We start from the raw sequence: 57,433 nt of genomic DNA on the forward strand, positions 1-57,433 counted from the left end.
CGCGAGCGCCGCGGCCCCGACGCCTACACCGACCGGCCCGAGCAGCAGGCCCGTCGGGATCGCCGCAAAGGCCAGGGGCTCGGTCCGGGCAGCGGCGGGTTGCCAGCCCGGCGCGTAGTAGACGTCCTGGTCGTACCCGGACGGGGGAGGCGGGGTGCTCATACGGAGCCCGCTGCGATGCCGATGAACCAGAGCGCGAGGAGCGCCGTCATGACCGCGCCCACCGCGATCCCTGTGATCGCGTACCCGCGTCCTGTCGTCCCGTCGCGCGAGATCTGCTGGAGGGCCACGATCCCCAGGACCAGGCCGACGATCCCGGGGAAGAAGCACAGGGCGAGCCCGGCGAGCGACGTGATCATGGACGCGAGAGCCAGTCCGCTCTGCCGCGGAGGGGGAGCGAACGACGCCGTCCAGGCTGGCCCCTGGGGCCCCTGCTGCCAGGCCGGCGGCATCCCCTGCGGGGCACCGGGATACGGCGTGCTCGGCCCGGGGGGCCACTGTCCCTGGGGGTACGCACCGGGCGCAGGCGGGTAGGGAGAGCCGTACGGGTTCCCGTGGACGGGCGTCCCCGGTGCGCCGTACGGAGGGTGGGCCGGGCCGCCCGACGGCGGAGGCGCCGTCGGGAACCCTGCACCGGACGGCCCGGCGGGAGGGAAGTACGGGTCCGGTTCGACGGGCGCGTCCTCGATGCCGGCCGCGGGCGGCTGGTACGGGACGAGCGGAGGCTGACGCGTCGGTCCGCCGGGGGAGAGGTAGGGGTTGGGCGGAGGCGTCGGATCCTGGTCCGGTGCGCCGGGGCCCTGCGGCGGGTAGGAGGTCATGGGAGAACCGTAGCGACGTGGCGCGGACCTCGGTGGAACTCCCCACAGGACTCACCCTGCGGAGGCCCTTCGCGGACGCGGGCGGATGCTCGCGCATATTTTGTGAGGATTCCACCCCAAACCACCCCTGGCCCTCGTTCGCACGGCTCCGCGCGTCTATGATCGTGGTGGTACCGGGCATCCGCGGTCTCTCGTACGAGGGATTTGGAAGGAGTCGTGCTTTTCTCGCTCGGCTCTCCGGTGCCCTACCGAGCGCGGCCGGCACAGGTCGCGCGCGACGCATCACCGAGCAGTGAGGACGTCATGACCCTGCCACAGGCCGCACAGGCTCCCGCCACCACGAACGATCGAGCGGCGGTGGTTCTCGCTGCCGGTCACGACGACGCGTCGCGCGAGCTCATCACGCGCCCGCTCGGCGAAGCGACCGTGGTCGAGCTCGCCGTCGCCAACGTCCGCAAGATCGTCGCCGACGACCGCATCGTGGTGGTCGTCGCCCCGGGCGACACCACGGTCCGCGGACTGCTGGGCGACGACCTCACGTACGTCGAGCAGCAGGACCTGCCCGGGACGGGCGGAGCGGTGCTCGCGGCCCGAGCCACGATCGAGGCCTTCGCGACCCCCGCGCGCGAGGTCCTCGTCGCCTACGCCGACACGCCGCTCCTGCGCTCCGAGTCGCTGCTCGGCCTCCTGACCCGTCACACGCTCAAGGGCGCGGACCTCTCGCTGCTCGCTGCCGTCGTGACGGAGGACCTGCCCACCTACGGGCGCATCGTCCGCGAGGACGGCGAGATCACCGCGATCCTCGAGGAGGAGGACCGCCCGGCCGACGCCGGGACCGGCGGGGCCCCCGCCGAGGTCAACGTGGGTGCCTACGTCGCGTCCCCCGGCCTGCTGTTCGCCGAGCTCGAGGCCATGCTCGCCGGCGGCGAGCACCGGCTCACCGAGCTCGCCCGCCGCGTCATCGCCAAGCACAAGAGCATCTCCTCGTACCGGATCTACGACACCGACGAGGTCCGGGGCATCAACACCCCCGAGGAGCTCCAGGAGGCCGCGGACATCCTCCTCAAGCGGCTCTTCATGCCCAAGAAGAACACCGACACCAAGATCGTGTTCGGCACCGGCGGGTGGCGCGCCATCATCGGCGAGGGCTACACGCTCGCGAACGTGCGTCGCCTGTGCCAGGCGATCGCGAACGAGACGGTCCGCAAGGGCATCGACGGGCTCGGCGTCGTGATCGGCGGCGACCGCCGCTTCCTCTCGCGCGAGTCCGCCGTCGCGGCGGCAGAGGTCTTCGCGGGCAACAACATCCCGGTCACCCTCCTGCCCGACGACGTCCCCACGCCCCTCGTGACGTTCGCGGCCCCGTACCTCGGCGCGGCCTACGGCATCATCGTCACCTCGAGCCACAACCCGCCCGAGTGGAACGGCATGAAGGTCTTCCGCCAGGACGGCTCCCTGCCACTCGACGACGAGACCGACCGCTACCAGGACGAGGCCAACGCGCTGAGCGTCGACGACGTCATCACGCTCGACCTCGCGGTCGCCCGCAAGGCCGGGCTGGTCGTGGACAAGGTCCTCACCGAGCCCTACGTCGACGCGATCGAGAAGATCGTCGACGTCGACGCCGTCCGCGGCTCGGACCTGCGCGTGATCGTCGACCCCATGTACGGCACGAGCCAGCTCACGCTCGGCACCATCCTCAACGACATGCGCGTGCGCTCCGAGTTCATCCACGCCTCGCACAACCCGCTGTTCGGCGGGATCGCGCCCGCACCGGACCTGCAGCGCCTGTCGACCCTGATCTCGATGATCAAGCAGGGCGACGGCCGCTACGACCTGGGCATGGCGACGGACGGAGACTCCGACCGCATCGGCATCGTCGACGAGACCGGCGAGTACATCTCGACCAACGACCTCCTGCTCCTCCTCTACTGGTACCTGCACGAGTTCCGCGGCGAGAAGGGCGGCGTCGTGCGCAACCTCGCGACGACGCACCTGCTCGACCGGCTGGCCGCGCACTTCGGCGAGGAGTCGCGCGAGGTCAAGGTCGGCTTCAAGCACGTCACGGCCGGCATGGAGGAGATCGGCGCGGTGCTCGGCGGCGAGTCCTCGGGCGGCCTCACGGTCCGCGGCTGGATCCTCGGCAAGGACGGCATCTTCGCGTGCGCCCTGGTCGTCGAGATGCTCGCCCGCACGGGCAAGAAGATCTCCGAGCTGCGCGAGATGATCTACGAGATCACGGGTCGTCTCTACACGCTCGAGGCCGGCGTCGACTCGACGCCGGAGATGCGCGTCGCCGTACCGCGCCGCCTCGAGGCGGACCCGCTCACGCACATCGGGCCCTACCCGGTCGTGAGCATCTCCCACCTCGACGGCACAAAGATCGTCCTCGAGAACGACAACTGGGCGCTCCTGCGGTTCTCCGGGACCGAGCCCGTGCTGCGCATGTTCGTCGAGGCCGACTCCCCCGAGAAGGCCACCGAGCTCCTCGACTGGCTCAAGGGCTTCGTCACGGCGGGCGTCTGAGCTTCCTTCCCCCGGGGTCCTGCGACCTCGGAGGCTCGGACACGGGCCCGCGGCGCCACGACGCGCCGCGGCCCGGCCCACCTCATCACCTCCCCACCCCACCTCACCGACAGGAACCGACCCGACGATGCGCTACGGCCACTTCGACACCGCTCGCGACGAGTACGTCATCGAGCGCCCAGACGTCCCCGTCTCGTGGACGAACTACCTGGGCACCAAGGACTTCTGCACCGTGCTCTCGCACAACGGCGGCGGCTACTCGTACTACAAGTCGGCGCAGACCGGCCGCATCTCGCGGTTCCGCCAGAACGGCGTCCCGCTCGACCGCCCGGGGCACTACGTGTACCTGCGCGACGAGGCCGACGGCGACTTCTGGTCGGTGTCGTGGCAGCCGGTGGGCAAGCCGCTGGCGGAGGACGGTGCGCCTCTGGACCCCTCGGGCGGGGCGGGCCGCTGGACCACGCGCCACGGCCTGAGCTACTCGACGTTCGAGGCCCGGTACAAGGGCATCGACGCCCAGCAGACGATCTTCATCCCGCTGGACGACGACGTCGAGATCTGGGACGTGCGCCTGACCAACACGACCGACGAGGTCCGTGAGCTGACGGTCGGGTCGTACGTGGAGTTCTCCTTCCACACGATCACGATCGACAACCAGAACCTGCAGATGTCGCTCTACTCGACGGGGTCGTCCTACGAGGACGGCATCATCGAGTACGACGCCTACTACGAGCCGTGGACGTTCCACTACTTCGCGTCGAGCGAGACGCCGTCGTCGTACGACTCGCTGCGTGACAACTTCATCGGCCCCTACCGCTCCGAGGCCAACCCGATCGCGATCGAGCGCGGGTACGGCTCGAACGAGAGCGCGACGACGCAGAACCACTGCGGTGCGCTCCAGCACAAGATCACGCTCCAGCCGGGAGAGACCAAGCGCCTCGTCTACATGCTCGGCTACGGCTCGCGCGCCGAGGCCGGTCGTGCGATGCAGGCCAAGTACGCGGACGTCGCGACGGTCGACGCCGAGCGTGCCCGCCTGGCCGCCTACTGGAAGGCCAAGCAGGACAAGCTGCGCATCCGCACGCCCCACGAGGGCATGAACACGATGATCAACTCGTGGACGCTGCTCCAGGCGGAGACCTGTGTCGTGTGGTCGCGCTTCGCGTCGTTCGTCGAGGTCGGCGGACGCAGCGGCCTGGGCTTCCGCGACACGGCCCAGGACGTCATGAGCGTCATCCACACCAACCCGACCAAGACGCACCAGCGCATCGTCGAGCTCCTGCGGGCCCAGACGGAGGCGGGCTACGGCCTGCACCTGTTCGAGCCCAAGGCGTTCGACCCGGACGCGCCCAAGCTCCCCGACGTCCCGTCGCCCACGATCGTCCCGACGCCGGACCCCAAGGACCTCATCCACGGGCTCGAGGACACGTGCTCGGACGACCACCTGTGGCTCGTGCCGTCGGTCGTGGAGTACGTCAAGGAGACGGGCCGCCTCGAGTTCCTCGACGAGGAGATCCCGTTCGCGGAGGGCACGCCCGCCACGGTGTACGAGCACCTCACGCGCGCGCTCGACTTCTCGAGCCAGCAGGTCGGTCAGAACGGTGTGGCCCTGGGCCTGCGTGCGGACTGGAACGACTGCCTCAACCTGGGCGGCGGCGAGACCTCGCTGGTCACGTTCCTGCACGCGTGGGCCATCCAGGCGTTCCTGGAGCTCGCACGGCACCGTGCCGCTGCCGGGGACGAGGCCGCGGCAGCGGACGTCGCCAAGTACGAGGCCGAGCTCGAGCGCATCGCGAAGGTCGCGGACACCCAGCTCTGGGACGGCGCCTGGTGGATCCGCGGCTACACGCGCGACGGCGTGAAGATCGGCTCGAACGACAACGACGAGGGCAAGATCTTCCTCGAGCACCAGGCGTGGCCCGTCATCGCGGGCATCACGACCCAGGAGCGCGGCGAGGCGTCGATGGACTCGGTGCGCGAGCTCCTGGGCTCGGAGTACGGCAACCACCTGAACTGGCCGGCGTTCACCAAGGTCGACGACACGGTCGGGTTCGTGACGCGCGTGTACCCGGGCATCAAGGAGAACGCGGCGATCTTCTCGCACCCGAACGCGTGGCCCATCATCGCCGAGGCCATGCTGGGCCGCGGTGACGAGGCCGTGCAGTTCTACGACGCGATCCTGCCGTACAACCAGAACGACAACATCGAGGTCCGCGGGGCCGAGCCGTACGCCTACGTGCAGTTCCTGTACGGCCGTGACCACGAGTGGTTCGGGAAGGCGCAGAACCCGTGGCTCACGGGCACCGCAGGCTGGATGTACACGGCCGCGACCAAGTACATCCTCGGTGTGCGCCTGGCTCTCGACGGTCTGGTCGTCGACCCGTCGATCCCCAAGGACTGGGACGGCTTCGAGGTGCGTCGCGAGTGGCGCGGAGCGGTCTACGAGATCGAGGTCCGCAACCCCGACCACGTCTCGAAGGGCGTGACGTCGGTGACGCTCGACGGCGTCGAGCTCGACCCGACGCAGCCGATCCCGGCCCAGCCGGAGGGCTCGGAGGTCAAGGTCGTGGTGACGCTGGGCTGACCGCCAGCCGCTGAGTGCGGAGCAGCTGTCGTCGAACGGCTCGTCCGACGACAACTGCTCCGCACTCAGCGTCTGCGGGACCCGGTGGTCAGTCCGAGAAGTCCACGATCACGGGAACGTGGTCCGAGGCGCCCTTGCCCTTGCGCTCGTCGCGGTCGATCTCCACGCCCGTCGCGCGGGCCCGCAGCGCGGGGGACAGGTAGGCGAAGTCGATCCGCATGCCCTGGTTCTTGGGGAAGCGCAGCTGCTGATAGTCCCAGTACGTGTACTTGTGCTCCTCGGGGAAGAACTCGCGCGTGACCTCGGTGTACCCGGCCGCCGCGAACGCTGAGAACGCCTCCCTCTCGGGCGGGGAGGTGTGCGTGTGCCCCGCGAACACGGCCGGGTCCCACACGTCGGTGTCGAGCGGCGCGACGTTCCAGTCGCCGACCAGCGCCACCTGCGCCGCAGGATCGGCCGCGAGCCAGCCCGCGGCCTGCTCGCGCAGGTTGCCGAGCCACTCGAGCTTGTACGGGTAGTGCGGGTCGTCGAGCCCGCGCCCGTGCGGTACGTACAGGCTCCACACGCGCACGCCGCCGCACGTCGCGCCGATCGCCCGGGCCTCCAGGTGCGGCTCGGCCCCGAAGTGCGGTTGCGTCGCGAAGCCCGTCTCGACGTCCTCGATCCCCACGCGGGACACGATCGCGACCCCGTTCCACTGGCTCAGCCCGAAGTGCGCGACCTCGTACCCCGCGGCCTCGAAGACCTCGTGCGGGAACTGGGCGTCCTTGCACTTGGTCTCCTGCAGCGCGAGCACGTCGGTGCCCGAGCGTTCCAGGAAGGCCACGGCCCGCTCGGCGCGGGCTCGGATCGAGTTGATGTTCCAGGTGGCGAGTCGCATGGCGCCCAGGCTAGCCGGGGCGACCCACGCCCGGTGCGGGTGGACGGCGAGCCGGCGGCCAGAGGTGCGTGGCGCCGTCGGGCACGGGGGTCCCCCGACCGCCGCGCGCCCCCTAGGCTGGGCCCATGGCGACTGCACTGATCACCGGCGCGAGCGCCGGCCTGGGCCTCGAGTTCGCGTGGCAGCTGGCCACGGCCCGTCACGACCTGGTCCTCGTCGCGCGCGACGCCGAGCGCCTCGAGCGCGTCGCGGCGCAGATCCGCGCGGCTGCGGGCGTGCGGGTCCAGGTGCTCCCGGCGGACCTCTCGGTGCCCGACGACGTCGCGCGCGTCGCAGCACGTCTCGCCGTGGTCGACGAGGACGAGGCAGGGCAGCGACCCGTGGGCCTGCTCGTCAACAACGCCGGCTACGCGGTGCACCAGCGCTTCGTGGGCGGGGACGTCGACGCCGAGGTCAAGGCGCTGGACGTCATGGTGCGCGCGGTCCTGGTGCTCTCGCACGCCGCAGCGGGCCAGATGACCGAGCGCGGGCGCGGCGCGATCCTCAACGTCGCGTCGGTCGCGGCGCTCACGGCGAGCGGGACCTACTCGGCCGCCAAGGCGTGGGTGCGGACGTTCACCGAGGGGCTCGCGGTCGAGCTGCGCGGGACGGGCGTGACGGCCACGGCCCTGTGCCCGGGGCTCACGCACACCGAGTTCCACGAGCGGGCCGGGATCGACTACACGCAGCTTCCCGAGGTCGCGTGGCTCAACGCGGACCGGGTCGTCGCGGCGGCCCTCGCGGACGTGCGCCGCGGCGTCGTGATCTCGACGCCCTCGCTGCGGTACCGGCTGGCGTCGGGGCTGCTCAAGGTCGCACCGCGTGCCGCCGTGCGGGCGTTCGAGGCGCGCTGACCGGTCTCGGGTCGCGGTCGGGCGCGGAGGACGGACCCGCAGGAACGCTAGCCTTGACCCCATGACCGACACCTCCACGCACCTGTCCCCGACGCCCCGCGAGCAGCTCCGCGACCTGATCGCCGAGCTGGCGATCGTGCACGGGAAGGTCACGCTCTCCTCGGGCAAGGAAGCCGACTACTACGTGGACCTGCGCCGCATCACGCTGCACCACCGCGCGGCGCCGCTCGTCGGGCACGTCCTGCTGGACCAGCTCGAGGAGGCCGGGCTGGGGACCGCGGAGGTCGACGCCGTGGGCGGTCTGACGCTGGGTGCTGACCCCATCGCGACCGCGCTGCTGCACGCCGCGGCCTCGCGGGGCCAGGACCTCGACGCGTTCGTGGTGCGCAAGGCCGCCAAGGCCCACGGGATGCAGCGTCAGATCGAGGGGCCGGAGATCGCGGGGCGCCGCGTCGTCGTCGTCGAGGACACGACGACGACGGGTGGCTCGCCCATCACGGCGATCGAGGCGGCGCGGGCAGCGGGCGCCGAGGTCGTGGGCGTCGCGACGATCATGGACCGCGACACGGGCGCACGCGAGAAGATCGAGGCGCTGGGCGTGCCCTACTTCTCGATCTTCGGTCTGACGGACTTCGACCTTGCCTGAGCAGGCCTGAGCAGGTCTTGAGCGACCCGTGAGCGGGCCGGCAGCGGGAGGGGGCACGTCGTGACCTGGGTGGCGTGGGTCGTCTTCGTCGTCGTGGACGTCGTCGTGATCGGTCTGATGTACGTGTTCTGGCGGGCCGGCAAGGCGCGGCTGCGCATGTCCGAGGCGTGGGCCGCGCGCCACGGGTGGCGCTACGAGGCCCTCGACCGCGAGCTCGCCAAGCGCTGGCGGGGGACCCCGTTCGGGGCGGGGCACGACCGCAAGGCGACCGAGGTCCTCGCAGGCGAGTACGCAGGCCGCCCGGCGCTGTCGTTCACGTACGTCTGGACGGTCGGGGGCGGCAAGAGCGAGACGACGCACACGGCGCACGTGGTCGCCCTGTTCCTGCCGGCGGTGCTGCCCGCGCTCGAGCTGACGCCCGAGGGCTTCGGGGCCAGGCTCGCCAAGACGTTCGGCGGGCAGGACGTGCAGCTCGAGTCGGAGGACTTCAACAGGGCCTGGCGCGTCGAGACGAGCGACCTCCGGTTCGCGCACCAGGTCCTTCACCCTCGCCTCATGCACCGTCTCCTCGAGCCGGACTTCGCGCGACGCAACGTGCGGATCGAGGGGGACGCGATCCTCGGGTGGACGGGTGGCAGGACGGTCCTGGACAACGTGTTCCCCCTCCTGTCGCGGCTCGCGGCCGTGGCCGACGCGATCCCGGACCACGTCTGGCTCGACCACGGGGCGTCGCCACCGCGTCGGCAGGGAGACCCGCCCCGCTCCGCGCCGACGTGGGGGACGCCGGCTCCCTGACGCCTCGGTCCGGGGTGCCGTGCTCCCCGCTACGATGCACGTACCTTCCGCGTCGCCCGACGACGTCACGCACCTCGGCCTGTCGGGCCCGGGCGCGCGGGCGTCCGGGCCGGGCGGTCCGACACCTCAGCCCAAGGGGGCAGCATGTCAGGCGGCATCATCGCCTTGATCGTCATCGGCGTCATCGTCCTGATCGTCCTCTTCTGGGCGGTCGCGCAGTACAACGGCTTCGTCCGGCTGCGGAACCTGGTGCAGGAGTCGTGGCGTCAGATCGACGTCGAGCTGCACCGGCGCCATGACCTCATCCCGAACCTGATGGAGACCGTGAAGGGGTACGCCGCGCACGAGCGGGGCGTCTTCGAGCAGGTCGCCGCGGCGCGTTCGGCAGCGGCGGGACCGGTCTCCGGTCCGGCGGACCAGGCAGCCAAGGAGAACCAGCTGACGCAGGCGCTCGGGCGGCTGTTCGCGGTCGCCGAGGCCTACCCGCAGCTCCGTGCCAGCGAGAACTTCGGTCAGCTCCAGGCCGAGCTGACGAACACCGAGGACCGCATCGCGGCCGGTCGTCGGTTCTACAACGCGAACGTCCGCACGCTGAACACCAAGGTCGAGACGTTCCCGCCGAACGTCATCGCGAAGATGTTCGGCTTCCAGCGGGCCGAGTACTTCGAGGTCGACAACCCGGCGGTGCGCAACGCGCCGCGCCTGGACTTCAACGGCAACGGCCCGATCCTCGACCGCTGAGGTCGAGGACCGGCCGCGACGTGCGGCACGGACGGACGAGGGGCGGTGCGCCAGGGGCGCGCCGCCCCTCGGCGCGTCCCGGTCCGACGGGCGTCTGAGACGAGGGTGTGACTCCGACCACAGGAGATAAGGTAATCCTTGCTTTGGTGAGGCACGCCTTATATGGTCCACAGGGCGATGGTCGAGAGACCTGCCGCCCTGACGCCGCCATCGCGGGCGGCCCACGAACCATCACGGGAGACCGAGTGCTCATCACGCAACGAGGAGGGCGCCGTCGCGCTCTCGCCTCACTCCTGACCGGAGCGCTCGTCGCCGGTCTCGCAGTCGTCGGGGTCACTCCCGCCAGCGCCGCGGACACCGTCACGGTGTCGGGCGGCAGCGCCACCTGGAACCTCAAGGACAGCTGGACCGGCTACGTCGGCGGTGCGGGGACCATCACGCCCGCGCTGACCAACGGCAAGTCCGTGTACTCGCCCGCGAGCGGCAGCATCGACCCCGTGACGGGCGTCGGCGCGCTGCGCTTCGGTGGATCGACCAACTACAAGGCGCACGGCGGCGTCCTCGACATCACGGTTGCCGACCTGCGTCTCGCGATCAGCTCGCCGACGACCGGCGTCCTCACCGCGGACGTCACCACGGCCGCCGGGTTGGCAGACGACGTCAAGGTCGCCGACGTGGCCGTGAGCACGGCCCGCGCGGGCGACACGCTCACCGTCACGGCGAACGGGATCCTGTCCAGCGCGTTCGGTGCGCTCGACGGCAACTTCTCCGACTACGTCGGCCAGCCGATGTCGACCCTCACCGCCACGCTCGACGCGCCGCTCCCGGTGGCGCCGGCCGCCCCGACGACCACGACGCTCGCGGTCGCCCCGGCGGGCACCTCGGTCGAGGGGACCGCGGTCGCGCTGAGCGCGACGGTCGCCCCGGCCGCAGCGGGCAGCGTCGAGTTCCTCGACGGAGCCACGTCCCTGGGCACGGCCACGGTGTCCGACGGCGCCGCTCGCCTCGACGTCGCGGCTCCGGCAGTGGGGGAGCACGCCTACTCGGCACGCTTCACCCCGGCCGACGCCGCCGCGTTCGTCGCCTCGACGTCCGCGTCCACCGCGCACACCGTGACGGCCAAGACCGTCGACCCGCCTGCTCCGGTGGCTGACCCCAAGGTGACGGTCACGCCGAGCGCGGATGTCGACCCGTCGGTCGAGAACACGTTCACGATCTCGGGGACGGGGTTCGTGGGTGCAGGCGCGAAGAACGGCGCCTACGTGCTGCTGGGCGAGTCGTCGATCTGGAAGGGCGAGGGCCCGCTCCTGGCCGAGGGCTGGCTGCAGCAGGTCTACGTCCGCTCGATCGCCGACGGCGCGTTCACGACCACGATCACGGTCCCGGCGGGCTCGTTCGACGCCACGAAGGAGTACGTGGTCGCGACGTCGGCCGCGCACGCCCTCTCGGTCACGGACCGCACGCTCGACACGTTCACGCCCGTCACGTTCAAGGGCGAGGAGCCCACGGCTCCGGTGTTCGAGCCTGCGATCGACGTCTTCGCTGCTGATGGTGTGACGCCGCTGGGCGACACGCTGGTCCGTCCGGGTGACGCGATCGTGGTGAAGGGTTCCGGTTTCGATCCGGCGGCGAACGTCGGTGGTCGTGGGGCGCCGATCCCGGCGAACCTGCCGCAGGGTACGTACGTGGTGTTCGGCTCGTTCGCGGACGAGTGGCAGCCGTCGACCGGTGCGCCGACCACGGCTCGCAAGGTGGCGGAGTCGGTGCTGGACCAGGTCCCGCCGGCTTTCCAGGGGACGATCCGCAAGCAGTGGGTCGACATCGCGGAGGACGGTTCGTTCACGGCGACGCTGACGCTCGCTGAGCTCGAGGCGATCGAGGGTGGGTCGTTCGGGGTCTACACCTACGCGGCCGGTGGCGTGAAGAACGCCGCTCAGGAGCTCGCGTACCCCGTGAGCTTCACCAACGACCCGGCCCCGGTGTTCGAGCCTGCGATCGAGGTCTTCGCTGCTGATGGTGTGACGCCGCTGGGTGACACGGTGGTGCGTCCGGGTGACGCGATCGTGGTGAAGGGTTCCGGTTTCGACCCGGCGTCGAACGTCGGTGGATACGGCAACCCGATCCCCAACACCCTGCCGCAGGGCAACTACGTCGTGTTCGGCAGCTTTGCCGAGGCGTGGCGCCCGTCGGAGGGCGTGGCGAGCTCGGCTCGCAAGGTCGGCTCGCAGGCATGGGCGCTGTCGGAGACCGTGCTGAACCAGCTCAGCCCCGCGAACCAGTCGATCATCCGTGGCCAGTGGGCCGACATCGCCGCTGACGGCACGTTCACGGCCAAGCTCACGCTGAAGGCCCCCGCGTCTCTCGAGGGTGGCCGCTACGGCGTCTACACCTACGGTGCGGGCGGCGTGAAGAACGCCGACCAGGAGCTCTCGGTCCCGGTCAACTTCACCAACGCCCCGGCGCCGGTGTTCGAGCCGGTGGTCGAGGTGTTCGCTGCTGATGGTGTGACGCCGTTGAAGAGCACCGTGGTGCGTCCTGGTGACGCGGTCGTGGTGAAGGGTTCTGGTTTCGATCCGGCCGCGAACGTCGGTGGGCGTGGGGTGCCGATCCCGGCGAACCTGCCGCAGGGCACGTATGTGGTGTTCGGGTCGTTCGCGGACGAGTGGTGGCGGAGTCGGTGCTGGACCAGGTCCCGCCGGCTTTCCAGGGGACGATCCGCAAGCAGTGGGTCGACATCGCGGAGGACGGTTCGTTCACGGCGACGTGGACGCTCGCTGAGCTCGAGGCGATCGAGGGTGGGTCGTTCGGGGTCTACACGTACGCGGCCGGTGGCGTGAAGAACGCTGCTCAGGAGCTCTCGGTCCCGGTCAACTTCACCAACGACCCGGCGCCTGCACCGCTCACGGTCACCCCCTCGGCGCCGTCGGTCACGGCGGGAGCCAAGCTGCCGCTCACCGTCGCGGGTCTTGCGACCGGCGACAAGGTCTCGTCCGTCCGTCTGGGTGGTGCAGCGGCAACCTTCGTCGTGAACGACGGGGCGGTCGTCGTGACGGTGCCGGCGGACCAGGCGCCCGGTGAGCTCACTGTCGCCGTGACGAGCGCGCTCGGTGCCACGGGGACGGCGACCGTCACCGTGGTCGCCAAGCCCGTCACCCCGCCGACCTCCGGCGTCGCCGGGAGCCTGCAGTGGGGCGTCAAGGAGTCCTTCCGCAGCTACATCACGGGGAACATCGCGAAGGGTGGCATCCAGACGTCCGGTGGAGCAACGGGCGCCGCGACCGGTCTGTACTCGTTCCCGCAGTCCGCGAAGAGCTCGTTCGACACGGCCTCCCGCAAGGGCTCGGTCGACTTCGCCGGTACCGTCCGCTTCACCGGGCACGGTGGGGTGCTCGACGTCCGACTCACGAACCCCCGCATCGTCGCGACGGGTGGCCAGGCGACCCTGGTCGCAGACGTCGACTCGAAGGACATCGACGGCGGTTCGTTCGTGCAGGCCGGCGTCACGATCGCGACGCTCGACCTGTCCGCAGCGAAGGTCACGACCGCGAACGGTTCGACGACCTACGCGGACGTCCCTGCTGTCCTCACGGCAGCCGGCGTCCCGGCGTTCGGCTCGTTCTACACGGCCGGCGACGCGCTCGACCCCGTGACCTTCACGGTCGGCGCTGCGGTCGACAACCCGGGCACGACGCCGGGCGAAGGGTCGGGCAACACCGACGGTTCGGGTACGCCGAAGGACCCGGCCGTGGCCGACCTCTCCGTCTCGCAGGTCGCCCCCGGCGACCAGGTCACGATCAGCGGCTTCGGGTTCGGGGCGAACGAGTCGGGCCTGCGCGTCGAGGTCCACTCCACCCCGCGGGTGCTCGCCACGGGCATCACGGCCAACGCCGGTGGCGCGGCCACGTCGACCGTCACGATCCCCAAGGATCTTCCGGCGGGCGAGCACACGCTGCTCCTCATCGGCGCGAACCACACCGCGTCCGCGGCCATCACGGTCACGGGGTCGAGCACCTCGGGCAGCGGTTCCGCTGCTCAGCAGTGCTACGCGCAGGGTGTCAACGGCGCCACGCTGACCTGGGGCGTGAGCGACAAGTTCCGCGCGTACATCGCGGGGCCCATCGCCAAGGGCTCGGTCTCGGCCAGCGGTGCCAAGGACAACGGCTCCACGACCACGTGGAGCGGTGGCAAGGGATCGTTCAACACCGAGCTCGGCAAGGGCCGCGCCGCCTTCGCAGGCTCGGTGGCCTTCACCGGCCACGGCGGCATCCTCGACCTGCAGATCTCCAACCCGCGGGTCCAGGTCAACGGCGGCAGCGGCACGCTCGTCGTCGACGTCGTGAGCAGCGACATGGAGGGCAACAAGTCCACGAGCAAGGGCGTCGCGTTCGCGAGCCTCGACCTCTCGGGCAAGAAGTCGACCTCGGGCACCACGATCACGTGGACCGGTGCGCCGGCCACGCTGACGGCCGCAGGCGCCAAGGCGTTCGCGGGCTTCTACGAGGCAGGGACCGCACTGGCCCCGGCCACGTTCAGCTTCCCGATCGGTGGCGACGTCGAGTGCGACGCGTTCTCGGGACTCGCCGCCACCGGCACCGAGGCGGGCAACGTCACGGCCCTCGCGGTGATGCTGCTCCTCAGCGGCGCGGGCCTGCTCGCGGTGAGCAGGCGCCGTCGGGCACGCGCGACCGTCTGACGCACCACCGCAGGACCGCACCACGAACGGCGGGCGGGCCGGGACCACTCCAGGTCCCGACCCGCCCGCCGTTCGTCGTCCTCGCCTCAGCCGGTCGCAGCGACCTCGGACGCGGGCCGCCAGCGGTGCTCCAGGCGCCCCGCGGAGCCGTGGTGGGGGTTCTCCTCGGCACGGCCGATCGCAGGCCCGCGAGGCCCCGCAGCACGCTGCCCCGGTACCCCGAGCTGGTCGGGGGCCGGGGCAGCGTGCTGTCCGGGAGCGTGGGTCAGACGAGGTCGACGAGGTTCGCGATCGAGTCGACGACCTTGCTGGGACGGAACGGGAACGTGTCGACCTCGTGGATCTTGGTCGAGCCCGTCATGACGAGGTAGGTGTAGAGCCCGGCCTCGATGCCCGCGACGACGTCGGTGTCCATGCGGTCGCCGATCATCGCGGTCGTCTCGGAGTGCGCGTCGATGCGGTTGAGCGCGGACCGGAACATCATGGGGTTGGGCTTGCCCACGAAGTACGGCTCGCGTCCGGTGGCGGCCGTGATCATCGCGGCGACCGCACCGGTCGCGGGCAGCGGTCCCTGCTGCGAGGGACCGGTCGTGTCCGGGTTGGTGCAGATGAAGCGCGAGCCGCCCAGGATCAGGCGGACGGCCTTGGTGATCGCCTCGAACGAGTACGTGCGGGTCTCGCCGAGCACCACGTAGTCGGGGTCGGACTCGGTGAGCGTGTAGCCGGCCTCGTAGAGGGCCGTGGTCAGGCCCGCCTCGCCGATCGCGTAGGCGCTGCCGCCGGGGACCTGGTCGCTCAGGAACTGCGCGGTGGCCAGGGCGGACGTCCAGATCGACTCCTCGGGCACCTCGATGCCCGAGGTCGCGAGGCGCGCACGCAGGTCGCGGGCCGTGAAGATCGAGTTGTTCGTCAGGATGAGGAACGGGCGTTCCTTGTCGCGCAGCGCGCGCACGAACTCGGCCGCTCCGGGGATGGCGTGGCCCTCGTGGACGAGCACGCCGTCCATGTCGGTGAGCCAGCTCTCGATCACGCGCGTCATCAGTGGTCCTCTCCAGGGGTGTGCTCGACGGCGTCCGTCGTCTTCTCGGACCCGGTCGGCGGGGTGGTGGTCGCCTCGGCCGTCGTCAGGGGGGTGTCGCTCGCACCTGCGGTCGGGACGGCGGGTGTGGCAGCGGTCGGGACGGCGGGTGTGGCAGCGGTCGAGGTCGCGTCAGCCGCAGCAGCAGCGGCCGTCCCGACCGCGGCGAGCTGCGCCTTGGCGCTCCTCGCCTCGCGGCGGGCCCGCAGCACCTCGATCACCACGGGGACGACCGAGACGGCGACGATGAGGACGAGGATCGTCTCGATGTGGTCGTTGACGAACTGGACGTTGCCGAGCCAGTAGCCGAGCAGCGTCACACCGACGCCCCACACGAACGCGCCGACCAGGTTGTAGGCGACGAACGTCCGGTAGCGCATGCCGCTCATGCCCGCGGCGACCGGGGCGAACGTCCGCAGGAAGGGGACGAACCGCGCCAGGATGACCGTGCGTCCGCCGAAGCGCTCGAAGTAGTCGTGGGCCTGGTCGATGTACTTGGTCTTGAGGACGCGTGCGTCAGGTGTGAAGAGGCGGGGGCCGATCTTGTTGCCGATCAGGTAGGCGAGCTGGTCCCCGAGGAACGCGGCGGCGAAGATCATGGCGCACACGACCCAGATCGACAGGTTCAGCTCGTCCTGGGCCACCAGGAGGCCCGCGGTGAAGAGCAGCGAGTCACCGGGCAGGAACGGGAAGAGCAGCCCGGTCTCGATGAAGACCACGGCGACGATGCCGAACACCGCGTACACGCCGAAGCGCTCGATGAAGCCGCTGATCATGGTCCGCGCGTCGAGCCAGTCCGGACCGAGCGCGACGACCTGGCCCCCGTCGACGGCAGAGAGCGCCGCGGCGGCGTGGGGCAGCGCTGAGGTCAGGAGCAGGTCGGTGAGCACGCCACCAGCGTAGTGGGCGTCCCGCTACCCGGACCCGGGCCGTGTCGAGCGGCTGTCGAGCACTCGTGAACATCCTGCGGGGATCGGGCCCTGATGGTGCGCCGGGGACAATGGAGCCGTGACGAACTCCCCCGGGCGCCCAGCGCGCGACGACCTGCCCGCAGCGCGCTCCCGGACCGAGGCGCCCACCGGACGGCCGAGCGAGCCCTCGCCCGAGCCGCCGCTCGCCCGCGGCGAGGACCAGGTCGAGGTGGGCGTGGGCCCCTGGCCGGGCGGACGGGAGGCCTGGCCGACCGACGCGCGCTACGACGTCGACCTGCTCGAGCAGGGAGACCGGCGCAACGTCGTGGACGCCTACCGCTACTGGACGGTCGAGGCGATCGTCGCGGACATGGACGCGCGCCGCCCTGCGGACCGGCGCCTGCACGTCGCGATCGAGAACTGGGGCCACGACCTGAACATCGGGTCGGTCGTGCGCACTGCCAACGCGTTCAACGCGGCGGGCGTGCACATCGTGGGTCGGCGGCGCTGGAACCGTCGCGGTGCCATGGTCACCGACCGCTACCAGCACGTGAGCCATCAGCCGCAGGTCGAGGACCTGCTCGCGTGGGCCGCGGCGCAGCACGACGGCGCGGGCATCCCGGTGATCGGGATCGACAACGTCCCGGGCTCGATCCCGATCGAGGGCTTCGCGTTCCCGCCGGAGTGCGTCCTGCTGTTCGGCCAGGAGAGCAGCGGGCTCTCGGCCGAGGCGCGTGCGGCGAGCCGGGAGATCCTGCACATCACGCAGCTCGGGTCGACGCGGTCGATCAACGCGGGGGCCGCGGCGGCGATCGCGATGCACGCGTGGGCCGTGCAGCACGCCTACCGGTAGCAGGCCGTCCCGACCCCCGGGACGTCCCAACCAGTGGTGACGGACGTCCACCAGTGGGACGGGCCACACCGCCGGTAGGGATCCATGGCAAAATCATGGGGATAACAGGGCGCGCGGCAGTGTCGTCGGCACCCACCTCCTTCCGTCATTGGAGTTCTGCAGATGGCTATCGCAACCCCCGAGGTCTACGCCGAGATGATCGACCGCGCGAAGGCAGGCAAGTTCGCCTACCCCGCCGTCAACATCACGTCGTCGCAGACCATCACCGCCGCCATTCAGGGCTTCGCCGAGGCCGAGTCCGACGGCATCATCCAGGTCTCCGTCGGCGGCGCCGAGTACGCGGCGGGCTCGACCATCAAGGACCGCGTCACCGGTTCGCTCGCCCTCGCGGCGTACGCGACCGAGGTCGCCAAGAACTACGACGTCACCATCGCGCTGCACACGGACCACTGCGCCAAGCAGAACCTGGACTCCTGGGTCCGTCCGCTGCTCGCGCTGGAGATCGAGCAGGTCAAGGCCGGCAAGCTCCCCACGTTCCAGTCGCACATGTGGGACGGCTCGTCCGTGCCGCTCGACGAGAACCTGATCATCGCCGAGGAGCTCCTCGAGCTCTCCGTCGCCGCGCGCACCATCCTCGAGATCGAGGTCGGCGTCGTCGGTGGCGAGGAGGACGGCCACACGGCCGAGATCAACGACAAGCTCTACACGACGGTCGAGGACGGTCTCGCGACCGTCAAGGCCCTCGGTGCGGGCGAGAAGGGCCGCTACCTGACGGCCCTCACGTTCGGCAACGTGCACGGCGTCTACAAGCCGGGTGCGGTCAAGCTGCGTCCGTCGATCCTCGCGGACATCCAGAAGGCCGTCGGCGAGGCCATCGGCAAGGAGAACCCGTTCGACCTCGTCTTCCACGGCGGTTCGGGCTCCACGGCCGAGGAGATCACCGAGGCCGTGGACAACGGCGTCATCAAGATGAACATCGACACGGACACGCAGTACGCGTTCACGCGTCCGGTCGTCGACCACATCTTCCGCAACTACGACGGCGTCCTGAAGGTCGACGGCGAGGTGGGCAACAAGAAGGCCTACGACCCGCGCGCCTGGGGCAAGCTCGCCGAGGCCGGCATGGCTCAGCGCATCGTCGAGGCGTCGCAGCAGCTGCGTTCCGCGGGCCAGAAGATCCGCTGAACGGCTCGCTGAGCCGCCCGCGAGGGCGGTGAGCCCGGCGGGAGCGTCCCGCCACCAGGAGTGCCAGCAGGCCCCGGTCCGTCAGGACCGGGGCCTGCTGCGTATCGTGGGGCGGCTCGGGCTGCCCGACGGCGGAGCGTCCGTCGGGCGGCCGGCCTCAGCGGTCGCTGCGCGGGAGGCGACGGCTCCCGTTGAGGTGAGTGACGCCGTCGGGCAGGTCGAAGCCGGGGTCCTCGTCGACGATGTCGAGCATGTCCCCGATGCGCGTGACCTCGAGCAGGAAGCGGACGGTCGGGGGAGCGCGCAGCACCCGGACACGGTGCGGCCCGCGCGTAGCGAGCCGCGCGAGGAACGCCACGCCCGAGGAGTCCATGAAGGTCACGTGGTGCGCGTCGATCTCGACGGGGAGGCCCGTGGCCTCGGCGTCCGCGGTCGCGTCCAGCAGGTCTGGGCCCAGATCGGCGTCGATCTCGCCCGACAGCACGATGCGGGCGCGTGTCGCCCCGACGATGACGTGAACGCTCGCAGGGTCGGACCGCTCCGTCACGACGTTGCTCGACCCGGTCGCGGGGTCGTCAGGCTCGCTACCAACCGTGGTGTTACCGTCGCGCACGTTGCTCCTCCCAGCGTGGACCGGACCCGCACAGGTCTCGGAGATCACCAATCTACGGTTGAATGTCCACTCGGGACAGTAACGCGCTCACGGCAATCTCGGTCGGAGGTGGGAATGGTCGGCTCGTCGAGCCTCGGGCTGGGCTCCTGGGCCCATGGTCCGCGCGCGGCCGGGGCCTCCCTGCCGGCAGGCGGACCGGAGCTCTTCGCGCGCGCCGCGCAACGCTCCGGGGTCGCGTCCTTCCTGCTGGGCAGCCGGTCCCAGGGCATGCCGATGATCTGGGTCAACGACGCCTTCTGCCGGCTCACGGGGTTCACGGCCGACGAGGTCCTGAGCCGCAGCCCGCGCTTCCTCGCCGAGCTCCTCGCAGACCCCGCCGAGGCGGACCTGTTCCGCGCCGCGGTCGAGGAGGGGCGCGACGTCGCGCGCACGGTCCGCAGCGACCGGCACGACGGCGCGTCGTTGTGGACGCAGGTCTCCCTGTCCCCGGTCGACGAGGCCGACGGCGAGGTCGCCCACTGGATCGGCATGATGATCGACGTCTCCGAGCACATCGACCGGTCTGCGGCCCAGCTCGCGTCGCTCGAGCTCGAGCGCCGGGAGCGCGTCAGCCTCGCGATCATCACCGAGACCTCGGACCTGCTCAACGACCTCGACTACCCGCTCGCGCTGCGCGAGATCTGCGACGTCCTCGAGGGGGCGCTCGTCGGGTGGGCAGGTTTCTACATGAACGACGACGGGCTGCGCTACGCCGAGGGCATCGACACGACGACCCCGCCGAGCGGCCGTGGGCAACGTCACGGCCGCTACATCGCGGACGGGGCAGGCGTCGTCGAGGGGGCCATGGGGCTCACGGACGCTCTCGGGGACGCCACGGGTCCCGCGGGCCTCGTGCCCGGCACCGTGATCGACCTGCAGGACACGGTGCAGGACCTGCTCGACGGCCGGATCGACGGCCCGGTCCGCCTGGACCTGACGGCCGACTACCCGCAGTGGTCCGCGTCGAGCTGGCTGAGCCGGGACGTGCGGCAGCGCACCTCGTCGAACGCTGATGCGCCCAGCGCCGTCCTGCTCCACGCGATCGCCGGCCGCCGCCGCGTCCTGGGGCTGCTCGCCACGAGCGGGCTGCCCGCCTCGGTGACGACGGCCCCCAACGCGTCGGGCACCGGGGCGGTCCTGCGCGCGCTCGCCCGGCGGGCAGGTCTCGCGATCGACAACGTGCGCCTGTACGCCCGCGAGCACCGCCTGGCCGAGACGCTCCAGCGGGCCATGCTGCCCGAGCAGGCGGACGTCACGGGGCTCGACGTGTGGACCTACTACGCGCCCAACTCCGAGCACGCGCAGGTCGGCGGCGACTGGTACGACGTCCTGCAGATCTCCCCCGACGTCGTCGGCCTGGTGATCGGGGACGTCGTGGGCCACGACGTCGAGGCCGCGGCCGCGATGGGGCAGCTGCGGTCGGTGGTCCGTTCGTACGCGTACGAGCTCACGACCCCGGGGCCCGTGCTCGAGCGCGTCGACCAGCTCGTCGTGGGGATGCGCATCCCGCGGTCCGCGAGCCTCGTGTACGCGGCGCTCACGCACCGTCCTCCGGCTCGGCCTGACGCGCGTTCGCCCGAGCTCGACCCCGAGGCGTTCGAGGAGAGCACGACGGTCCTGGAGGCCGACGCGACGGACGGCGCAGCCGACGCGGGCGACGACGCGAAGACCTGGGCGATCGAGTACTCGCGGGCGGGGCACCTCCCGCCCCTGCTGCTCCGGGGTGGTGCGGTGACGCAGCTCAACGAGGCGGGCGGCTCGCTCGTCGGGTTCGGTACCGGCACCCGGGCGACGGGGCGCGTCGAGCTCGAACCCGGCGACGTCCTGCTCTTCTACACGGACGGGCTGATCGAGCGGCGCGACCGCGCGCTGCGCGTCGGGCTCGACGCCCTCGTGGAGGCGACCCGGTCGATCACGGCCATCGACTCGGCCGGCATCGGCGAGGAGCTCCTCTCCCGCCTCGCGGACGCCCCCGAGGACGACGTGGCCCTCGTGGTCGTGCGGATCCCGGACCCGGTCTCGGACCCCGTCACCTCGGCCCTGAGCCCGCGGAGCCGTCGCTGGCTCCTCCCGAGCGAGCCCGCGTCGATCGGGCGCGCCCGTCATGCTGTGCTGCGCACGTGCCAGGCCTGGGACCTGGGTGACAGCGCCAACGCCGAGCTCGTGGTCTCCGAGCTCGTCGCCAACGGGGTCCTGCACGGCTGGGGTCACCTCGCGCTGCGGCTGTTCGACACGGGCGACGGCCTGCGCGTCGAGGTCGAGGACTCCAACCCTGCGCCGCCCGTCTCGACCGACGGGCACGCGCACCGGATGGGCGGGTTCGGGATGCAGATCGTCGAGCGCCTCGCGGACTGGGGCTGGCGTCCGGCGGGCTCGGGCAAGCTCGTGTGGGCGCGGCTGCGCCCGCTCGGGGAGCGGCAGGACAGGTCGGCGAGCGCCCGGGACTGAGGGGCGGTCAGGCGGGAGCGCCGCAGACCGAGGGGCGGTCAGGCGGGTCGGTCGACCGGCTCGGTCAGGACGCGCCAGCCCCGGCGGGCGGGTCGCAGCGGTGGTCGACGTCGATCCGGAAGAGGTCGAGCGCGCCGCACACCTCGAGGACGAACAGGTCCCGGTCGTCGCACCCGCGCAGGACCGTCGCACCGCCGCGCTTGCGTCCCGAGTCGGCGAGCGAGATGAGGAACGCTGCGCCCGTGGAGTCCATGAACGTCACCCGGCACATATCGATCACCAGGAGCTGGCGTCGCAGCCCGACGACGCGGGCCGCGATCTCGGGGAACTGGTCCCGTTCGGCGAGATCGAGGTCCCCGGCGATGACGAGAGTGGTCGTCGCGGGGGAGGTCGAGATCTCGATCATGGTCCTGACTCTAGGCGGGTGCGCCGTTCGTTGCACATGCGCTCGTCAGGGGCCTGCGAGAATCGACGGATGTCGACCACACCAGTGCGCCCCAACCTCCTCGACGGACCGGCTCCGGTGCGTCTGCCCGCCGAGCCGGACGTCGTCGCCGGCCTCGCGCGCGGCGACGAGCCGTTCGGGCTCGCGGCCGCCCACCCCTCGTCCTCGCTGCTCTGGGCGCTCCTCGCCGAAGCCACGCTGCGCGACGGGGGAGAGCACGCCCCGGTGACCGCGTACGCGTTCGCGCGCACCGGGTACCACCGGGGCCTCGACGCGCTGAGGCGGGCAGGGTGGCGCGGCCAGGGGCCGATCCCGGCCGACCACGAGCCCAACCAGGGGTTCCTGCGGGCGCTGCTCGCGCTGCACCGCGCCGCCGCGCTCATCGGTGAGACCGACGAGGCCGACCGCTGCGCCCAGTTCCTGGTCGACTCGGGTACCTCGGTCGACGAGGTCGCCGCGCTCGTCGCCTGACGCGCGCAGCACGCAGCACGTCGACGGCGCCGCTCGACGCCCGGCACGCTCGGGGCGCTCGACCCGCGACCCGCACCCGCACCCGAGCCCGGGGCGGGAGCGGCGCCGTCGGACACCTGGAGCGCACCTGGTGGACCAGGGGAGCCGTCCAGGGCAAGGACGGGTAAACTCGTCCCGGCTTCCGGGTGACTGCCGCCCGGACGTGCCTCGGGCCCGCAGAGGACCCGCCGGTGAGACACGACACGCATCGACCCCCGTCGTCAGTGCGTGCCGCCGTTCGCCGGCCGGCCCGTCCTCTGTACGTGCCGGTCGGTGCTGGTCCGTGACCCGGTCCGAGGAACAGGCAGTCTGAAAGTGGGGAATCCATGCCAGGCGTGGTGCTCATCGGTGCCCAGTGGGGCGACGAAGGCAAGGGCAAGGCGACCGACCTCCTCGGTTCGCGGGTCGACTACGTGGTCAAGTTCAACGGCGGCAACAACGCCGGGCACACGGTCGTCATCGGGGACGAGAAGTACGCCCTGCACCTGCTGCCCTCCGGCATCCTGTCGCCGGGCGTGACCCCCGTCATCGCGAACGGCGTGGTCGTCGACATCGAGGTGCTCTTCCAGGAGCTCGACGACCTGATCTCGCGCGGTGTGGACGTCTCGCGCCTCCTGGTGTCCGGGAGCGCGCACGTCATCACCGGGTACCACCGCACCATGGACAAGGTGAGCGAGCGGTTCCTCGGCAAGCGCCGCATCGGGACGACCGGGCGCGGGATCGGGCCGGCGTACGCCGACAAGATCAACCGTGTCGGGATCCGCATGTGGGACCTGTTCGACGAGAAGATCCTGGCCGAGAAGATCGAGGGGTCGCTCGACCAGAAGAACCACCTGCTGGTCAAGGTCTACAACCGCCGCGCCATCACGGTCGACGAGACCGTCGAGGAGCTCCTCGCGTACGCGGAGCGCGTCAAGCCGATGGTCGCGGACACCTCGCTGATCCTCAACCAGGCGCTCGACGCGGGCAAGAACGTCCTCTTCGAGGGCGGGCAGGCCACGATGCTCGACGTCGACCACGGCACCTACCCGTTCGTGACGTCGTCGAACGCGACGGCTGGTGGTGCGGTGACCGGCTCGGGCGTCGGACCCACCAAGATCTCGTCGGTGATCGGCGTCATCAAGGCTTACACGACCCGTGTGGGCGAGGGCCCGTTCCCCACCGAGCTCTTCGACGAGATGGGCGAGTACCTGCTCAAGACGGGTGGCGAGTTCGGCGTGACCACGGGCCGCGCACGCCGCTGCGGCTGGTACGACTCGGTGATCGCGCGCTACTCGAGCCGCATCAACGGGATCACGGACCTGGTCGTGACCAAGCTCGACATCCTCACGGGCATCCCCAAGATCCCCGTGTGCGTCGCCTACGACGTCGACGGTGTCCGGTACGACGAGATGCCCACCGACCAGACGGCGTTCCACCACGCCAAGCCGATCTACACCGAGTTCGACGGCTGGACCGAGGACATCTCCGGCTGCCGGACCTTCGAGGACCTGCCGGCCAACGCCCAGGCGTACGTGCGTTCGCTCGAGGAGCTCTCGGGTGCGCGCGTCTCGGCGATCGGCGTGGGGCCGTCGCGCGACGCGATCATCCCGCTGCACGACCTGCTGCACTGAGACGCCGGTACCGCACCTGTTCCCGACCGGACGGAAGGTTCCAGGTGCGTTGACGAACGTCTGGCGGTAGAAACGGACGTAGCGGATTCTCGATCTCGCATCGAGCGTCCGTTGCGTCCGTTTTTATGTTCTGGTGCTGTGATGTGCGTCGAACATGCCGGAAGATTCCGACAACCTGCGTGAAATGGTCAGGTTTCATCCTCGATTCCGTCAAGGATCGTCGGTATGGTATGGGCGTACCAAGAAAGTCCAGGCAACGGCGCTTCTTGGGGGGACCGCAAGGGATCTTCAGGGTGAGCGTCGGCGTTCTGGCCGTTCGCACCCTGACCGACAGAAACGGGTGTGTGACATGCAGGAATCTCGTAGCCGCAAGATCAAGGTCGGGCTCGCCGGACTCGTCGTCCTCGGCGTGGGCGTCGCCGCGACCAGCGCGCTCTGGAGCGACAACGTCTGGTTCAAGGGCGACGTGACCTCCTCGACGTTCAACCTCGAGGGCTCGCTCGACGGGACGACCTGGGTCGAGTCCGACGACGGGACGAACATCGAGCTGACCATCCCGACGGTCGAGAACCTCTCCCCGGGAACGCCCGTCACCAAGACGGTCTACGTCAAGAACGACACCGACTCGACGAACCCCGCCAACCTTGCGGCCCCGGTCGTCGAGGTCACGAGCGACAGCGCCGAGCTCAAGAGCGCGCTCACCGTCACGGCCGCGTACGCGGACGCCGGTGCAGCGGCGAGCCTCGCGCCCGACGCCCAGGTCGCGATCGACGTGACCTACACGCTCACGATCCCCACCGGTTCGAGCGCCGCCGACAACGCCGCGCTCCAGGGCCAGACGGCCGACTTCACGATCCAGGTCACGGGCACCGAGGTCGTGACTCCCTGACATGACCCGGACCTCACGCACGGCTCGCGCCGTCGTGGGGGTGGCGGCCCTCTGCGCGCTCGGCAGCGCCGGACTCCTCCCGGGGACCGGTGCTGCCGTCGCCGTCGAGGCACCCTCCGAGGCGGCGGCCGGGGAGGTGAGCCCCCAGCCCCTGTCGTTCTCCCTCGACGGCATGTCACCGGGGCAGACCCGCTCGACCGTCGTCGACCTCGTCTCGACCCACGCGTCGGACGGGGTGGTCGTCGACGTCCGCGTCACGTCGACCGGCGAGCTGGGCGACTCGATCAGCACCTCGATCGACGCGTGCACGAGTCCCTGGCAGGGCGACGAGTGCCCGAGCGGCGCCGTCCGGCTCGTCGACGGCTGGCGGGGGCCGCAGTCCGGGCCTGCCGCGCAGGACGTCGTCCTTCCCGCCGGAGCGACCACGTCGCTCCGCGTCCTCGTGACGCTCGACGACGACGCACCCGGTGGCGCCACGGGCACCGTCACGTACGACCTCGCGCTGCAGGGAGACAGCACCGCCGAGGGCGGGGGCACCACCGACCCCTCCGGTCCCGGAGGGCCTGGTGGACCGCTCGCGGCGACGGGCGCCGCCGTGTGGTCGGTCGCGGCGCTCGCAGGTGCCGCGATCGGCGTCGGGGCAGCGCTCCTGCGCCGCAGGAGACATCCTGAACCCGGCGCGACGACCGGGCAGCCGGTCGGGCCGTGAGGCGCAGCGGAGAGACAGGCGCACTCCACGGCTCACGACCTCCGCGCCACCTGCGCGGCAGGTGCTTCGACACGCAGTGCGGCGGTTCGTGCTCGCACGACGACCAGGAGAGGAGTCACCCGTGATCGATCGACCGTCCCCGCGGCCCGGCGTCCGGCGGCTCGCCCCAGGCCGTGCCGCGGCACGGGTGGCCGCCGTGCTGGCGCTCCTGCTCCTGGTCGGAGTCGCCCTGTGGAGCGCAGAGCAGTCGCGTCCGACCTCGGCGGCGTGGGCGGACACGGTCTTCGCCGACGGGAGGGTGACCACGGCGTCGATCTCCGCCGCTGTCGACGTGGTCGCGGGCGACTACCACTCGTGCGCGCTCGTCGAGGGCGGCGAGGTCTGGTGCACGGGGGCCAACGATCGCGGCCAGCTGGGGACGGGCACCACGGCGTCCTCGGACGTCCTCGTGGGACCGGTCGGAGGGCTGCTCTCGGGCAAGGAGGTCACCTTCCTCGACGCCGGCGACAAGCACACGTGCGCGTTCGCCGAGGGCTCGGTGTACTGCTGGGGCGACAACTCGAGCGGGCAGATCGGCGTCGGCGGTGCGGCCTTCTACACCGAGCCGGTGGCGATCCCGCCCGGGAACGCCGTCGGTCCGGTGACCGAGCTCGAGCTCGGAGCAACCGGCTCGTGCGCGGTCGCGGGCGGCAAGGGGTACTGCTGGGGCGACACGCTGGGGCCTGCAGGGACCTCCTCGACCCCGGTCGAGATCTCCGGTGGGGCCATGCCGGCCGGGGCGACCGTGACCGACATCGCGATCGGTGCCGGCCTCGGGTGCCTCCTGGCCGACGGTGCGCCGTACTGCTGGGGCTCGAACGACGTCGGGCAGCTGGGCGACGGCACGACCACCCCCAGCCCGACCCCCGTGGCGGTCGTGACGAACGGCGTGCTCCAGGGAGCGGAGATCCTCGACATCTCGGTCGGCGGGAAGAGCGCTTGCGTGATCGGCCGGAAGACGACGGGCCCGGAGAGCCAGTCGCCGTACTGCTGGGGGGACAACTCCTGGGGGCAGCTCGGCATCGGTTCGACGGGCGGCAGCTCGCCCGTCCCCGTGGCGATCGCCCAAGGCGGAGAGCTCGCCGGGACGCCCGTCGTCTCGCTCGACCTGGGGGACGGGACGACGTGCGCGCTGACGGCGTCCGGCATCGCGTACTGCTGGGGGAACAACTCCGAGGGCCAGACCGGGACGAACGTCACCTGGAACGCCATCGTCAACCGGCCGACCGAGGTCGACCGCGGCAACATGAACACCGTCACCGACGGCGCGCGGTTCCGGACGGTCGACGTCGACGCGACGCACGGCTGCGGGGCCGCGACGGACGGCATGCTCTACTGCTGGGGCCTCAACTCCTCGGGGCAGCTCGGGACGGGCAGCACGGTCCAGTCGTACCGCCCGGTCATGATGAGCCCGACCTGGTCGGGATGGGCCTCGTGAGGTGGCTCAAGCGGATCGGCGACGCGTTCCTGACGGTCGCCGCCGTCGCCGGGGTGCTCGGTCTGCTGCTGTTCCTCGGCATCCAGACGGGACGGCTGCAGACCATGGTCGTCATCTCCGGATCGATGGTGCCGACCTACGAGGTGGGTGACGCGATCGTCGCGCGCCGCGTCCCGGCGTCGAGCCTCGAGGTCGGTGACGTCGTGAGCGTCTTCACCCGTGACGGCGTCCTGGTGACGCACCGTGTCGTCGCGATCGAGGGCGGACCTGGCGACGAGCGGACCCTCACGCTCCGTGGGGACAACAACCCCGTCGACGACCCCGAGCAGTACGTCGTCGACGACGCCCTGGTGCCGCTCGTCCGGATACCGGGGGCCCGCGACGCCATCGAGACCCTGCGTCGGCCCGCGGTCGGCATCCCGGTCGTCGTCGCGGCGTGCGCGCTCGTCGGGTTCGCGCTCATGCCCTCCTCGAAGAAGCGTCAGGAACCCGACGACGAGCCGATGCCGGACGGTCCCGCAGCGGGACCGGTGCCCGACGACGTGGACGCCCCGGGCCCACCGCGCACCGATCGGTAGACTGCGTTCCCGTGAAGATCCTCGTCATCGGTTCGGGTGCCCGCGAGCACGCCATCGTCCACTCCTTCGCCCAGGAGTCCGTCGCCACGGGCGCGGAGGCGCACGAGCTGCACGCCGCCCCGGGGAACCCGGGGATCGGAGAGCTCGCGACGCTCCACGCGGTCAGCGCGGTCGACGGCGAGGCCGTCGCGGCGCTCGCGGTCGAGCTGGGAGCAGACCTGGTCGTGATCGGCCCGGAGGCGCCGCTCGTCGCCGGTGTCGCGGACGCCGTGCGGGCGGCCGGCATCGACTGCTTCGGCCCCAGCGCCGAGGCCGCCGCGCTCGAGGGGTCCAAGGCGTTCGCCAAGGACGTCATGGCCGCAGCGTCGGTCCCCACCGCGCTCGCGCACGTGTGCACCGACATCGACCAGGTCGCCGACGCGCTCGACGCGTTCGGTGCGCCCTACGTGGTCAAGGACGACGGGCTCGCCGCGGGCAAGGGCGTCGTCGTGACCGACGACCGCCAGGAGGCGCTCGAGCACGCGCAGGCGTGCTTTGCGACGCCACGCCCCGGCGCGGGCGACCCCGTGGTCGTGATCGAGGAGTACCTCGACGGGCCCGAGGTCTCGCTCTTCTGCCTGTCGGACGGCACGAGCGTCGTCCCCCTCGCCCCCGCGCAGGACTTCAAGCGCGCGTTCGACGGCGACGCGGGCCCCAACACGGGCGGCATGGGTGCCTACAGCCCGCTGCCCTGGGCGCCCGCTGGCCTGACCGAGGAGGTCGTGACCCGGGTCGCGCAGCCCACGATCGACGAGATGGCCCGCCGCGGCACGCCGTTCGCCGGAGTCCTCTACGTGGGCCTCGCGCTCACGAGCCGCGGCACGCGCGTGGTCGAGTTCAACGCCCGCTTCGGTGACCCGGAGACCCAGGTCGTCCTCTCGCGGCTCGTCACGCCGCTGTCCGCGGTGCTGCGCGCAGCGGCCCGCGGCGAGCTCGCGGACTTCCCGCGGCTGCGCTGGTCGGACGACGCGGCCGTGACCGTGGTCGTCGCCGCGAACGGCTACCCGGCAGCGGTCCGCAGCGGGGACGCCATCACGGGGGTCTCCGAGGCCGAGGCCCTCGAGGGCGTGCACGTCCTGCACGCGGGCACCGCGCTCGACGACGAGGACGTGCTGCGCAGCGCCGGTGGGCGCGTGCTGTCGGTCGTCGCGCGGGGCGAGGACCTCCAGGAGGCCCGCCGCCGTGTCTACGCAGGCGTCGACAAGATCGTCCTGCCCGGTTCGCACCACCGCACCGACATCGCCGAGAAGGCCGCGCGCGAGCAGCGCTGAGCACGTGCTCGACGAGGGCCCGCGAGCTGATGCTCGCGGGCCCTCGCCGTCCCGGCCCGTCCGACGAGGCCAGGTCCAGGGGGGGGCGCCTCGGCCGACGGCCGCGGGCGCACCCGGTCAGGAGGTCGTGCAGGCCTGGCCGTCGAGCGCGAAGCCCGACGGGCCCGCCCCCGTGCCGTTCGCGGTGAAGCCGACCTCGACGCTCGCACCAGGGGCCAGGGCCCCGTTCCACGGCGCGTTGACGACCGTGACGGTCGTGCCCGACTGGCTGAACGTGCCCGACCAGCCGTTCGTGACCTGCTGCCCCGCGGGGAGCGAGAAGGTCAGCGTCCACCCGTTGCGGGGCGTGGACCTCGTGCTGGTGACCTTCACGGTCCCGGTGTATCCCGTGCTCCAGCCGTTCGTGGAGGACGTCACGGCGCACTGGCCCGTGGGGGTCACGGGCCCGGCCGACGTGGTCACGGTCCGTGCGCCCGACGCGGGCGAGACGTTGCCCGCCGCGTCGCGCGCCCGCACCGTGAACGAGTAGGTGGTCGCGGGTGAGAGCCCCGTCAGGGTGGCGCTCGGCGTGCTCGTCGTGGCGACCTTGGTGGCCCCCGAGGCGTCGTTCCGGTAGACGTCGTAGGCGGTCACGGCCCGGTCGTCGGTCGAGGCGCCCCAGGTGAGCGTCACGCCCGACGACGTCACGTCCGTCGCGCTCGGGGTCCCCGGCGCGGTCGGTGCCTGGGTGTCCGGTACGGGCGTGGTGCCGCCGTCGCCGTACAGGTCGCCGAGCGACTGCCCGGTCGTCGAACCGGCCCCGCCGAGGGGCACCTGATGGTCGAGCGAGACGAACTTCCCGCCCTCCTTCCACAGCGAGGGTTCGAGCAGGTCGTACTTGGCCTCGTCCCACGTGGTCCAGTCGTGGTTCAGCAGACCGCCCGTGTCGCCCGAGTTCGGGTTGATGCACCAGAACGTGTGGCTGATCCGGTAGTCGACCATCATGTCGCGCAGCGCGCGCATCCACTTCTCGTTCTTGCCGCCGTCGAGCAGCCCGCCCCACTCGCCCACGAGCAGCGGAGCCGTGCCCTCCTTCCACAGGTACAGCCAGCTCGGGTCCCACACCTCGGCCTCGAGCGAGGCCCGGTCCCAGTCGTCGCCCTCGAACCACGGCTGCGGCGAGACGAGCGGCCCGTAGTCGTGCGGCGAGTAGACGAGCTGGTCCTGGTGCGCACCCAGGTCGACCGGGTGGTCGGCCGCGCCGCGCAGGTTGCCGCCCCACCACGTGTTGTGGAAGTCGTCGAGGCCGCGGTCGGCCCAGGTCTTGCCGGCCTTCGGATAGACCTGGACCCCCTCGACGAGGATCAGCAGGTGCGGGTTGATCGCGAGGATCCGTGCGGCGGCCTGCTCGGCGACGTAGCGCCAGTTGTCAGGGTCGCTGGACCCGTCCCACTTGGCGCGCAGGGCCTCGGACTGCGAGCCGTGCGGCTCGTTCTTGAGGTCGGCCGCGACGATCGTGTCGTCGTCGGCGTACTCCTGGGCGAACCACTCCCAGCCCGCGTAGAAGTCCTCGACCGTGAACCCGCCGTGGGTCCACAGGGGGTAGACGTGGCCCGAGTTGTCGGCCGTGGCGCTGTGGAGGTCGATCATGACCTTGAGCCCGTACTTCTCGCACAGCGAGAGCCAGTGGTCGAAGATCTCCTTGTTGTCCATGCCCACGAGCTCGGGGTTCACGAACGTGTTGACGTTGGGCGACGCGACGGTCTCCCCGTCCCTCCACTCGAGCAGCAGCTCGGTCGAGACCGGGACGCGCACGATGTTGATGCCACGCTCGGCCATCGAGCGCGTGATCGCCTCGAGGTTGCCGGACCACAGACCATGGAACACGCGCTCGCTCGCGTTGAAGCCGAACCAGTTCGCGCCGGTCAGCCAGACCTCGTCGCCCGCGGCGTCGACGATGGTCGAGCCGTCGGTGTGCAGCCAGTCGTCGGCCGGGACGGCAGCGAGGGGCACGTCCGCGGCCGCGGACGGGGTGAGGGACGCCGAGGTGGGCGTCGAGGACGAGGTGAGCGGCGCCGTCGGGCCGGCGAGGGCTGCCGCGGACGGCAGCGCGCCCGCGACCAGGACCGCGCCCGCCGCGATCGCGGCGTACGCGGCCCGGCGCCGGGGTCGGGAGATCGGATCCTGCAGAGCACTCATGGAAAGCTCCTGGAAGAAGGACCGGGCTGCCCGGGGCCGCGAGGTGCGGGCCCGGACAGCCCGGTCGGGTGCTGTCGGTCAGGTCAGGCGACGGTGCAGGCCTGGCCGTTGAGGGTGAAGACGGCCGGCACGCCGTTCGTGCCGCTGTGGCTCGCGTTGAAGCCGACCTCGGCGGACCCGCCCGGGGCGAGGTTCGCGTTCCAGGACAGCCCGGTCACCGTGACGTTCGCTCCGGTCTGCGTGAACTGGCCCGACCACGAGTTGGTGATCGTCTGGCCCGACGGGAACGTGAAGGCCAGGCTCCAGCCGTTGACCGTGCTGGTCGAGGTGTTCGTGACCTTCACGGTGCCCGTGAAGCCCGAGCCCCAGCCGTTCGCCGAGTAGGCGACCGTGCACGAGCCGGGGGGCGGGACGACGACCGTCGTGGTCGTCGCGCTCACCGCGGCCGAGGCCGCCGAGAGGTTGCCCGCGGTGTCCTTGGCCCGGACCGTGTACGAGTACGTGGTGCCCGCCGTCAGACCCGTGTCGGTGAAGGACGTCCCGGTCGGGGTGCCGACCTGGGTTCCGTTGCGCAGGACCACGTAGCCGGCCACGCCGACGTCGTCGGTCGACGCGTTCCAGGAGAGCGGGACGCTGCTCGCCGTGGTCGTCCCCGCGGTCAGACCCGTGGGCGTCGAGGGCGGCAGGTCCGTCTGGCCCGCCGCGGTCGTGACCGACCGGGCGGCAGACGGCGTCGAGACGTTGCCGGCCGCGTCGCGAGCCGTGACCGTGAACGAGTACGTGGTCGACGGGCTCAGGCCCGTCGCCGTGAAGCTCGTCGAGGTCGAGGTGCCGACCTGCACGCCGTTGCGGTAGATCGTGTAGCCCGTCACGCCGACCGCGTCGGTCGAGGCCGTCCACGAGAGCGGGACCGAGGTGGCCGTGGCCGTGCCCGCGGTGAGGCCCGTCGGGGCTGTGGGAGCCGTCACGTCGCCGGGCGTCGTGCCACCGCCCTCGATGACCGGGTAGGCGTTCTCGACGAGCATCTCGAACTGCGCGTCGAACCACTGGCCCGCGAGCGGGGCCCCGCCCAGCGCGCCCGTCAGCTGGTTGGAGAGCTTGGGCGAGACGAACGTCGGGTCGCACATGCGGTCGAACCGCTTGCCCTGGTCGTTCGGGATGTCCGTCGAGGCGCCGTCGGACTCGCCCGGAGGCTTGACCCACACGAACGCGTGCAGGTGGGACTCCGGGTAGCCCGACGGCGTGGCCTGCGGGCGCTCACCGATGCCGGCGCCCGCCGGGTTGCACCACGCGCCGCGGTGGATGCGCTTGTCCACGCGGGACTCGTTGACGTAGGTGTTGTAGTTCGTCGACGTGCTGACCGCGGTCGGTCGGGCGTCGCCGCCCCACCCGTTGCGGGACGTGTCGATGAGCATGCCGATCGAGGCCGGGAAGCCCTCGGCGACCAGGAGGTCGTAGAGGTGCGCGGTCCAGTCGGCCTCGTCGAAGTCGGCGTTCCACTCGTAGAAGCTCGACGACCGGATGGGCGTGCCACCGATCTGGATGTCCTCGAGGAACGGCTCGACCAGCGGCGTCGAGTTCGCGGTGTTGGTCACGAAGCCCGTGACCGACGCGAAGCCCGCGTTCGTCGACCTCACGACGTCGGCGAAGAGCTTGGCGGCGGGGCCCGAGTTGCTCGGCCAGCCCAGCCAGCCCGCGTGCGCGGCGTCGATGTAGGAGTAGACGTTGCCGACCGTGTAGAGCTCGTCGAGCGCGTACTTCACGCCCGCGCGGTAGTACGGGGCGGACTGCTGGCAGTCGGGCGTGCTGATGTTGGTGATGAGGTTGGGGAGCGAGTCGGGCTCGATCGTCGCCGCGATGCGCAGCGAGTCGTACTTGGGGTCGTCGAGGATGTCGACGATCGGGTCGATGTACTCGTTCTTGTAGCGCACGAGCCCGGCGTCCGTGGCGGGCAGCTCGCCGTTCGACGCGAGCGCGTAGCAGTCACGGCCGGGCAGGTCGTAGATGACCAGGTTGAACACGATCGGCACGCCCGCGTCCTTCTGGGCGAGCGCCTCGTCGAGGTGGAAGCGCAGGCCCGGGCCGTCGGCGTTGCCCTCGATCGCGCTGATGCGGTCCATCCAGACGGCCGTGGGCTCGCCCGAGATCGCCTGCATCTTCGCGGCCAGGTCACCGTCGGCACGCGTGGCGGCGGCCTCGACCGAGTCCGACCAGTACGGGTTCACGTACTGCGTCGCCCCGGCGTACGGGTTCGCGACGCGGGCCTCGGCCGCGGCGGCCGGAACCTGTGCGAGCGCGAGCGGAGCGGCGACGAGCGCCGCAGCGGCCATGGCTGTCGCGCCCTTGCGCAGCCGATGGTGGGTTGGTGACACGAGGTCCTCCTGAGGTTCGTCCTGGGGCCGGACGACACCGGCCGGCCCGTGCCGCGGGGTGCGGCGTCGAGCGCAACGTGTCACGGACCGGGTGAGGTCGGCACGTCGTGAAACGTTTAGGTGGACAACTCGGTTCACCCGCACGAGGGGGCGGGCGGTGCGCGGTCAGCGCGGGGGAGAGGTGGTGCCGCGCACGACGAGCCGTCCGCCCGGGACCGCGGGCAGCGGCTCGACGCGCGGGGTCGAGCCCCCCGGTGAGGTGCCGGGGCCGGGGGTTGTGCTGGGGGCAGAGGCAGAGGCAGAGGCAGAGGCAGAAGCAGAGGCAGGGGCAGGGGCGGTGCCGGGGGCGGGGGCGAGAGCCGCGTCCCGACCGAGACCCCGGAGCACCCGGCGCCCGGCCTCCTGGCCGAGCGCCCGGTCGGGGCGCGCGACCGCCGTCACGGGCGGGGTCGACAGCCGCAGCACCGGTGCGTCGCGGCCCGCGACGACCGACAGGTCCCAGGGGACGACGAGCCCCGCCCGGCGCGCGACGTCGAGGACGACCAGGGCGCCCTGGTCGTCCGAGGTGACGACCGCCGTCGGGCGCTCGGGGGACGCGAGCAGCCGGCGTGCGGTCGACGCGACGTCCTCGAGCGTCGTGCACGACTCGACGACCGCGACCCCGCCCCGGCGCGCGACCTCGGCGCTCAGGGCCTCCGCGGCACCGCGCCCCGACCGGAGGTCGGGCGCGGACGCCAGCACCGCGACGCGGCGGTGCCCGAGGTCGGAGAGGTAGCGACCGACTTTGGTGTCGGCCGACGGGTCGAGGGCGACGGTCTGCGTGGATGTGGATGTGGGGGTGGGCGGACGCGGGGCCGCCGGCGGCGGCGGGTTGCTCGGCACGCCGCCCGATGCGTCGCCCGATGCGTCGCCCGGCAGGGCGACGTGGTCGACCAGCACCGCCGCGGCCCCCAGGCGTTCGAGCGCCGCGAGCCGGGGGTCCTCGCGGCGGATCCCTGTGAGGACCACGGCGTCGTACCGCTGCTCGGCCCACCAGTCCGCGATGGCGAGCGCCGCCGCGGCCGGGGAGCCCAGGAGGTGCACGGCCAGCGAGAGCCTCCCGTCGAGGACGTCCCGGAGCCCGTCCGAGAGCTCCAGGTCCGTGGCCGTCGCCGCGGCGCCGACCGCGTCCCGCACCAAGACGAGCGCGACCGACCCGGCCGCGCCGCGCAGGGTCCTGGCCGCCACGCTCGGCCGCCACCCGAGCTCCTCGGCGACCTGGAGGACCCGCCGCCGGGTACGGTCCGAGACCCCCGGTCGTCCGTTGAGGGCGTACGAGACGACCGCGATCGACACCCCCGCCGCACGGGCGACGTCGGTGATGGTCGTGCGCCTACCAGTAGCAATCGGGCGTTCCGGACGTAAGAATGTGGCCACGGTCACACAGCATGCCCCCAGCCGGGGCGTGCTGCACGATCGGGCCGGCTCGACGGCGAGCCGTCAGGGGGGAACAGGTACACGACGGGGTGAGCGCCATGGTCGATGTCACGACCCACCGACGAAACCTCACGATCGGTGTCCTCTCGCCGGTCGTGGGCGGCTTCTACTTCGGGAAGGTCCTCGCAGGGATCGCACGCGGCCTGCGCGCGGGCGGGCATCGCGTGGTCGCGGTCCAGACGTACCCGGCCGACCTCGACCGGGACGAGTTCCCCGACCAGCCGCCGCACCGGCCGATCGCCGGGCTCGACGCGATGGACGGGGTCATCGTGGTCACGTCGGCCGTCGAGCACGACGTGCTGCGCGCCCTCGACCGGTCGGGCAAGCCCCTGGTCGTCATCAGCGAGACCGTCGACGACCTGCGGGCTCCCGTGGTCACGCCCGACAACGCGGGCGGGGTGCGCGCCGCCGTCGAGCACCTCCTCCAGCACGGGCACCAACGGATCGGGTTCCTCGGGAACCCGCGCCAGCACGACCTGGCGGAGCGGCACGCCGCGTACGAGGCAGCGCTGCGCGCCCACGGGATCGAACCCCGCCCCGAGTGGGTCTACCGGACGCGCGACAACCAGGAGGCCGCCGGCGCGGCGGCCGCCCGGGTCGCCCTCGACGAGGGGCTCGACACGACCGCGACCATCGCGGGCACCGACCGCAACGCGGTCGGCTTCCTGCGCGCACTGACCGACTCGGGGCTCGTGCTGCCGCGCGACCAGGCGCTCATCGGGTTCGACCACTCCGACGGCGGCGCGCGGGCACGCCCTCGGCTCTCGTCGGTCGACCCGCACCACGACCGCGTCGGAGAGCTCGCCGCCGAGCTCCTGCTCGCGCGCCTGCACGGCGAGCGGGTCGGGCCGGGTGAGCACCTCGCGGACGCGACCCTCGTCTGCCGCGAGTCCTGCGGCTGCGTCGACGGCACGCGGACCGACCTGCTCGTCGACGGGGTGCCGCGCAGCGCGGGCACCGCCGACGACGGTTCCGCGGCAGCGCGCCTCGCCGCCGTGGCGCGTGCCGTGCTCGACGACGCCGTGGTCCTGCGTGCGAAGCCGCGTCCAGGGAGCGCGGGGGCGTCCGGAGCGGGGGAGAGCGCCGTCGGAGGGTGGGTACGGGCCGTCGTCGGGATGATGACCGACGCCGCTGCGGACGCGACCGTGCCCACGTCGCACTCGTACCGTGCGCTCGCCGACCGGACCGCGGTCCTGCGTCCCGTCCCCGAGGCGCTCGAGCAGCTCGTGCCCGTGGTGCGCGCGCTCGAGGCGGAGCTCCTGGGGGGCATCAAGCGCCGGGGGACGACGGGACCGCTGGGTGGCGCGGCCCGCGCACGACCGCAGGGTCGTGCCCGGGCGCTCGGTGACGTGACGACCGAGATCCTCGTCGCGCTCTCGAAGGGGTGCACGCACGGGCTCCTCGTCCGCTCGGGCCACCTCGAACGGGCCATGGTCGACCAGTACGAGCTCGACCTCGAGCTCATGCACGCCGACAGCGCGTCCCTGCGGCACCTCGAGTGGCTGCCCCGAGGGCAGGCCGGCCCGGCAGCGATCGCGCTGTGGGTCCCCCCGGGCGGGGGCCCCGCGGGCGGCGTGCTCGAGGTCGCGGGGGTCCGGGGCAGCACCGCCGGTCAACGGCTCGTCGGCCACCGGTACCCCGCGGCGGAGTTCCCGCCCAGGGCTCTGCTGAGCGCCAACGCACTCTCGTTCGTCATCCCCGTCGCGTTCGACGCGAGCGACTGGGGGTACCTCGTGATCGGCGGCCCCGTCGACACCCGGGCGACGAGCGCGCGCGAGAAGTACAACCACTGGGCGGCCATGCTCGCGGTCGCGCTCGACCAGGAGCACCACCTGGCCGCGCTGCGCGCCCAGCGGACCGAGCTCGAAGAGGCCGCCCGCCGGGAGCGACGCCTGGCCGAGGAGATCAGCGCGAGCGAGGAGCGCTACGCCCTCGCCTCGGTCGCGGCGTACGACGCGACGTGGGACTGGGACGTCGCGACCGGCACGGTCTACTTCTCGCCGTCCTGGCGGTCGATGCTCGGCCTGCCGGCCGACGACGTGCGGGCCGCCGACCCCGACGAGTGGATCGACCGCGTCCACCCCGAGGACCTGCAGGCCGTCCAGGTCGCGCTCGCGGCCCAGCTCGGCGGGGCCGGCGGGTCGCTCGACCTTGAGCACCGCCTACGAGCCGCCGACGGCCGCTACCTGCGCGTGGCCTGCCGTGCAGTGACCGTGAGCGACGGCGCTGGCTGCCCGACGCGCATGGTCGGGGTCATGACGGACCGGTCCGACGAGCGTCGGGAGGCCGCTCTCCGGGGGGTGTTCCTGCCCGATCGCTCGCGGCCCGTGTGACCCGGCTCCCCCAGCGCCTAGGGTGCGGCGACCACGAAGTACCCGTCCGCCAGGTCGCAGGCGTCAGGGACCAGGGTGGTGGGCCCTGGCATCCCTTCGCCGCCCCCGCCGCCCAGGGAGATCTCTTCGCCCGGGACGACGTCGTCCCTCGTCGCGGGGTCTCTCGGGTTGGTGGTCGTCAGGGTCGAACCGTCCCAGGCGACCGCACCCGCGGGAAAGACCGGAAGGTACCTCGTCGAATCAGCGTCGACGTACAGACAGCCGTCCTCTTCCACGAGCGTGCCCTCGAGCTGCGCCGCGTCTCCTCCCGGCTCTGACGGGAGCCAGTACGCGAACGGCACCGGTCCGGTCGGGGTGGGAAGTGGATCGAGACGGGGTATGCCCATGCCGGCGCACCCCGACGTGAGCCCGAGCGTGCCGACGAGTGCTGTGCTGAGCAAGATGCTCTGCCTCATCCGACCTGAACCGCCCTTCTGCCCCAGCACGACCTCCTCGTCGAGGCCGGGGCTCCATCGCTCTGGGTCGTGGGTGACATCTGCCCCGAAACCGTTGCCAGGACCCTACACGGGCCACTCACCGAGACCCGGCCGTGCGGCGAGCAGTGGCGTCGGTCCGTGCGCATGGCGGCGGACCGAGGCATGTCAGCACGAGGTATGTCAGCACGAGGCTCGGACGGGGAGCCCGAAGGGCACAGGTGGCGGGACGTTCACGGCCCGTGGGCCCCGTGGGCCCGGAACGCCCCGGACCAGGGTGGCCTGGGTGAACGTCGCGGTGTCCGGCAGGCCGGAGCCTCGCCATCCGGACGCCCCGAACCGTGCGTGCGCCGGATGAGAGACTAGGCGCCGTGACTGACTCGCGCGACGCCCTCGACACGGCCCACCTCGACCTGCCGGGGTGGCGGCACGTCTACTCGGGGAAGGTCCGCGACCTCTACGAGCCCGACCTCGCGCAGCTCGGCGGGGCGCACCCGCTCGGTGACGTCGTCCTGGTCGTCGCGAGCGACCGCGTGAGCGCGTTCGACCACGTCCTGTCGCCGGGCATCCCCGACAAGGGGGTCGTCCTGACCCAGCTCAGCCTGTGGTGGTTCGACAAGCTCGCCGACCTCGTCCCCAACCACGTGGTGAGCACCGAGGCCAGCGCCATGCCGGGCGACGGCCTGGTGCCGGACGTCGTCGCCGGTCGCGCCATGATCTGCCGCCGCCTCGAGATGTTCCCGGTCGAGTGCGTGGCCCGTGGCTACCTCACCGGATCCGGCCTGGTCGAGTACCGCGTGGACCGTACGGTGTGCGGAGTTCCTCTGCCCGAGGGGCTCGTCGACGGCTCGCGTCTTCCGGAGGCGATCTTCACGCCCGCGGCCAAAGCCGAGGTCGGCGAGCACGACGAGAACGTGTCGTTCGAGGTCGTCGCCCAGACCATCGGGCTCGAGGCCGCGACCCGGCTGCGCGACCTGACGCTCGCGGTCTACTCGCGCGCCGAGGAGATCGCGCGCGAGCGCGGCGTGATCCTCGCCGACACCAAGTTCGAGTTCGGCGTGGACCCGGTCACGGGCGCGACCGTCCTGGGCGACGAGGTGCTGACCCCCGACTCGTCGCGCTTCTGGCCTGCCGACCAGTGGCAGCCGGGGCAGTCGCAGCCGAGCTTCGACAAGCAGTACGTCCGCGACTGGCTCGCCTCCGACGCCTCGGGCTGGGACCGCGCGTCCGACGCCACGCCGCCGTCGCTGCCTGCCGACGTCGTCGAGCGCACGCGCGACCGCTACCTCGAGGCCTACGAACGGATCACGGGCGACTCCCTGTTCTGAGCGGCGGTGCTGGTCTGAACCGCGGTCCCGGGGCGCTCGCGGACGTAGCGGTGCCCCGTCGGTGACGTCCAGCGGACCGTGCCGTCGATCGCGAGCTCGGGGCGCCAGCCGTGCCGCGCCCGGACCACGTGGTGGTGCCGACACAACGAGATGAGCTCGTCGGGGCCCACGTCCGTGGTCTCCTGCGTCACGCCCGGTCCCGGCGGCGACGGGCGCCTGACGTGGTCGAGGTCGCAGCGGAACGCGGGCACGGCGCACCCCGGGAACGTGCACGTGCGGTCGCGCGAGAGGACGGCAGCGATCACCTGGACCCCAGGCCCAGGGCGGGCTTCGAGCAGCGATTCGAACATGTGTTCGATCGTAGCGTCCGGGTCCGACAACGACACGCGGAACCGTCGAGCAGTGCGGCCGGTGCGTCCCGTTGCTGCATGAGTCGTTGCGCGATATATATCGACCATGACTTCCGCTGCGAGTGGCCCGCCGGGCGCCAAGCCGTTCCGCATGACCGAGCAGGCCTACCTGATCCTGCTCTCGCTCACGCCCGAGCCGCTCCACGGCTATGCCGTCATCCAGGCGGTCGCCGAGCTGTCGGACGGCGCCACGGCGCTGGGGGCCGGCACCCTGTACGGCAACCTCGACCGGCTCTCGGGTGCGGGGCTCATCGAGCCCTCGGGCGAGGAGGTGGTCGACGGTCGTCTTCGCCGCTACTACCGGATCACCGACCACGGCCGTCGCGCGGCCGAGCAGGAGACGGCCCGGCTCCGCGAGCTCGCCGCCAGGGCGCAGAAGGCCCTCGACCGGCGGGGCACGGCAGCACGCCCGACGTCGGGCCGGCTCGCGGGAGGGCTGGCCTGATGCGCCGCCGCGACCTGACGCCCCACGAGCGCTTCGAACGGTCCGCGCGCTTCTGGGCGCGCGCCTACCCGCGCCGCTGGCGCGAGATCCACGGCGACGAGCTGCTCGCGGTCCAGCAGGACGTGGCCCAAGCGGCTGCGGAGGCGACCGGTGCGCCCGTGCCCGACCGGCTGAGCGTCGGCGAGGTCCGTGGCCTGCTGCGCGCGGGGTGGGGACTGCGGTGGCGTGAACGACCGCCGCTGTGGCGGTGGGTGCTGTACCGGTTCTTCGACGTGCGACTTCCTGCGAAGCACTGGTGGTGGGTCGCGGACGACATCCACGGGGCTGCTTTTGCGTTCAGGGCTCAGGCCGGGACGGTGGGGATGGTCACCGCGTTCGCGACACTCCCGACCATCGTCACCTTCCTGAGTGGTCAGGTGCCGTACATCCCGCTCTACCTGGCTACCTGGTACTGGTGGGCCTTCATGGCGCTGACGATCCTCGTGGGTGGTACGGCCTTCCGCAAGGACCGTGTCCGACGTGCTTGGCGCCGTCACGTCATGGAGGGCAACATGCCCCTGCCGCCGCGAGCATCGGTCCCGCTGCCCCCCGGCGTCGAGCGCCCGGCTCCCAGGTTTGCCCCGCGTGCCGCCGGAGGATCCGAGCCGACCTCCTGAGGCGAGCTCCGCCGTCGGGCCGGGAGATCCCTGCCGTCGAGCACGAGGTTGTGTTCGTTCTGACGCGCAGAACGACCGCAACCTCGTGCTCGGCACCACGCTCGACCATCGGCCGGCCTCGCCCCGCACCCCGCCCAGCCCGCACCCGCGCCCGCCGCCTGAGACGCGACCCTGCCCCGTGCGTGGCCCGGGTAAACTGGCCCCGGAATCCCCACCCACCGAGATCCGTGCGACCCGGTCGCCGCCCTCGCGGCGCGCCCCGAGCCTCGTGCGGACCTGTCCGAGCCGAGCGGCCGGACCAACTTCCCGAGGAGCTCCCGTGGGACGCGTAGTCGTCGAGGTCATGCCCAAGCCTGAGATCCTGGACCCGCAGGGCAAGGCCGTCGTCGGGGCGCTCCCGCGCCTGGGCTTCACCCAGTTCACCAGCGTGCGCCAGGGCAAGCGGTTCGAGCTCGAGGTCGAGGGTGACGTCACCCCCGAGGTGCTCGCCGCGGCCCGCGAGGCCGGCGAGAAGGTCCTGTCGAACCCGGTCATCGAGGACGTCGTCCTCGTCGCCGAGCTGACGGCCGAGCTGGGCGGGGAGAGCGCCTGATGAGCGCCCCCGCAGCGACCGGCCTGGCCACGGCCCGGATCGGTGTCATCACGTTCCCCGGCACGCTCGACGACCGGGACGCGGCCCGTGCCGTGCGCCTGGCCGGCGGCGAGCCCGTGTCCCTGTGGCACGCGGACGCGGACCTGCACGGGGTCGACGCGGTCGTGCTCCCGGGCGGCTTCTCGTACGGCGACTACCTGCGTGCCGGGGCGATCAGCCGCTTCGCGCCCGTCATGGACTCGCTCGTCGACGCGGCCAAGGGCGGCCTGCCCGTCCTGGGCATCTGCAACGGCTTCCAGATCCTCACCGAGGCGCACCTGCTGCCCGGCTCGATGATCAAGAACGACCACCTCGCGTTCATCTGCCGCGAGCAGACCATGGTCGTGGAGAACGCGGACACGGCCTGGACGCGCGACTACGCCACGGGCCAGCGCATCACGGTGCCGCTCAAGAACCAGGACGGCCAGTTCGTCGCCGACGAGCGCACGCTCGACGAGCTCGAGGCCGAGGGCCGCGTGGTCTTCCGCTACGAGGGCTGGAACCCGAACGGGTCGCGCCGCAACATCGCGGGCATCTCGAACGCGGCGGGCAACGTCGTGGGTCTCATGCCGCACCCCGAGCACGCGGTCGAGGCCGGGTTCGGCCCCGCGAACGAGTCCGGGCCCCGCGCGGGCACCGACGGGCTGGGCTTCTTCACCTCGGTGCTGAGCACGCTCGTCCAGGCCTGACCGCAGCACCAGCACTGCCCGACGGCGGGGCTCACCCAGGAGGTGAGTCCCGCCGTCGGCATATCACCCCGAGCGCTGCCGCGCGGTGAGAGCGCAACCCGCTACCCTTGGTCCCGTGCCCACCTTCTTGTCCGGTTCCTCCACGTTCGGCGCCTTCATGATCGACTGCCTCGCGTGGGTCGCCGGGGCGCTGGGCGCGGCTCCTGGACGGGTCGGGGCCATCGCCACGCGCGCCGAGGCAGTGATCACCGGGTGGGGCTGGACCGGCCCCGCCGGAGAGATGGCCGAGCGCATCGCGTACACCCCGCTACGGGTCGCCGTCGCCCTGTTCCTGGTCATGGCGGTCGCCGCGGTCGCGGCGCTCGTGTCGAGCGTCCTGACGCGCCGGGCCCGGTGACGCAGAGCCTCAGAGCCCTGCGACGAGGTTCACGACCGCACCGATGATCACGGTCCCGAACAAGTAGGACAGCAACGAGTGGCCCAGCGCGGTCCGCCGGATCTCTCCCGACGTGACGTTGGTGTCGGAGATCGCGAAGCTCATCCCGACCGTGAACGCCACGTACAGGAAGTCGAGGTAGCGCGGCGGCTCGACCTGGTTGAAGTCGATCCCGCCGTCCTCGCCCGTGTAGTACTGACGGGCGTAGGCCAGCCCGAACAGGGTGTGGACCGCGGCCCACGAGACCGCGATGCAGGCCACGGCGAACACCGCGCTCACGGCCTGGGCGCTCTTCTTCTCGGGTGAGGCCAGCAGGAGGAGCGCGACCCCCACGAGGCTCGCGAGCGAGGCCGCGAGGATGAACAGGTGGGTCACGCGCCGGGACGGCTCCTCGCGGGTCGCGTGGCTCGCGGTCAGCCGCGCGTCCATGGGGGTCACGACGACCCAGGTCCAGGTCGTGAAGACGAGCGCGGCGACGCTCCATCCGGCGAGGACCGCGAACCGGGGGTATCCCTGCGTGCCGAACCAGATCCCCGCGAGGACCCCCAGGGCGACACCGGCGCCGAGGCGCACGGCAGGACCTGCGCCCAGGGCGTCGCGGCGGGCGGGGGACGTCGGGAGGTCCGGGATCGAGGGGGTCACGCGGTCAGTCAACCACCGGCCCCACGGCCCGTCGCGCCGGATCGGCGTCTCGGTCGCTCCGGCTCCAGCGTGCGGATCTGCTGCACCGTGCGCTGTGCGCTCGCCGTGCCCGTCGCGCTACGCGCGCTCGGCGAGGTACCGGAGCTGGGCGCGGACGCTCTGCCGGGCGGCCGGGAGCACCCCGGGTGCGACGGCGCCGTAGACGACCGCCGTGACCTGCTCGACGAGCCGGTCGGTCACGGGGTCTCCCGCGAGCCTCGCCGCGGCGAGGGCGGCGCGCACCTCGGCGAGCCGCCCCAGCCGGTGCTCGCGGTACGCCCGCACGACGGCGGACAGGTCGTCCAGGTGCGGGCCGTGCGCGGGCAGGACGGTCGCGGCCCCGAACGCCTCGAGCGCGTCGAGGCTCGTGAGGTAGTCGCTCAGCGAGCCGTCCGGCGCGGAGATCACCGTGGTGCCGCGCCCGAGGATCGTGTCGCCCGTCAGCACCGAGCCGCGCGGTCCGTCGTCCGGCAGGCGGAAGCTCAGGGAGTCGGCGGTGTGGCCCGGGGTCGCGACGACCTCGATCCGCAGCCCGGCCGCACGGAGGACCTCGCCCCCGTGCAGCGGTTCGGCCGTTCCCCCGTGCGCTGACCCGCCGAGCGGCCCGCCCCCCGCGGGGTGGCAGTGGACGGGGTCGGCCGCCCGGACGGGCGCCCCGGTGAGCTCGGCGAAGCGCGCCGCCCCTGCGGTGTGGTCCGCGTGCCGGTGCGTGACGAGGACCAGCTCGACGCGCGGCCCGTCGGCCAGGGCCGAGAGGTGAGCGACGTCGTCGGGCCCCGGGTCGACGACCACGCGCGTGCGCGCGCCGGGCGCGGCCAGGACGTAGGACCTTGTCCCGTCGAGCGTCATGGGTCCGGGGTTCGGGGCGAGCAGCACCGAGGCGTGGTCCGTGACGCGCACGGGCACGCCCGACGGCGCCGCGTCGGTGGGCGGTCGGGTGCGCTCTGGCCGCGTCGGGTTCACGGGACGGTCGTCAGGCGAGCGCGTCCGCGAGCAGCTCGAGCGTCTGCGTGCGGCCGGGCGTCGCGTCGAGCGACTCGTCGGCGCGGGACGCCGCGACGGGCACGACCATGACCTCGTCGACGCCGTGCCGGGCGGCCAGCTCGCGCACGCGACGCGCGGCAGCCTGGGGCTCGTCGACGATCCAGCGGTCGAGCATCTCGTCGGCCATCTGGGACGTGAGCCCGTCGAGCGGCGTCGACGCCGCGTCCTCGACCGTCTCCTGGGCGCCCAGCGGCTTGCCCGAGCGCAGGCGGGCCATCATGCGGGCCTGGGGCAGCGCGCGCGCACGGGCCTCGGCGAGCGTCGGGGCGACCGACACGTTGACCGTCAGGAACGTCTCCGGCGCCGGGTGCTCGGGCGACGGGCGGTAGCCGTCGCGGTACAGCGCGAGGATCTCGTCCATGCCGGCGCCCGAGAAGTGGTTGGCGAACACGTACGGCAGGCCGAGCTCGGCGGCCAGGCGTGCCGAGTAGTCGCTCGACCCGAGCAGCCAGACGGTCGGCACGGACTCGGCGGCCGGGGTCGCGTGCACGTCGTAGACCTGGCCGCTCGTGAGGCGGACAGAGGCGCCCTCGGCGCTCATGAGCGAGCGGATGTCCTGGACGTGCTGGGGGAAGCGGTCGACGTCGGACGTGGGGCCGCTGCTGCGGAGCAGGGCCGTGACGACGGGGTCGCTGCCGGGCGCCCGGCCGATCCCCAGGTCGACGCGTCCCGGGGCCAGGGCCTCGAGGACCGCGAACTGCTCGGCCACGACGAGCGGCGCGTGGTTGGGGAGCATGACGCCGCCCGAGCCGACGCGGATCCGCTCGGTCACCGCGGCGGCCGCCGCGATCATGACGGGCGGGGCGGACGCGGCGACCGCGGGCATGTTGTGGTGCTCGGCGAACCAGTAGCGCGTGAAGCCGAGGCGGTCGGCGAGGCGCACGAGGTCCAGGGACGCGGCGATGGCCTGGGAGCTGGACTGTCCCGAACGGACGGGGACGAGGTCGAGGACGGAGAGGCGCGGCGAGATAGTCATCGCCAGGTCCAACCCCGGGAGGCGGTCAGGGTATTCCTGCCCGCTGCTACCGGGTGCGGAGTACTCGTCGCCGTCCGGCCGGTCTCACGACGAGTACTCCGCACGCAGCGGTGCGGCGGGCGGCTCAGCGCGCGGCGAGCGCCTGCTCGACGTCCTCGATCAGGTCGAGCGGGTCCTCGAGGCCGATCGACAGGCGCACGGTCGTCTCCGCGATCCCGACGGCGGCACGGCCCTCCGCGCCCAGCTTGCGGTGCGTCGTGGTCGCGGGGTGCGTGATGAGGGACTTGGCGTCGCCCAGGTTGTTGGAGATGTCCACGATCTGCAGGGCGTCGAGGAACTGGAACGTGCGCTTCTTGAGGAGCTCGGCGTCCGTGCCCGGGTCGTCGGCGCCGGGCACGTCGAGGTTGAACGTCACGACCGTCCCGCCGCCGCTCTGCTGGGCCTTGGCGAGCTCGACCTGGGGGTGCGAGGCGAGGAACGGGTAGCGCACGGCCGTGATGCCGGGCAGCTCCTCGAGCGCGGTCGCGACCTGGAGCGCTGCGGCGTTCTGGGCCTTGACGCGCACCGACAGGGTCTCGAGGCCCTTGACCAGGACCCACGCGTTGAACGCGCTGAGCGAGGGCCCGGTGTTGCGGATGAAGGTCTGGACCGGGCCCTTGACGTACTCCTCGGAGCCCAGGATCGCGCCGCCGAGCACGCGCCCCTGCCCGTCGATGTGCTTGGTCGCCGAGTACACGACGACGTCCGCACCGAGCTCGAGCGGCTTCTGCAGCACGGGGGTCGCGAACACGTTGTCGAGCACGACGACGGCCCCCGCCGCGTGCGCGAGGTCGCTCACGCGGCGCACGTCGATCACGTCCTGCATGGGGTTGGACGGGGTCTCGAAGAAGACGACGTCCGCAGGGGTCGACAGCGCTTCCTCCCACTGCGACAGCACGTGACCGTCGACGTAGTCGGTGCGCACGCCCCACTTGGCGAAGATCTCGTCGAAGATCACGAGCGACGAGCCGAACAGGGCGCGGGCCGCGACGATGCGCGACCCGGAACCGACCAGGGCCGCGAGCGACGTGAAGACCGCGGACATGCCCGACGCCGTGGCGTAGCAGGCCTCGGCGCCCTCGATGAGTCGCAACCGCTCCTCGAACGTGTGCACGGTCGGGTTGCCGTAGCGCGAGTAGATGAAGCGGTCGACCTCGCCCGCGAAGGCGGCCTCTGCCTCGGCGGCGCTCCCGTAGACGTAGCCCTGCGTGAGGAAGAGCGCCTCGCTCGTCTCCTCGAAGTTCGAGCGGGCGTGGCCGCCGCGCACCGCGAGGGTGTCGGGCCGCACCGAGCGGGGCAGCGGGCCGCGGCCCGAGCCGCCCGGGACCCCGGCGGGAATGCGCAGGACGCCGTCCCCGGTCGCGGCGCTCACGACTGCTTCCAGGGGAGGCCCGCTGCGCGCCAGCCGTCGGAACCACGGTGACCGGCGCCGTCGAGCGCTCCCTCGAAGCCCTCGAGGACGTTGTACGCGGGGCCCAGGCCGGCGGCGGTCGCGGCCTTGGCCGCGCCGATCGAACGGGCTCCCGAGCGGCACAGGAACACGACGGGGGTCTCGGGTGTCACGCCGGCCGCGGCGAGGTCCGTGACGAACGACGGGTTGGGCCGGCCCTCGACCGTGACCCACTGGGTCAGGACCGGCTCGCGGCCCGTCGAGGACAGGTCGGGGACGCCGACGAAGCGCCACTCGGCGTCGGTGCGGACGTCGACGAGGACGGCGCCCGGGGCGCTCTGGAGCAGGCCCCATGCCTGCTGGGGAGTGATGTCGCCGGCGTAGCCGTCGGCGGGCCGGGCGTCGGGGACCGGTGCAGCGGTCGCGCGGTCGGGGGCACTCATGGTGATCCTCCATCGGTCGTGGCGGTAGCACCCTCGCCCGTCACCGGGGGGTTGCTGCGGCGTCATCGTGCCAAGTCACTCAGCCGCTCTGGATGGTTGCGTCGGATCGTACGTCACCGTGCCCACGGAGTGAAACGGGTGTCTCGCAGGGTGGGCAGGGGATAGGTTGCTGCGCATGGAGCACCCTGCGCGCCGCCACGAGGTAGAGGATTCCCGTCGAGACAGCGGGCTCGGGGCCTCTACCTCGACGCAAGCCCTCTACCTCACGGCAGGCGGTCGTGACCAGAGCCCGCCCGAGGAGGTCCTGACCGGGGGCAACTCCTCGACCGTCGTGCGGAGCGGCGACACGGTCCGCCGGACCGCCGGGCCCTGGACGCCGACCGTCCACGCGCTCCTGCGCCACCTGCGCGCGCACGGCATCACCGAGGTGCCCGAGCCGCTGGGGACCGACGAGCAGGGGCGCGAGGTCCTGTCCTATCTCCCGGGCGACGTCGCGAACTATCCCCTTCCCCTGTGGGTCTGGGACGAGTCGGTGCTCCGTGACGCGGGCGCGCTGCTGCGGCGCGTGCACGACGCGAGCATCGGGTTCCTCGCCGCCACGGCCGACAGCGGGCTCCCCGGGGGCTCCGTCGTCGACGGCGCTGCCGCCGTCCCCGCACCCGCCGCCGCCCCGACCTGGCAGCTCCCGGCGCGCGAGCCGGTCGAGGTCGTGTGCCACAACGACTTCGCCCCGTACAACCTGGTCTTTCGCGACGGGGTCGTCGTCGGGCTCATCGACTTCGATACCGCGAGCCCCGGCCCCCGGATCTGGGACCTGGCTTACCTCGGCTACCGGCTCGTGCCCCTCGTGGCGGACGCCGGGGACGGGGAGGGAGCCGACGTCGTCGGGCGCCTGGATCCTCTCGCGCGCCTCGACGCGCTAGTCGCGGCCTACGGGCTGCCCTTCTCGCGTCGCGAGGTCCTGACCGTCGTGGTCGCGCGGCTCGACGAGCTCGCGGCCTTCACCGACGAGCGGGCGTCAGCGACCGGGCGGGACGACTTCCGGGAGCACGCGGCCATGTACCGGGCCGACGCGCGACACATTCAGGCGCTCGCGGACGCGTCGCCTCGCTGAGCGGGCTCGACCGCCTGACAGGCACCCTCTGCCCACCATCCGAGACGCCGTGCCCACCGGTTGACACGCTCTGCGGGCCTCGCCCATCCTTGACACCAGGTCATGAGTGCCAGCGCAAAACCCCGGTTTGCTGGCCGGCAACCCTCCTCCGCGGCGGGGTGCCCCGGGTGACGACCAGGTCCCTCTCTACAAGGAGGGGGGCAAGCGCGGAGGGGCCGCAGGGCGAACTCCGACGACCACCGGAGGACGTGCCATGAGCGCACACGCAGTCATCGAAGCCCCTACCTCGTGTGCCGTGCTGCCCGTCGTGGGCAGCGACACCCTGGTCCCCCTCGTCGACGGGCGCAGCGTCCCGTACGCCAACCTCGACGTCGCGGCGTCGGCCCCGGCGCTGCAGGTCGTGGCCGACCGCGTCAACGAGGTCCTGCCGCTCTACGCGAGCGTGCACCGCGGCGCGGGCTACCTGTCTCAGGTGTCGACCGCGCTCTACGAGGCCGCGCGCCAGACCATCGGCGCGTTCGTCGGCGCCCGCGAGGACGACGTCACGATCGTCACGCGCAACACCACGGACTCGCTCAACCTGCTCGCGGGCTGCGTCCCGGCCCAGGCCGACGGTTCGCCGGGCCGTGTGCTCGTGCTGGACGTCGAGCACCACGCGAACCTCCTGCCGTGGCAGCGCACGGGCGGGGCCACGGTCCTGGTCGGCGGTGCGACGGTCGCCGAGACCCTGTCCGGGCTGCGCGCAGAGCTGTCGCGCTTCCCGTACGCGCTCGTCGCGATCACGGGGGCCTCGAACGTCACGGGCGAGTCGCTGCCGCTCGCCGAGGTCGTCGCCGCGGCGCACGACGCCGGAGCGCGGGTCCTGCTCGACGGCGCCCAGCTCGTCCCGCACCGGGGCGTCTCGCTCGCCGCGAGCGACGTGGACTACGTCGCGTTCTCGGGCCACAAGACCTACGCGCCGTTCGGTGCGGGCGCGCTCGTGGGGCGCCGTGACTGGCTCGACGCCGGCACGCCCTACCTCGCCGGGGGCGGCGCGGTGCGCAACGTGACGCTCGACGGCACCACGTGGCAGAGCGCCCCGGCGCGGCACGAGGCCGGGTCGCCCAACGTGATCGGCGCGGTCGCGCTCGCCTCGGCGTGCGACGCGCTCGCGGCGCTCGAGCCGGGCGTGCTGGTCGCGCACGAGACCGAGCTGCGTGCCCGTCTCGTCGACGGGCTCGAGGAGATCGACGGCGTGCGCGTCGTCCGCGCCTGGGCCGACGCCGTGGACCCTGTGGGCGTCGTGACCTTCTCGGTCGACGGCCACGACGCGGGCCTCGTCGCGTCCTACCTTTCGGCCGAGCACGGCATCGGCGTGCGTGACGGCCGGTTCTGCGCGCACCCGCTCCTGGCCCGCCTGGGCTTCCCGGCCGGTGCCATCCGGGCGTCGATCGGCGTGGGCACCACGGGCGAGGAGATCGAGCGCCTGATCGCGGCGCTGCGCGCCTACGTCGGCGAGGGGGTCAAGGCCCGGTACGAGGTCGTCGACGGCTGCTGGGTCGTGAGCGACGACCCTCGTCCGCTGCTCCAGGTCGCAGGGCTCTCCGGGCTGTTCGCGACCGCCGCGGTCGGCAACATCACGGCCGCCGTGGGGTGCGGTCCGGCCCCGGCCTGACGAGCCCTCTGACCTGCGGAGACACTCCTCGGAGCGCAACGTTCACCCGTGCGTCACCTCGTCGCCCACGAACGACCGCTCTGTGGTCTTGGCGGCGACGCCCGCGTGTGTTCTGATATGCGCTGTGCAGCACGATGTCGTCCTGGAAGGCCACGGGTTCCGCCTCGAACCCCTGGCTGTCGCGCACGCCGGTGCGCTGGCTCAGATCGTCGATCCGACGATGTGGGCGGGTATGAGTACGACCCTCCCTGCGGGGGAGGTCGGGATGGTGAACTTCATCGAGGACACTCGGGCTACCCGGGCGCTGACGGCCTTCGCCGTCGTCGACGCGGGCTCGGGTCTCGTGGTGGGGAGCACCGCTTTCCGTGACCTGTCGCTCGACGACAGGCGCGTGGAGATCGGGCGGACCTTCTACGCCCGTTCCACGTGGGGGAGCCTCGTGAACCCGGTCTCGAAATGGTTGCTGCTCCGACATGCGTTCGAGTCGTGGGACGTGCACCGCGTGGGCTTCCGGGTGGACGCGCGCAACGCGCGCTCGCTCGCCGCGATGCGTCGCCTCGGCGCGTACGAGGAGGGCGTCATGCGAGGTCATCGCACGGCCCCCGATGGCACGCGTGCCGACTCGGTGTGCTTCTCGATCCTCGCGCACGAGTGGGCGGGCGTCGAGCTCGGCCTGCTCGCGCGGATCACGAGCCCGCGGATCGTCCCGGTGCTCGGCCCCGTCGAGATGTCCACCGCCGGCGAGCCCGTGACCACGCCGCTCCTGTCGGTCGTCCCGCCGGTCGCGGACCACGTCGCCGAGGCGGCCGGTCAGGCCGTCGGCTCGGTCACGGCCCTGCCGCCCGCCGTCGCCCTCTGAGAACTTCCCCCGTCCACAGCGACGCCCCGGGACCCGTACGGGTCCCGGGGCGTCCTTCGTCTGCGGTCAGTCCTTCGTGAAGGCGTCCTTGACGTCGTCACCGGCCTGCTTGACGTTGGCCTTCGCCTGGTCGGCGTGGCCCTCGGCCTCGAGCTTCTCGTTGCCGGTCGCCTTGCCGGCGCCTTCCTTGACCTTGCCCTTGGCCTCTTCGGCACCGTGCTTGATCTTGTCTCCCAGTCCCATGGGGTTCCTCCCTCGGTGGTGGTTGGTTCGCATCGACCGTAGGCAGGCCCCCGGGCGACTCGCATCTCGGGGGACGGGCGGTTCACAAGATCCTCACGTCCTGTCCGGCAGGATGACCGCATGGAGAACGTCACGGTCCTGGAAGGGTTCGGGCTGCGCCTCGAGCCGCTCGGCGAGCAGCACGCGCCCGAGCTGGGGGCGTTCGTCGACGATGCCCTGTGGGCAGGGATGTCGTCGCCCACGCCGCGCGGGACGCCCGCCATGTCCGCCTACGTGCGCGACGCGGTGGCGGCGCCGGGGCGCCTGGCGTGGGCCGTCGTCGGGCCGCGTGTCCCCGGCGAGGGGCCCGACGACGCCACGTCCGTCCGCGGCAGCACCTCGCTCTACGAGTGGTCGCCCTCGCAGGGCCGCGTCGAGCTCGGCTCGACCTTCTACGACCGTCCCTGGTGGGGCGGCGTGACCAACCCGGCGTGCAAGTACCTGCTGCTGCGGCACGCGTTCGAGGTGCTCGACGTCGAACGCGTCGCTCTGCGGGCCGACGCGCGCAACTCCCGCTCGATCGCGGCGATCCAGCGCCTCGGGGCCGTACCCGAGGGGGTGCTGCGCAGCCACCGTGTCGCGCCCGACGGGTCGCGCGGCGACACGGCCTACTTCTCGGTCCTCGCCGACGAGTGGCCGGCCGTCCGGGACGGCCTGCTCGACCGGCTCGCGCGCCTGGAGGGCCTCGATCGGGTCGTCTGACGGCGCCACCGGGGCGTCCCTGTGGCCTCGGGCGACGAACCTGCCTAGGTTGGAAGGATGCCTCCGCGAGCCTGCGGTGGGCGCACCGACCGCTGGAGGGCTGTTGACGACCGAGGACGCACGACCGGCAGGACCCGCGGTCGACCCGGACGACAGAGCCTTCTTCGGGCACCCGCGAGGTCTGTCGACCCTGTTCGGCCTCGAGGTCTGGGAGCGGTTCTCGTTCCTCGGGATGCAGGCCATCCTCGTGCTGTTCTTCACCGCGACCGTCGCGGACGACGGGCTCGGGATGGAGGCCGGGCAGGCCGCCTCGATCGCGGCCGGCTACGGGACCATGGTCTACCTGGTCTCGGTCGGGGGCGGGTGGATCGCGGACCGGGTCCTGGGCTCGTACCGCGCGGTCCTGTGGGGCGGGATCCTCATCGCGTGCGGGCACTACACCATGGCGATCCCCGCCGAGCTCTCGACGTGGCTCGGCCTGGTCCTCATCAGCCTGGGCACGGGACTTCTCAAGCCCAACGTGTCGACCCTCGTGGGCAAGCTCTACTCGACCACGGACGAGCGCCGGGACGCGGGGTTCGCGCTCTACTACATGGGCATCAACGTCGGGGCGTTCTTCGGTCCTCTCGTCACGGGCTGGCTCGGCGCCGACGTCGGCTGGCACTGGGGGTTCTCGGCCGCCGCGATCGGCATGACCGCGGGAGTGATCCAGTACGTCGTGGGACGCAGGCACATCCCGGGTCACGGGCGCGGCCCCGAGGCGCCCCTGCCGCCGGCCGTGATGCGCCGGACCCTGTGGATCCTGGGAGGGGTCGCGGCCGGGGTGGTGATCCTCGCCGTCGGGCTCGCGCTCGTGGGGCGCCTCAGCATCGCGGGCGTCGTCGACGCGCTGACCGTGGTCGCCATGGCTGCCCCGATCGTCTACTTCACCGTCATGTTCCGCAGCCCCCGCGTGACGGGCGAGGAACGCGGGCGGCTCCGGCCGTTCCTCGTGCTGTGGTTCGCGTCGGTCGCGTTCAACTTCGTGCTGTTCCAGGCGTACAGCGTCCTGATCCTGCTGGCCGACCAGCACGTCGAGCGCACGATCTTCGGGTGGCAGGCCCCCGCGGCCTGGTTCAGCTCGTTCCTGGGCGGCGTCGAGGTGCTCGTCGCGCCCGTGGTCGCGGCGCTGTGGACCTGGCTCGGGCCCCGGCAGCCGCACGCGTCCAAGAAGATCGCGATCGGCGCGCTGCTCGGCGGCCTGTCCTACCTGGTCCTCGTGCCCGCCGTGACGGGGCAGAGCGGCGACTGGAAGATCGCCGTGTGGTGGCTCCTGGCCTCGCTCCTGCTGCTGGGGCTCGGTGACGTGCTGCTCCAGACGACGGGCCTGTCCGCGACGACCAAGCTCGCCCCCGCGGCGTTCTCGAGCCAGTCGATGGCCGTGTGGTTCCTGTCGATCGCGCTCGCGAACGGCATCCAGGCGCAGACCGTCCGTTTCTACGGCGAGATCCCCGACGGCCTCTACTTCACGCTCAACGGCGCGGTCGCGGTGCTCGTCGCGGTCGTCGTCCTGGTCCTCTCGCCCTGGATGAGACGAACCATGCACCCTGTCCACTGACCGGTGCGCGCCACCGGCAGCACCCGAACGACTGCACCACCTGCACCACCCGCACCACCCAGCACCGGAGGAATGACCATGCGGTACGTGACCGAGCTCCCGTTCGAGACCACGGTCGAGGACCACTGGATACCCCTCGCCGACGGGACGCGCCTCGCCGCGCGCGTCTGGCGACCGGTCGACCCCACGCCCGTCCCCGCGATCCTGGAGTACCTGCCCTACCGGCTGTCCGACTGGACCGCCCCGCGCGACGCGCAGCGCCACCCGTACTACGCGGGCCACGGGTACGCGTCGGTGCGCGTCGACATCCGCGGCAGCGGGAACTCGGACGGCCACCAGGACGACGAGTACTCCCCGACCGAGCTCGCCGACGGCGTCGCGGTCGTCGAGTGGCTCGCCGCGCAGGAGTGGTGCAGCGGCAAGGTCGGGATGTTCGGCATCTCGTGGGGTGGGTTCAACGCCCTGCAGGTCGCGGCCCTCGCGCCCGAGGCGCTCGCGGCGATCGTCACGGTGTGCTCGACCGACGACCGGTACGACAACGACGTGCACTACACGGGCGGATCGGTCCTCGCGGTCGACATGCACGCGTGGGCCGCGACCATGCTCGCGTTCGGCTCCCGGCCCCCGGACCCGGCCGTCGTGGGCGACCGGTGGAAGGAGCAGTGGCTCGACCGCCTCGAGCACACCGAGCCGTTCGTCCACACCTGGCTCGACCACCAGACGCGCGACGACTACTGGCGCCACGGCAGCGTCATCGAGGACTACTCGGCGATCAAGGCCGCGGTGCTCGCGGTCGGCGGGTGGAACGACCCCTACCGCGACACGGTCCTGCGGCTCGTGGCCGCGGGTGACGCGACAGCCGACGGCGACCGCGCCCTGGGGGGCCCGGTCCGCGGCATCGTCGGTCCCTGGTCGCACCAGTACCCCGACCGCGGCCTGCCACCGGGCCCCTCGATCGGCTTCCTCCAGGAGACCCTGCGCTGGTGGGACCAGTTCCTCAAGGACGAGGACACGGGCGCCCTCGACGAGCCGGCGCTGCGCGCATGGGTCACCGAGTCAGTGCCTCCCGCCACGGTCTACGACGAGCTGCCCGGGCGCTGGGTCGGGGAGGAGCGGTGGCCGTCCCCGCACGTCCGGCCGACGGTCCTCCCGTTCGCGGGAGCGCCTGGCGGCACCGACGACGTCGACGACGCAGCGGTCGCCACCGTGCTGCGCACGACCGCCCCGCTCGTCACGCACCTTCCCGCCCGCCCGGGCCCTGCGAGCGGTGGGCCGGCCGCCCCGGCGGACGTGCCGCCGTCGTGCCTCGTGGCCTCTCCCCAGCACACCGGGATCGACGCGGGGCGCTTCTTCCCGTTCGGGAACGACGCGGACCTGCCGCCCGATCAGCGCGAGGAGGACGGGCGGTCCGTGTGCTTCGACTCGCCGCCGCTCACCCAGCGGCTCGAGATCCTGGGCCGTGCACGGGTCCGCCTGCGCCTGTCGTGCGCGGGCGACAAGGGGCAGGTCGTGGCACGGCTGTGCGACGTGGGCCCCGACGGCTCCTCGACGCTCGTGACCCGTGGCGTGCTCAACCTGTCGGCCCGCGAGGGGCGCGACCGCGTCGTCCCCTGGGAGCCCGGCGCGACGCACGACGTGACGTTCGAGCTCAGCGGCGTGGGGTACGCGCTCGCTCCCGGGCACCGGCTCCGGCTCGCGCTCTCCTCGGCGTACTGGCCGTGGGTGTGGCCGCAGCCGGGCGGAGCTGCGCTCGCGGTCGCGCCCGCGGGCAGCTCGCTCGAGCTCCCGCTGCACGACGGCGCAGCTCCCGGCGGGCACCCGGTCGTCACCTTCGAGGAGCCCGAGCAGGCGCCCCCGCTCGGCGTCGTCTACCCGGAGGACGCGGACCAGCGGCCCGAGCGGCGCGTCGTGCGTGACGTCGCGGCCGACGAGTGGCTCCTGGAGGTGGACCCGAGGTACGGCGGGACGCGCATCTACCCCGACGGCCTCGAGTTCACCGAGGACGCGCTCGAGCGCTACTGGATCGGGCGCGACCCGCTGAGCGCACGCACGCGCTCCGACTGGAGCGTGCGGCTGCGTCGGCCCGGTGCCACGCCGTCCGACCTCGCGTGGGACGCGAGCGTCGTGACGCGCTCGGAGATCTCGTGCGACGCCGAGTTCTTCCACACCGACGACGTGGTCGTGGCGCGCGACGGCGAGGACGTGGTGTTCGAACGTCGGTGGCGGCGCAGCATCCGGCGGACCGCGGGGTGAACGCTCCTGCCGAGAAGTGAGCAGATGCCCCTGATCTGACCCGATCAGGGGCATCTGCTCACTTCTCGGCGAGCGGCGGGAGCAGCGCTCAGCGCGGCGTGACCGTCCCGCTGAGGTGCCGCCTGCCGCTCTTCCCGTTCCAGCCCACGTACGTGAACCCGCCCGGGTGAGCGCCGTCGTCGGGCACGCGCGTGATGGCGACCTGGACCGTGCCCGGGACCAGGACGGGCGCGGCGAACTCGACCGTCCAGTCGTAGGCGTCACCGCGTGCCGCGCCGACCTCGGCCAGCGCGCGTGCAGCCGTGTACATGCCGTGCGCGATGGTCCGCGGGAACCCGAACGCCTTGGCGCCCAGGACCGAGGTGTGGATGGGGTTGCGGTCGCCCGAGATCGCGCCGTACGCGCGCCCGATCCCGCTGCCGAGCTCCCAGCGTGCCGTCGGGACCGGCGGCACGAACTCCTCGCGCGACGCCTCCTCGGTCCGCTGAGGGGGCGCCTCCTCCTCCGACGGCAGGCCGAACCCCTTGGCCAGGTACGTCGAGACGCCGCGGTACGCGAGCTCGCCGCCCGTGCTGACCTCGGTCACGAGGTCCACCTGGACCCCGCGCCGGTGCGCGCGCAGGTCCTCGGCCGTCGCGCGGACCTCGAGCACGTCGCCGACGCGCACGGGCCGGTGCACCGAGACCGCGTTCGACACGTGCACGAGCCCCAGCAGCGGCAGCGGGAAGTCGCCGCGCACCATGAGCGCGGTCGCGAGCGGGAACGCGAGCACGTGCAGGTACCCCGCGGGCAGGGTGTCGCTCACGCGCTCGCCGAGGAGGCGCTGGTAGTCGGTCAGGTGCTCGGTCACGCCCGCGGTCGGGACGTCGGCGACGCGGTAGACGACGTCGGGCAGGACGACGTCGCGCGGCCCGGGCAGGACGCGCCCCACGGGGGAGCGCGTCACGGCGATCCGGCCCGACGACGCCACGCCCTTCGCGTACAGACCGCCGAGCGCCGGCAGAGAGGGCAGCGTGACGAGACGCGGGTTGCGGCGCTCCGGGGCCTCCTGAGCGGCGGCCGTCACGCGCCCACCAGGCTCTGGCCGCACACGCGCAGCACCTGGCCGTTGACGCCGCCCGCAGCGGGGGACGCGAGGAAGGCGATGGCCTCCGCGACGTCGACGGGCAGGCCACCCTGCTGGAGCGACGACACGCGCCGCGCCATCTCGCGCTGGACGAGCGGGATCGAGGCCGTCATGTCGGTCTCGATGAATCCGGGCGCGACCGCGTTGGCCGAGCCGCCGAGGGGTGCCAGGAGGCGGGCCGTCGCGCGCGTGTGCCCGATGACCCCGGCCTTGGAGGCGCCGTAGTTCGTCTGCCCGCGGTTGCCCGCGATGCCGCTCGTCGAGGCGAGCGAGACGATGTGCGGGGCCTCGGAGAAGCCGTTCGCGCCCAGCAGGTACTCGTTGATCCGCAGCTGCGAGAGCAGGTTGACCGCGATCACGGCGTCCCACTTGTCGGGGGACATGTTGGCGAGGAGCTTGTCGCGCAGGATCCCGGCGTTGTGGACCAGGACGTGCAGGCCGCCGTGGCGGGTCCGTGCGTGCTCGAGGATGCGGGCGCCCGCGTCCTCGGCCGTGACGTCGAGCTGGAGGGCCGTGCCCTTGATCTCGTTGGCGACCTTGGCGAGCGACTCGCCGGCCGCGGGGACGTCGACCACGACGACCGTCGCGCCGTCGCGGGCCAGGGTCCGG

The 57,433-nt window shown here is 72.3% G+C and carries 51 protein-coding genes and 2 riboswitches (2 of these 53 only partly in view); of the genes, 31 read left to right on the forward strand and 20 right to left on the reverse strand.

Annotated features, from left to right (window positions below):
• Together ASE15_RS17165 and ASE15_RS21265 are read right to left on the reverse strand one after the other, a co-directional pair.
• Window positions 1-162, reverse strand: partial view of a DUF4190 domain-containing protein gene (locus ASE15_RS17165; protein WP_082618541.1) — the start only. 498 nt of this gene lie to the left of the window's left edge; 162 of the gene's 660 nt are visible here — the first part of the coding sequence; its start codon is at window positions 160-162; its stop codon lies off the left edge, out of view.
• Window positions 159-821, reverse strand: coding sequence for a DUF4190 domain-containing protein (locus ASE15_RS21265; RefSeq protein WP_056764605.1), 663 nt, complete (start codon window positions 819-821; stop codon window positions 159-161). The genes ASE15_RS17165 and ASE15_RS21265 overlap by 4 nt, the downstream gene beginning before the upstream one ends.
• Before the next feature lie 303 nt (window positions 822-1,124).
• On the opposite strand from ASE15_RS21265, the gene ASE15_RS17175 reads away from it, so the two are divergent.
• Both ASE15_RS17175 and ASE15_RS17180 read left to right on the forward strand, forming a co-directional pair.
• Window positions 1,125-3,347 carry an NTP transferase domain-containing protein gene (locus tag ASE15_RS17175; protein WP_056764607.1) on the forward strand — a complete coding sequence of 741 codons (2,223 nt, stop codon included), beginning with the start codon at window positions 1,125-1,127 and terminating at the stop codon, window positions 3,345-3,347.
• 127 nt (window positions 3,348-3,474) lie between these two features.
• Entirely contained in the window at window positions 3,475-5,931 is a 2,457-nt protein-coding gene (locus ASE15_RS17180; protein ID WP_056764609.1) for a GH36-type glycosyl hydrolase domain-containing protein, read from the forward strand.
• Window positions 5,932-6,019: 88 nt separating this feature from the next.
• On the opposite strand, the gene ASE15_RS17185 is transcribed toward ASE15_RS17180, so the two are convergent.
• A complete protein-coding gene (locus ASE15_RS17185) occupies window positions 6,020-6,811 on the reverse strand; it encodes an exodeoxyribonuclease III (RefSeq protein WP_056652617.1) in 792 nt (263 codons plus the stop codon).
• A gap of 125 nt (window positions 6,812-6,936) precedes the next feature.
• Here ASE15_RS17185 and ASE15_RS17190 point away from each other — a divergent pair, with 125 nt between their 5' ends.
• From ASE15_RS17190 to ASE15_RS21270, 6 genes are all read left to right on the forward strand, one after another.
• Entirely contained in the window at window positions 6,937-7,704 is a 768-nt protein-coding gene (locus tag ASE15_RS17190; protein WP_056652614.1) for an SDR family oxidoreductase, read from the forward strand.
• Window positions 7,705-7,765: 61 nt separating this feature from the next.
• Entirely contained in the window at window positions 7,766-8,350 is a 585-nt protein-coding gene (gene pyrE / locus ASE15_RS17195; protein WP_056652610.1) for an orotate phosphoribosyltransferase, read from the forward strand.
• A 60-nt stretch (window positions 8,351-8,410) separates the two neighbouring features.
• Window positions 8,411-9,145, forward strand: a complete 735-nt coding sequence (locus ASE15_RS17200; RefSeq protein WP_056764611.1) for a hypothetical protein — start codon at window positions 8,411-8,413, stop codon at window positions 9,143-9,145.
• Between the two features lie 144 nt (window positions 9,146-9,289).
• Window positions 9,290-9,886 (forward strand): LemA family protein, encoded by a 597-nt coding sequence (locus ASE15_RS17205; RefSeq protein ID WP_056652604.1) that lies wholly within the window; start codon window positions 9,290-9,292, stop codon window positions 9,884-9,886.
• 245 nt (window positions 9,887-10,131) lie between these two features.
• A complete protein-coding gene (locus ASE15_RS20970; RefSeq protein ID WP_056764613.1) occupies window positions 10,132-12,723 on the forward strand; it encodes an HtaA domain-containing protein in 2,592 nt (863 codons plus the stop codon).
• 296 nt (window positions 12,724-13,019) lie between these two features.
• Window positions 13,020-14,579: an HtaA domain-containing protein gene (locus tag ASE15_RS21270; RefSeq protein WP_235534525.1), complete on the forward strand. Its 1,560-nt coding sequence runs from the start codon at window positions 13,020-13,022 to the stop codon at window positions 14,577-14,579.
• A gap of 265 nt (window positions 14,580-14,844) precedes the next feature.
• Here ASE15_RS21270 and ASE15_RS17220 read toward each other — a convergent pair whose 3' ends face one another.
• On the reverse strand, window positions 14,845-15,618 hold the full coding sequence (locus ASE15_RS17220) for an HAD-IIA family hydrolase (RefSeq protein ID WP_056652593.1): 774 nt from the start codon (window positions 15,616-15,618) through the stop codon (window positions 14,845-14,847).
• Entirely contained in the window at window positions 15,618-16,547 is a 930-nt protein-coding gene (locus ASE15_RS17225) for a DedA family protein (RefSeq protein WP_082618544.1), read from the reverse strand. Before ASE15_RS17225 ends, ASE15_RS17220 begins: the two co-directional genes overlap by 1 nt.
• A 154-nt stretch (window positions 16,548-16,701) precedes the next feature.
• Between ASE15_RS17225 and ASE15_RS17230 the strand changes: the two genes are divergently transcribed.
• Window positions 16,702-17,421, forward strand: a complete 720-nt coding sequence (locus tag ASE15_RS17230; RefSeq protein ID WP_056653471.1) for a TrmH family RNA methyltransferase — start codon at window positions 16,702-16,704, stop codon at window positions 17,419-17,421.
• A 162-nt stretch (window positions 17,422-17,583) separates the two neighbouring features.
• Window positions 17,584-18,606: a class II fructose-bisphosphate aldolase gene (fbaA, locus tag ASE15_RS17235; protein WP_056652591.1), complete on the forward strand. Its 1,023-nt coding sequence runs from the start codon at window positions 17,584-17,586 to the stop codon at window positions 18,604-18,606.
• Window positions 18,607-18,763: 157 nt separating this feature from the next.
• Here the strand turns inward: fbaA and ASE15_RS17240 are convergent, their stop codons facing one another.
• Window positions 18,764-19,219, reverse strand: a complete 456-nt coding sequence (locus ASE15_RS17240; protein WP_082618545.1) for an STAS domain-containing protein — start codon at window positions 19,217-19,219, stop codon at window positions 18,764-18,766.
• 114 nt (window positions 19,220-19,333) lie between these two features.
• On the opposite strand from ASE15_RS17240, the gene ASE15_RS17245 reads away from it, so the two are divergent.
• Complete coding sequence (locus ASE15_RS17245) at window positions 19,334-21,706, forward strand: SpoIIE family protein phosphatase (RefSeq protein ID WP_082618546.1); 2,373 nt, start codon at window positions 19,334-19,336, stop codon at window positions 21,704-21,706.
• Window positions 21,707-21,770: 64 nt separating this feature from the next.
• Here ASE15_RS17245 and ASE15_RS17250 read toward each other — a convergent pair whose 3' ends face one another.
• Window positions 21,771-22,112, reverse strand: coding sequence for an STAS domain-containing protein (locus ASE15_RS17250; protein WP_056764619.1), 342 nt, complete (start codon window positions 22,110-22,112; stop codon window positions 21,771-21,773).
• Window positions 22,113-22,181: 69 nt separating this feature from the next.
• Here ASE15_RS17250 and ASE15_RS17255 point away from each other — a divergent pair, with 69 nt between their 5' ends.
• From ASE15_RS17255 to purD, 7 genes are all read left to right on the forward strand, one after another.
• Window positions 22,182-22,622: a DUF3151 domain-containing protein gene (locus ASE15_RS17255; RefSeq protein WP_056652584.1), complete on the forward strand. Its 441-nt coding sequence runs from the start codon at window positions 22,182-22,184 to the stop codon at window positions 22,620-22,622.
• Window positions 22,623-22,987: 365 nt separating this feature from the next.
• Window positions 22,988-24,274: an adenylosuccinate synthase gene (locus tag ASE15_RS17260; protein WP_056652581.1), complete on the forward strand. Its 1,287-nt coding sequence runs from the start codon at window positions 22,988-22,990 to the stop codon at window positions 24,272-24,274.
• 349 nt (window positions 24,275-24,623) lie between these two features.
• Window positions 24,624-25,163 (forward strand): SipW-dependent-type signal peptide-containing protein, encoded by a 540-nt coding sequence (locus ASE15_RS17265; protein ID WP_056652578.1) that lies wholly within the window; start codon window positions 24,624-24,626, stop codon window positions 25,161-25,163.
• Window position 25,164: 1 nt separating this feature from the next.
• Window positions 25,165-25,872, forward strand: coding sequence for a hypothetical protein (locus ASE15_RS21090; RefSeq protein ID WP_056652575.1), 708 nt, complete (start codon window positions 25,165-25,167; stop codon window positions 25,870-25,872).
• A gap of 121 nt (window positions 25,873-25,993) precedes the next feature.
• A complete protein-coding gene (locus ASE15_RS17275) occupies window positions 25,994-27,349 on the forward strand; it encodes a hypothetical protein (protein WP_056764620.1) in 1,356 nt (451 codons plus the stop codon).
• A complete protein-coding gene (locus ASE15_RS17280; protein ID WP_162259148.1) occupies window positions 27,346-27,927 on the forward strand; it encodes a signal peptidase I in 582 nt (193 codons plus the stop codon). The genes ASE15_RS17275 and ASE15_RS17280 overlap by 4 nt, the downstream gene beginning before the upstream one ends.
• 11 nt (window positions 27,928-27,938) lie before the next feature.
• Entirely contained in the window at window positions 27,939-29,237 is a 1,299-nt protein-coding gene (gene purD / locus ASE15_RS17285; RefSeq protein ID WP_056764623.1) for a phosphoribosylamine--glycine ligase, read from the forward strand.
• A gap of 117 nt (window positions 29,238-29,354) precedes the next feature.
• Here the strand turns inward: purD and ASE15_RS17290 are convergent, their stop codons facing one another.
• The 3 genes from ASE15_RS17290 to ASE15_RS17300 form a co-directional block, all read right to left on the reverse strand.
• Window positions 29,355-31,415: a cellulase family glycosylhydrolase gene (locus ASE15_RS17290; protein ID WP_082618548.1), complete on the reverse strand. Its 2,061-nt coding sequence runs from the start codon at window positions 31,413-31,415 to the stop codon at window positions 29,355-29,357.
• 83 nt (window positions 31,416-31,498) lie between these two features.
• Window positions 31,499-33,787, reverse strand: a complete 2,289-nt coding sequence (locus ASE15_RS17295; RefSeq protein ID WP_369800638.1) for a glycoside hydrolase family 6 protein — start codon at window positions 33,785-33,787, stop codon at window positions 31,499-31,501.
• A 165-nt stretch (window positions 33,788-33,952) separates the two neighbouring features.
• On the reverse strand, window positions 33,953-35,203 hold the full coding sequence (locus ASE15_RS17300) for a LacI family DNA-binding transcriptional regulator (RefSeq protein ID WP_157277267.1): 1,251 nt from the start codon (window positions 35,201-35,203) through the stop codon (window positions 33,953-33,955).
• 98 nt (window positions 35,204-35,301) lie between these two features.
• Here ASE15_RS17300 and ASE15_RS17305 point away from each other — a divergent pair, with 98 nt between their 5' ends.
• Window positions 35,302-37,596 (forward strand): substrate-binding domain-containing protein, encoded by a 2,295-nt coding sequence (locus ASE15_RS17305; RefSeq protein WP_056764630.1) that lies wholly within the window; start codon window positions 35,302-35,304, stop codon window positions 37,594-37,596.
• Between the two features lie 17 nt (window positions 37,597-37,613).
• Here ASE15_RS17305 and ASE15_RS17310 read toward each other — a convergent pair whose 3' ends face one another.
• A complete protein-coding gene (locus ASE15_RS17310) occupies window positions 37,614-38,036 on the reverse strand; it encodes a hypothetical protein (RefSeq protein WP_235534506.1) in 423 nt (140 codons plus the stop codon).
• A 404-nt stretch (window positions 38,037-38,440) separates the two neighbouring features.
• Between ASE15_RS17310 and ASE15_RS17315 the strand changes: the two genes are divergently transcribed.
• Window positions 38,441-39,397 carry a phosphoribosylaminoimidazolesuccinocarboxamide synthase gene (locus ASE15_RS17315; protein ID WP_056652554.1) on the forward strand — a complete coding sequence of 319 codons (957 nt, stop codon included), beginning with the start codon at window positions 38,441-38,443 and terminating at the stop codon, window positions 39,395-39,397.
• Here ASE15_RS17315 and ASE15_RS17320 read toward each other — a convergent pair.
• Entirely contained in the window at window positions 39,364-39,747 is a 384-nt protein-coding gene (locus ASE15_RS17320) for an HNH endonuclease signature motif containing protein (RefSeq protein ID WP_056764634.1), read from the reverse strand. The genes ASE15_RS17315 and ASE15_RS17320 overlap by 34 nt on opposite strands.
• A gap of 106 nt (window positions 39,748-39,853) precedes the next feature.
• Here ASE15_RS17320 and ASE15_RS17325 point away from each other — a divergent pair, with 106 nt between their 5' ends.
• The 5 genes from ASE15_RS17325 to ASE15_RS17345 all read left to right on the forward strand — a co-directional run bounded on the left by ASE15_RS17325 (window position 39,854) and on the right by ASE15_RS17345 (window position 42,625).
• Window positions 39,854-40,252: a PadR family transcriptional regulator gene (locus ASE15_RS17325; protein ID WP_235534507.1), complete on the forward strand. Its 399-nt coding sequence runs from the start codon at window positions 39,854-39,856 to the stop codon at window positions 40,250-40,252.
• Window positions 40,252-40,908, forward strand: coding sequence for a hypothetical protein (locus tag ASE15_RS17330; RefSeq protein WP_056764637.1), 657 nt, complete (start codon window positions 40,252-40,254; stop codon window positions 40,906-40,908). The genes ASE15_RS17325 and ASE15_RS17330 overlap by 1 nt, the downstream gene beginning before the upstream one ends.
• A 319-nt stretch (window positions 40,909-41,227) precedes the next feature.
• A complete protein-coding gene (gene purS / locus ASE15_RS17335) occupies window positions 41,228-41,500 on the forward strand; it encodes a phosphoribosylformylglycinamidine synthase subunit PurS (protein WP_056652540.1) in 273 nt (90 codons plus the stop codon).
• Window positions 41,500-42,228 carry a phosphoribosylformylglycinamidine synthase subunit PurQ gene (gene purQ, locus ASE15_RS17340; protein ID WP_056764639.1) on the forward strand — a complete coding sequence of 243 codons (729 nt, stop codon included), beginning with the start codon at window positions 41,500-41,502 and terminating at the stop codon, window positions 42,226-42,228. The genes purS and purQ overlap by 1 nt, the downstream gene beginning before the upstream one ends.
• A gap of 115 nt (window positions 42,229-42,343) precedes the next feature.
• The gene (locus ASE15_RS17345) at window positions 42,344-42,625 is read left to right on the forward strand and encodes a hypothetical protein (RefSeq protein WP_056764641.1); all 282 of its coding nucleotides are present in this window, start codon (window positions 42,344-42,346) and stop codon (window positions 42,623-42,625) included.
• A gap of 9 nt (window positions 42,626-42,634) precedes the next feature.
• Here the strand turns inward: ASE15_RS17345 and ASE15_RS17350 are convergent, their stop codons facing one another.
• From ASE15_RS17350 to ASE15_RS17370, 5 genes are all read right to left on the reverse strand, one after another.
• Window positions 42,635-43,306, reverse strand: a complete 672-nt coding sequence (locus tag ASE15_RS17350; protein WP_082618552.1) for a DUF1345 domain-containing protein — start codon at window positions 43,304-43,306, stop codon at window positions 42,635-42,637.
• A gap of 117 nt (window positions 43,307-43,423) precedes the next feature.
• Window positions 43,424-44,251 carry an MBL fold metallo-hydrolase gene (locus tag ASE15_RS17355; protein ID WP_056764798.1) on the reverse strand — a complete coding sequence of 276 codons (828 nt, stop codon included), beginning with the start codon at window positions 44,249-44,251 and terminating at the stop codon, window positions 43,424-43,426.
• Window positions 44,252-44,318: 67 nt separating this feature from the next.
• Window positions 44,319-45,365, reverse strand: a complete 1,047-nt coding sequence (locus ASE15_RS17360; protein WP_056764643.1) for an LLM class flavin-dependent oxidoreductase — start codon at window positions 45,363-45,365, stop codon at window positions 44,319-44,321.
• Between the two features lie 124 nt (window positions 45,366-45,489).
• Window positions 45,490-46,749 carry an O-succinylhomoserine sulfhydrylase gene (locus ASE15_RS17365; protein ID WP_056764800.1) on the reverse strand — a complete coding sequence of 420 codons (1,260 nt, stop codon included), beginning with the start codon at window positions 46,747-46,749 and terminating at the stop codon, window positions 45,490-45,492.
• A gap of 23 nt (window positions 46,750-46,772) precedes the next feature.
• Window positions 46,773-47,237, reverse strand: coding sequence for a rhodanese-like domain-containing protein (locus ASE15_RS17370; RefSeq protein WP_056764645.1), 465 nt, complete (start codon window positions 47,235-47,237; stop codon window positions 46,773-46,775).
• Window positions 47,238-47,243: 6 nt separating this feature from the next.
• Window positions 47,244-47,336: riboswitch (SAM riboswitch) on the reverse strand.
• A gap of 76 nt (window positions 47,337-47,412) precedes the next feature.
• On the opposite strand from ASE15_RS17370, the gene ASE15_RS17375 reads away from it, so the two are divergent.
• The 3 genes from ASE15_RS17375 (at window position 47,413) to ASE15_RS17385 (ending at window position 50,864) form a co-directional block, all read left to right on the forward strand.
• A complete protein-coding gene (locus tag ASE15_RS17375; protein WP_082618553.1) occupies window positions 47,413-48,351 on the forward strand; it encodes a phosphotransferase enzyme family protein in 939 nt (312 codons plus the stop codon).
• A 98-nt stretch (window positions 48,352-48,449) separates the two neighbouring features.
• Window positions 48,450-48,564: riboswitch (SAM riboswitch) on the forward strand.
• 40 nt (window positions 48,565-48,604) lie between these two features.
• The gene (locus tag ASE15_RS17380) at window positions 48,605-50,005 is read left to right on the forward strand and encodes an aminotransferase class V-fold PLP-dependent enzyme (protein ID WP_056764647.1); all 1,401 of its coding nucleotides are present in this window, start codon (window positions 48,605-48,607) and stop codon (window positions 50,003-50,005) included.
• A 124-nt stretch (window positions 50,006-50,129) separates the two neighbouring features.
• On the forward strand, window positions 50,130-50,864 hold the full coding sequence (locus ASE15_RS17385; RefSeq protein WP_082618554.1) for a GNAT family N-acetyltransferase: 735 nt from the start codon (window positions 50,130-50,132) through the stop codon (window positions 50,862-50,864).
• Window positions 50,865-50,930: 66 nt separating this feature from the next.
• Here the strand turns inward: ASE15_RS17385 and ASE15_RS17390 are convergent, their stop codons facing one another.
• Window positions 50,931-51,107: a CsbD family protein gene (locus ASE15_RS17390; RefSeq protein ID WP_056652525.1), complete on the reverse strand. Its 177-nt coding sequence runs from the start codon at window positions 51,105-51,107 to the stop codon at window positions 50,931-50,933.
• A gap of 120 nt (window positions 51,108-51,227) precedes the next feature.
• Between ASE15_RS17390 and ASE15_RS17395 the strand changes: the two genes are divergently transcribed.
• From ASE15_RS17395 to ASE15_RS17405, 3 genes are all read left to right on the forward strand, one after another.
• Window positions 51,228-51,848 (forward strand): GNAT family N-acetyltransferase, encoded by a 621-nt coding sequence (locus tag ASE15_RS17395; RefSeq protein ID WP_056652523.1) that lies wholly within the window; start codon window positions 51,228-51,230, stop codon window positions 51,846-51,848.
• 103 nt (window positions 51,849-51,951) lie between these two features.
• On the forward strand, window positions 51,952-53,445 hold the full coding sequence (locus ASE15_RS17400) for a peptide MFS transporter (RefSeq protein ID WP_235534508.1): 1,494 nt from the start codon (window positions 51,952-51,954) through the stop codon (window positions 53,443-53,445).
• Between the two features lie 78 nt (window positions 53,446-53,523).
• Entirely contained in the window at window positions 53,524-55,698 is a 2,175-nt protein-coding gene (locus ASE15_RS17405; protein ID WP_056764649.1) for a CocE/NonD family hydrolase, read from the forward strand.
• Between the two features lie 88 nt (window positions 55,699-55,786).
• On the opposite strand, the gene ASE15_RS17410 is transcribed toward ASE15_RS17405, so the two are convergent.
• Together ASE15_RS17410 and ASE15_RS17415 are read right to left on the reverse strand one after the other, a co-directional pair.
• A complete protein-coding gene (locus tag ASE15_RS17410) occupies window positions 55,787-56,764 on the reverse strand; it encodes a MaoC/PaaZ C-terminal domain-containing protein (protein ID WP_056764651.1) in 978 nt (325 codons plus the stop codon).
• On the reverse strand, window positions 56,761-57,433 hold the final stretch of the coding sequence (locus ASE15_RS17415; protein WP_056652511.1) for a 3-oxoacyl-ACP reductase. It continues 680 nt past the right edge of the window; 673 of the gene's 1,353 nt are visible here — the last part of the coding sequence; its start codon lies off the right edge, out of view — the gene reads right to left on this strand; its stop codon occupies window positions 56,761-56,763. Before ASE15_RS17415 ends, ASE15_RS17410 begins: the two co-directional genes overlap by 4 nt.

Origin of the sequence: Oerskovia sp. Root22 (genome assembly GCF_001429135.1) — a bacterium.
In the GTDB taxonomy this organism is placed as follows: domain Bacteria; phylum Actinomycetota; class Actinomycetes; order Actinomycetales; family Cellulomonadaceae; genus Oerskovia; species Oerskovia enterophila.

Bases quoted from the DNA above. Each gene is read 5' to 3' on its own strand.
- ASE15_RS17390 (WP_056652525.1), bottom strand. From the start codon at position 51,107: ATGGGACTGGGAGACAAGATCAAGCACGGTGCCGAAGAGGCCAAGGGC.
- ASE15_RS17190 (WP_056652614.1), top strand. From the start codon at position 6,937: ATGGCGACTGCACTGATCACCGGCGCGAGCGCCGGCCTGGGCCTCGAG.
- ASE15_RS17255 (WP_056652584.1), top strand. From the start codon at position 22,182: ATGTCGACCACACCAGTGCGCCCCAACCTCCTCGACGGACCGGCTCCG.
- pyrE (WP_056652610.1), top strand. From the start codon at position 7,766: ATGACCGACACCTCCACGCACCTGTCCCCGACGCCCCGCGAGCAGCTC.
- ASE15_RS17320 (WP_056764634.1), bottom strand. From the start codon at position 39,747: ATGTTCGAATCGCTGCTCGAAGCCCGCCCTGGGCCTGGGGTCCAGGTG.
- ASE15_RS17360 (WP_056764643.1), bottom strand. From the start codon at position 45,365: ATGACTATCTCGCCGCGCCTCTCCGTCCTCGACCTCGTCCCCGTCCGT.
- ASE15_RS17220 (WP_056652593.1), bottom strand. From the start codon at position 15,618: ATGACGCGCGTGATCGAGAGCTGGCTCACCGACATGGACGGCGTGCTC.
- ASE15_RS21090 (WP_056652575.1), top strand. From the start codon at position 25,165: ATGACCCGGACCTCACGCACGGCTCGCGCCGTCGTGGGGGTGGCGGCC.
- ASE15_RS17175 (WP_056764607.1), top strand. From the start codon at position 1,125: ATGACCCTGCCACAGGCCGCACAGGCTCCCGCCACCACGAACGATCGA.
- ASE15_RS17405 (WP_056764649.1), top strand. From the start codon at position 53,524: ATGCGGTACGTGACCGAGCTCCCGTTCGAGACCACGGTCGAGGACCAC.
- ASE15_RS17325 (WP_235534507.1), top strand. From the start codon at position 39,854: ATGACTTCCGCTGCGAGTGGCCCGCCGGGCGCCAAGCCGTTCCGCATG.
- ASE15_RS17370 (WP_056764645.1), bottom strand. From the start codon at position 47,237: ATGAGTGCCCCCGACCGCGCGACCGCTGCACCGGTCCCCGACGCCCGG.
- ASE15_RS17395 (WP_056652523.1), top strand. From the start codon at position 51,228: ATGGAGAACGTCACGGTCCTGGAAGGGTTCGGGCTGCGCCTCGAGCCG.
- fbaA (WP_056652591.1), top strand. From the start codon at position 17,584: ATGGCTATCGCAACCCCCGAGGTCTACGCCGAGATGATCGACCGCGCG.
- ASE15_RS17245 (WP_082618546.1), top strand. From the start codon at position 19,334: ATGGTCGGCTCGTCGAGCCTCGGGCTGGGCTCCTGGGCCCATGGTCCG.
- ASE15_RS17330 (WP_056764637.1), top strand. From the start codon at position 40,252: ATGCGCCGCCGCGACCTGACGCCCCACGAGCGCTTCGAACGGTCCGCG.
- ASE15_RS17180 (WP_056764609.1), top strand. From the start codon at position 3,475: ATGCGCTACGGCCACTTCGACACCGCTCGCGACGAGTACGTCATCGAG.
- ASE15_RS17290 (WP_082618548.1), bottom strand. From the start codon at position 31,415: ATGAGTGCTCTGCAGGATCCGATCTCCCGACCCCGGCGCCGGGCCGCG.
- ASE15_RS17260 (WP_056652581.1), top strand. From the start codon at position 22,988: ATGCCAGGCGTGGTGCTCATCGGTGCCCAGTGGGGCGACGAAGGCAAG.
- ASE15_RS17265 (WP_056652578.1), top strand. From the start codon at position 24,624: ATGCAGGAATCTCGTAGCCGCAAGATCAAGGTCGGGCTCGCCGGACTC.
- ASE15_RS17250 (WP_056764619.1), bottom strand. From the start codon at position 22,112: ATGATCGAGATCTCGACCTCCCCCGCGACGACCACTCTCGTCATCGCC.
- ASE15_RS21265 (WP_056764605.1), bottom strand. From the start codon at position 821: ATGACCTCCTACCCGCCGCAGGGCCCCGGCGCACCGGACCAGGATCCG.
- purQ (WP_056764639.1), top strand. From the start codon at position 41,500: ATGAGCGCCCCCGCAGCGACCGGCCTGGCCACGGCCCGGATCGGTGTC.
- ASE15_RS17205 (WP_056652604.1), top strand. From the start codon at position 9,290: ATGTCAGGCGGCATCATCGCCTTGATCGTCATCGGCGTCATCGTCCTG.
- ASE15_RS17375 (WP_082618553.1), top strand. From the start codon at position 47,413: ATGGAGCACCCTGCGCGCCGCCACGAGGTAGAGGATTCCCGTCGAGAC.
- ASE15_RS17305 (WP_056764630.1), top strand. From the start codon at position 35,302: ATGGTCGATGTCACGACCCACCGACGAAACCTCACGATCGGTGTCCTC.
- ASE15_RS17185 (WP_056652617.1), bottom strand. From the start codon at position 6,811: ATGCGACTCGCCACCTGGAACATCAACTCGATCCGAGCCCGCGCCGAG.
- ASE15_RS17380 (WP_056764647.1), top strand. From the start codon at position 48,605: ATGAGCGCACACGCAGTCATCGAAGCCCCTACCTCGTGTGCCGTGCTG.